Consider the following 44,845-nt stretch of genomic DNA (forward strand, 5'->3'; position numbering starts at 1 on the left):
GGTACTGCACTCGGGAGGGTGTGGGAGAGTAGGTCATCGCCGCACAATTCTTGTGAGAGAGGGCCACCCTTCGGGGTGGCCCTCTTTTTTTGTTTTTCGTTGCGGCGTCGACGTACCGCATGGCGGGCATTACGGCGGCCTGAACGGTGTGAATGGCGTAGCTGGCCTGCCCGGACCGGACCGCACGCCCCGCTGCACAACGTTCCGCTCGCCCTCCCCCGGAGGGCGAGCGGAGCGTTGGCGCATCAGCAGATGCTGGCTCCGTCGAAGGTTCGGACGCCTCGGGCCACCTTGCTGGAGATGGTCTCTCCGGGGTTGACGGTGTAGCACTGGCCGTCGGCGCCGTGCGCCCACACGATCTTCAAGTGCAGAGTTTCGCCGCAGTCGTTGCGCGCGTATCCGGTTTTGGTGACGGTGCCGGTGGTTTGCCAGACGGTCACGCACGAAGGTGCGTTGCCCGCGGGGGCGGCGGCCTGCGCTGGGAGGCTGGAGGCGAGAGTGCTGCAGGTGATGGTGAGGACGGTGAGGGCTGCTCTGGCGGACTGGCGCACGAGGCGGTTTCCTTTCTGCGGCGAACACTCCATGGCGATTAGTAGTCGAGCAACTACTGAAAGTCAACATGAGGGCGAAGATCCGCCATAGCGTCTGCAATTCGGGTGGCCGTCAGGGGTGGTGCGTGGTCGACGATCCGCTGGTCAGTGGCGGCGGGAGAGTGGTGCGTGGCCTACCACTGAACCGGGCACGGGGGCTGCCACGGGCGCCTGCGCCTCGCCGCAGTCATGCGGCCGCTGCGTGTAAGCGGTCACCAGGAAATTCTCGTCGGCGGACATGCTGTTCCAAGCAGGTGGCCACATGACCGCTGGTGGACGGTCACCAGAGATCCCGGCAGGCGGCCTCGGAGCCCGCGGCAGTGTCGGTTTCGAGTCCTGTGCCCGATTGAGGTCTTCTCCCGCCTGTCCGCGTAGCCCGCCCGGATCGGTGAGTGGAGGTCGTCAGCTGTAATCAGCGCGCTTCGAGCACCGCGATGTCGCGCACCATGTAGCGGCGATGCTGCACTCCTCCTCCATCGCCACGCGCAGGCGACTGCCGACCGAGCGCGGTGCTTCGGGATAGCCGGGCGCAGGTGCGCGCGTGCACATCCGTGCAAGCTCGGTGTCGGTGAGGTTGTCGACGATGCCGCGCACCAGCGCCATGCGGCCGGCGCGCGCCTCCGTCACCGTTGCGTACGAGGGGCGCGCATCGAGGTCTATGCCGAGTGTCGCCGCGTCCGTGGGTGGATAACCGGTGTGGGTGAGGCCGAGCCGGTGGAACGGCATCGGCTCGTCGAGGATGGTCCGGCTTGTGCCCGAACGGCCGTGACGGTACAGCGTCGATGCCGCCCTCTGCACGGTCTGAGAGTCGCTCTCGACCCAGTCACGAATCGCCGACGTACGAACGTGCAGCCACCATGGCGAACCGATCCGCCGCTGGCCACGGAGCCGGAGAATTCATGGCCGCCCGTCTGGAGAACTGGTGTCCGCGTATCTGGACCGGCATGTCCGTTCACCTGGACTTCTCGGTGTCCGTTCACCGGCTGCGTGTGTCCGAGGAGTGCCTCGCCCGGGCCGAGGCGGCGGTGGGACCGCGGTCTCGGGCGAGGCGCGTATCCCCCGGGCCAGGCACGTATGGCCCGGGCGTGGCGCGTATGGGTGGTGTTACTGCGGCAGGACCAGGAGTGCGTCGCCCACGCCGCGCTCCGCGCCGTCCGAGGGACGGTTGACCAGCTTGTTGCCGACCACCATTGCCGTCGAGCCGCCCCCGTCCAGGTTGACGGCCTGCTTCGCGCCCAGCCACCGCATGAACTGGGCCGCCTCGTGGAAGTTCGCCCCGACGCTCACGCCTGGGTTGCGGCCGTCGAGGGTGGCCAGGATGAGGCTGCCGTTGCTGGTGACGCCGAGGAGGGTGCGCGGGTGGCGGCGGAGGATCATGTTGACGGAGTCGTGGCCGTCACGCTTGGCGGTGATCTTCACCTGGCCGTTGCGCACGAGGCCGACGTTGCCCGCGATCACGTGCAGGTCCGGGGTCAGCTTGAGGGCCTTCTTGGTACGCAGGTCCACGACCTTGGCGTCGACCTTGACCGTCCAGTCCTGGAAAGCGTGCTCGTTGAGCCAGTCGCCGGCCAGGCCGTTGCCGTGCAGCACCCGCGTGCCCGCGGCCACCGCCGCGCCCGAGGCTCGCATGCCGACGACCTTGCCGTTGGCGTCGAGCACGGCGTCGGTTCCGCCGGCGGGTGTCTTGGCTCCGTACTCCTCCGTGTACAGCACCAGCTCGTCTGTCGCGGCGGCCCGGTTGACCCCGTTGACCTTGGTCTTCTGGCCGTCCTGCGAGGTCGCGGTGACGCTGGTGTCCAGCTCCGTGATCTTGGCGGTGCGGCCCTTGAGGATCACGGCGGAGCGGCCGGGGACGGCCTCGCTGAGCAGCTTGCCGCCGACCACCGAGGCGCCGACGGGCTCGCCGCGCAGCGCCTTGTCGGTGTGGATGTTGAAGAAGCCGCCGTTGATCCCGACGAGCGCGTGCCGGGCCTTGGCCATCGACGAGACCGTCTCGCGCTTGGCCACGCTGGCGCCGAGGGTGGCCGCGTACGAGCCGCGGAACGCCCTGGCGTCGATCATCACGACCTTGGCGTCCCAGGGTCCGGTGGTCTTGAGGCCGTCGTCGCCGAGGTAGTCGACCTTGACCTTCAGCCCCGCGTCCTTGAGCTTCTTGGCCGTCTCCTCGGCCTTCTTCTTGTCCTCGAAGGACCAGAGGCCGACCCTGACCATGTACACGGTCTGGGTGGGGGCGTCGGCGACGCTCGGCCGGATCACCTTCTGCACGCTGGGGGTCTCCCCGGCGGCCTCCACCTCGGCGGCCTTGGTCTCGGCGGTCGACTGCATCCCGTAGTCGCGGCCGCTCGGCATCAGCACGGTCACCGTGTAGCCGTCGGTGGACGTGCCGGCCTTCACGTCGTACAGGTCGATGCCCTGAGCGACGGAGGTCGCCGTCTTCGTCGGCACGGGCCTGTTGCCCAGCGGGAACTTGGCCGACGGGAACCTCACCGACACCTGTCCCGCGGAGGCGGGCAGGGTGGTGAGAGCGAGGGTGGCGGCTATGGCCAGGCCGCCGGCGAGGGTGCGTCGAGACATGGATTCTCCAGAGGGCGGAACAGGGACCGCACCATAGTGACGAGATCATGGTCTCCGAGTCCGCCGAACGCGCTAATCGGCCGAAGAGGTTACAAGATTGACATCGCGTGCGGCTTTGGTCAGATACAATTCGTGCATGACACGCATCAGCATGTGGTGGCGGCCGACAGACGGCCGCTGATTCCCCATGCGTGGGCCGTCCTCGAGACGGCCCACTGAGCGTGCGGGTCCTCTCCGGGACGGCATGACCTGAAGGAGAGAGATCCGGAATGAACGACGTCGTGCTCACCGGTGACCGCCCGACCGGGCCCCTGCATCTGGGCCACTACTTCGGCTCGCTGGCCAACCGGGTCCGCCTGCAGGACGCGTACCCGATGTACGTGTTGATCGCCGACTATCAGGTGATCACAGACCGCGACCTGCCCGGCGAGATCCAGCGCAACATCACCGAACTGCTGCTCGACTACCTCGCGGTCGGGATCGACCCGGCCAAGGTCACGATCTTCCAGCACAGCGCGATCCCCGAGCTGAACCAGCTGCTGCTGCCGTTCCTGAGTCTGGTGTCGGTGGCCGAGCTGGGCCGCAACCCCACGGTGAAGGACGAGATCGCGCACAGCTCGCAGCGGGCGGTGAGCGGCCTGATGTTCACCTATCCGGTGCACCAGGCGGCCGACATCCTGTTCTGCAAGGGCACGCTGGTGCCGGTCGGCAGGGACCAGCTCCCGCACGTGGAGGTGACCCGGCTGGTGGCGCGCCGCTTCAACGAGCGTTACGGCGAGGTGTTTCCGCTGCCCGAGGCCATGATGGGCGAGGAGCCGCTGCTCAAGGGGCTCGACGGCGGCAAGATGAGCAAGAGCCGTGGCAACGCGATCGCCCTGTCGGCCACCGAGGACGAGACGGCCGCCCTCATCCGCAAGGCCCGCACGGACTCCGACCGGCTGATCACGTTCGACGAGGCGCACCGCCCCGAGGTGGCGAACCTCCTCACGCTGGCCGGCCTCTGTCTCGGCCGCCCGCCGCAGGACATCGCCGAGGAGATCGGGTACGGGGGAGCCGCCACGCTCAAGGGACTGGTCACCGAGGCGGTCAACGAGTTCCTGAGGCCGATCAGGAAACGCCGCGCCGAGCTCACCGAGGCCGATGCGCGGAGCATCCTGGCCGCCGGCAACGAGCAGGCCAGGGAGCGGGCGGTCACGACGCTTGAGGAGGTGCGGGCCGCGATGGGGTTCTGAAGGGGATCCGGGCGACAGCCAGTTCGGTGGGCACGGCGCGCAGCGGGCGGCGGTGCCGGGGTCTGCGGAAGCCCGCCGCCCGGAGCAGGTGCGACACCTCTTGAAATCCCCGCACCCTGCCGCCCGCCGCGACCAGGAAGTTCAGGTCGAGCAGGTGCAGCAGGGTGCGGCTGGCCCGGCCCGGCATGACGCTGTCCCCGAACTGCTCGCCCACCACGATCGTCCCTCCCGGCTTGAGCGCCGCCGCCACCCGCCTCAGGAGCGTGGCCGCCTCCTGGTCGTCCAGCCCGTGCACGACGTTGAACAGCAGGACGACGTCGTACCCGTCGCCCAGGTCGTCATCCAGGAACGACCCGGCGCGCACGGTGAGCCGGGGATGGCCGGCGGCGGCTTCCAGCGCCTGCGGCAGGTCCAGCACCGTGGCGTGGAGCCGGGGGTGCCGCCGCAGCAGCTCCACGCTGAACTGGCCGTGACCGCCGCCCACGTCCAGCACCCGCCTGGCGCCGCGCGGCACCGGGATGGCGCGGGCGGCAGCCGGGGCCTGCTGCCTGGCCAGCGCCGCCGTCCATGCCTGGAACGACCGCGACAGCTCGGGATCGGCCTCCAGCAGGGCGTAGAACGGTGTGGCGGGCGCGCCGTGACGTACCGCCTGTTCCAACCTGGGCCAGATCACGCACGCGGTACGTTCCCAGAACTCCAGCCCCGCCACCAGCGACGTTCGCGAGCCGGTCACGAACCACAGCCGCGACGCGCGGGTCAGGCGATACCGGCCGCCCCTGGCGCGCAGGTAGCCAAGCCCGGCCAGTGCGCGTAACAGCACGTCCGTGGAGCGGGGATCCAGGCTGAGCGCGGCGGCGAGCTCCCCGCCGGTTGACGGGCGCTCGCTCAGGGCGTCGAAGACGCCCAGCCGGGCCGCCGCGACGAGCGTGTGCAGGCCGAGGGCGCCGAAGTAGTCGAACATCGGAGGCACGATCGACAGCCGGTGCGCCGCCGCCTCGAGGGCGTTGAAGAAGAGGGGCACAAATGCGACGTTAAGTCACTCCGCCCGGGAGGCCCGCCTCGCGGGCGTCGGCCGGAGTCCTCACGAGTCTCTGCTAGCGGGTTTCGCGGCGGAAGGACTCCAGGGCCAGCAGGGCCACGTGGAGCGACATGCACGACTCGACGTCGTCGAGGTCGGTGTCCAGGATGCGTTCGAGGCGGCGCAGCCGGTCGTAGAAGGCGGGCCTGGACAGGTGGGCCTTCTGCGCGGCGACGGCCTTGTTGCGCCCCGCGTCGAGGTAGATGCGCAGGATCCGGGTGAGGTCGCCGCCCCGCTGCGCGTCGTGCGCCAGCAGCGGCCCGAGCTCCCGTTCCGCGAACGTCTGCAGCCTGGCGTCATCGCGCAGCAGGTGCAGCAGCCCGCGCAGGCGCAGGTCCGGCAGCCGGTAGAAGGGCCGGCCGTCGGGCTGGCGGACGGCCACATCGGCCACCTGCTCCGCCTCGAGGAAGCTGCGTCGTACGTCCCTGATCGACTCCACCACGGAGCCTGCCGCCAGCACGAAGGACGAGCCCGGCCGCCACAGCACGCGCAGCCGCTCGGCGAGCGCGGTCAGCGCGGGCTCGGCCTGGCTGCGCGGCGGGAGGGGCAGCAGCACCCCCACTCGCTCCTGGTCGAGCGCGCCGACCAGGGCGGGCAGGCGGGCGTCGCGGCAGGCGGCGGCGGTGGCCTCGGCCAGCTCGCCGAGCTGCGCCTGGCCGTCGAGCGCCTGGTCGGCCGGCTCGGTGGGCCTGATGACCACGCTGATCAGCTTGCGGCCCGTGAGCGGCACGCCGACGGCGCGGGCGCGGGCGGCGGCCTCGTCGGGGTCGGCGTAGGCGTGGGTCAGGATGCCGGTGATGATCGTGCCGTGCGCCTGGCGTTCGAGCGACTCCTGGTGGCGCTCCAGCAGGCGGCCCAGGGCGAGGGTCGTGGCGGCGCGCTCGGCCAGCACCATGTCGCGCGGGGTCGGCGGCGAGTCGCAGATCAGGATCAGCCGCCCCCAGTCCTGCCCGCGCGCCCCGACCGTGGTGACCAGCCATCCGGAGGCGGCGTCGTACGCGGTGCGTTCGGACGTGGCCACCGCACGCGACCTCGTCTCCCAGCCGGCCAGCAGCGTGCCGGCGTCACGACCGGCGGACTCGCAGGCCAGCACCTGGTGCGCCAGGTTCTCGAGCAGCACGGGCCGGTTGGACAGCCTGGACACCTGAGCCAGCACCTCGGCGGGCGACGCGCCCTCGACCGACAGCTCGGTGAAGACCTCGTGAAGCTGCTCGGAGGCCCGCAGCTCCTCCAGCTGGATGTCGATGATCCGGGCGTGCACGGACTCGGTGATCTGCACGAACGGCGTCTCGCGGGTCAGCACGATGACCGGCAGACCGTGCGCCTCGGCGGACTTGACCACGGCGCTCGGCAGCTCGCGGACGAACCTGCGGCCCAGCTCCACGATCAGCCCGGAGGCGCCGACCGAGGAGAGCTCGCCGATGTAGTCCGCGAGCTTCTCGGGGTCCTCGGGAAGCGCGACGCCCGTGGTGAGTACCAGCTCCCCGCCGCGCAGGAGGTGGGCGATGTCGGCGATCTCGCCGACGTGCACCCACCGCACCTTGGTGTCGAGCCGGTCGGCGCCCGCGACCACGTGCGGGCTGCCCCGGCGTACGGTCTCCAGGGCGAGGACGTCGGCGATGGTGGGCAACACGGGGCAGAGCCTAGCCGATCAGAATGTAAGAACGGCCATGCGCCCATTTACGCTTTGTCACTGGTTGAGGTCCTCCTCCCGGTATTCCCTCCGAGGTTCGCGCACCCGTAGCTCGACCCGGCGAATCTTGCCGGAGATCGTCTTGGGCAACTCGCCGAACTCCAGCCGCCGCACCCGCTTGTAGGGGGCCAGCTCCCTGCGGCAGTGCTCGAAGATCGACCGTGCGGTCGCCTCGTCCGGCTCGAACCCGGGCGCGAGCGTCACATAGGCCTTCGGTACGGCCAGCCGTACCGGATCGGGGGCGGGCACCACCGCCGCCTCGGCCACGGCTGCGTGCTCCAGCAGCACGCTCTCCAGCTCGAACGGCGAGATGCGGTAGTCGGATGCCTTGAAGACGTCGTCGGTCCTGCCCACGTAGGTGATGTAGCCGTCCTCGTCCCGGGTGGCGACGTCGCCGGTGTGGTAGAAGCCGGCGCGCATCGCATCACTCGATCCACCGACATATCCGGACATGAGGCCCAGGGGGCGGCGGTCGTTCAGTGGCAGGCAGATCTCGCCGTCGTTCCCGGGCTCGCCGGTGACCGGGTCGATCAGCACGACGTCGTAGCCCGGCAGCGGGCGCCCCATCGATCCGGGTCTGACCGGCTCGTCCGGCGCGTTGCCGATCTGCGCGGTGGTCTCGGTCTGGCCGTAGCCGTCCCTGATCGTGATGCCCCACGCCTTGGCCACCTGGTCGATGATCTCGGGGTTGAGCGGCTCGCCGGCGGCGACAGCCGTACGCAGGGGCAACTGCCACGCCGCCAGGTCCTCCTGGATGAGCATCCGCCAGACGGTCGGCGGCGCGCAGAACGTGGTGACCTGCTCGTCCCGCAGGACCTCGAGCAGCGCCGGGGCGGAGAAGCGCTGGTAGTCGTGGATCAGCACGGTGGCGCCCGCGTTCCATGGGGCGAAGACGTTGCTCCACGCGTGCTTGGCCCACCCCGGCGAGGACACGTTGAGATGCACGTCGCCGGGCTTGAGCCCGATCCAGAACATCGTCGACAGGTGCCCGGCGGGGTAGGAGGCGTGGGTGTGCTCGACCAGCTTGGGCTGCGAGGTCGTGCCCGAGGTGAAGTAGAGCAGCAACGTGTCGCCGGCGCGCGTCGGCGCGTCGGGGGAGAAGTGCTCGCCCGCCTCGTACGCCTCGTGGTACGGCAGCCAGTTGTAGGCGTCACCCACGGCGATCTTCGTGTATTCGCCGGCCCCGAACTTCCCCGCGTCGGCGGCGTTGGCGATCACATGGGAGACGCCGCCCCGATCGATGCGTTCCGCGATGTCCTTGGCCGTCAGCAGCGTCGTGGCCGGGATGATGACCGCGCCCAGCTTCATCGCGGCCAGCAGCGACTCCCACAGCTCGGCCTGGTTGCCCAGCATGAGCAGGATCCGGTCGCCCCGGCGCACGCCCTGCTGGTGCAGCCAGTTCGCGACCTGGTTGGAGCGGGCCGACAGCTCGGCGAACGTGTAGCGGGCGCTGCTCGCCCCCACGATCTTGAGCGCGACGGTGTCGGGCGTCTCGGCGGCCAGCACCCCGTCGAACCAGTCGAGCGCCCAGTTGAACTCCGCAAGCTCCGGCCAGCGGAAGTCGCGGCGGGCGGTGGCGGCGTCGGCGCGGAGGAGGAAATCGCGGGCAGCACGGAAATCGCTCATGCCCGGATCCTGCTACGTCGCCAGCCGCCGCTCAAGGCCGTCGAGCACCGACAACAGCCCGAAGTCGAAGGCGACCGCCTGGACGGCGCTCACGTCTTCGTAGACCGACATGTCCAGGCTCTCCAGCATGTCGGGGAAGTCCCGGGCCGCCGTGACGACCATCTTGCGCATCTCGTCGGGGTCGTACGGGCGGTCGGACATCGAGGTGTTCCAGGCGATCTCGGGCAGCGTCTTGCCGTAGACGTAGGCGGTGAGCGTGCTGCCGGCGTAGTCGATGTCCATCCCCTTGAACCCGGCGAGCTTGAACATCCTGCGCATCCCACTGGCCACGCGCATCGCGTTGGGGCCGAGCGCGGGCAGGCGGCCGAGGAGGTCGGCCGACCACGGGTGGCGCAGCATCACCTGGCGCATGCTGTAGGCCAGGATGGAGGCCGCTTCACGCCAGCCCACGTCCTCGGGCCGGGGCATGGTCATCTCGCCCCACACCTCGTCATAGACCAGCTCCAGCAGCTCGTCCTTGTTGGCGACGTACCAGTAGAGGCTGGTGGCGCCCGCGCTGAGCTTGGCGCCCAGTTTGCGCATGCTGAGCCCGTCGAGGCCCTCCGCGTCGAGCAGCTCGATGGAGGCCTTGACGATCTCCTCGCGGCTGCGCCCCGGGCTGGTGGCCTTGCGCGGCTCGCGGAGCCAGACGGAGGAGAACTGCTTGGCGCTCATTCTCCAAGGATAAATCCACTCGCACAGTGTACGAGGATTATCGTACGCTGTGCGAGTGAACTCGAACACTGTACGAGATCCGCGCCGCTGGTGGATACTCGTCGTACTCTGCCTGGCGCTTTTGGTGCTTGTCGTGGACAACACCATCCTCAACCTCGCCATCCCCTCGCTGAACGAGGAGATGGGCGCGAGCCCGTCGGACATCCAGTGGATCATCGACGCGTACGTGCTGGCCTACGCCGGACTGCTGCTCACCTCGGGCAGCCTGTCCGACAAGTACGGCCGCAGGTTGTTCCTGATCATCGGCCTGGTGTTCTTCGGCGGCGCGTCCCTGGTGGCCGTGCTCGTCACCGAGCCCTGGCAGCTCATCGCCGCCCGTGCGCTGATGGGCATCGGCGGCTCGCTCGTCATGCCCTCGACGCTGTCGATCCTGATGACCGTCTTCGACGAGGAGGAGCGGCGCAAGGCGATGGCCGCCTGGAGCGCGGTGGCCCTGGTCGGCATGGTGTCGGGCCCGACGCTGGGCGGCCTCATGCTGCAGCACTACTGGTGGGGCTCGGTCTTCCTGCTGAACATCCCGATCGCGGCCATCGCCGTCGTGGCCGCCCTCGTGCTCATGCCCGAGAGCCGCAGCAGCGGGCGGAAGATCGACCCGGTGGGCGTGGTGCTGTCGAGCGTGGGGCTGACGGCGGCCGTGTACGTCATCATCGAGCGCGAATGGAACGTGATCGGCATCGCGATCGCGGTCATCGCCCTGGGTGCGTTCGTGATCTGGGAGCGCAGGCAGGAGCAGCCGATGCTGCCGCTGCACCTGTTCGCCAACCGCAACTTCAGCGGCTCGTCGTTCTCGATCCTGCTGATGGCCTTCGGTGCGGGCGCCGTGATGCTGATGCTGACCCAGTACCTGCAGTTCGTGCTGGGCTACGGGGAGATGCAGGCGGGCCTCGCCATGCTGCCCTACGGCGTGGCCGCCGCGATCTTCAACGGCGTGGGCGCCGGACTGGGCAAGAAGGTCAGCAACCGGGCGCTGATCGGGGCGGGGCTGCTGGTGATGGCCTGCGGGTTCGTCGTCATGGCCACGACCACCGGATACCTCCCGCTGCTCACGGGGCTGGTGATCATGGGTGTGGGCGGCGGGCTGGCCGGGCCGTCCGCGTACTCCTCGCTCATGAGTGCCATCCCCGTGGAGCACGCCGGCGTCGGCTCGGCGCTCAACGACACCGTCCAGCAGGTCGGCATGGCGCTGAGCATCGCGATCCTGGGCAGCGTGCTGGCCGGGCAGTACACCTCGCAGATGCCGGCCGACCTGCCCGCCGCCGCCAGGGAGTCGATCGGCGGCGCGCATCTGGCGGGCTTCGCCGAGGCCGGCAACCAGGCGTTCACCTCGGCCATGCACCTGGGCTCGTGGGTCGGGGCCGCGTTCTGCGTGGCCGCCGCGCTGCTCGCGGCAGCCGTGCTGCGCCCGGCCGCGGCGACCCCTGAACCCGTGAAGGTCTAACGGACACGGGGCTCCCGCATGCTCTCCAGGCTGTCGAGCTTGTGGGTGCGCTCGTCGTGGCCGATCTGCCTGAGCAGGTCGGCCACCGAGCGGTAGCGGCCGTACTCGGCGGCGTACGTGCCGGGGTCGGGCACGAACTCCAGCTCCGGGTTCTCGGCCACGAAGGTCATGTACTCGTGCTCGGCGTGGTCCTCGAACTCCGCGTTCAGCCGGTAGCTCCACTCCGGCCTGACCAGGAACAGCATCCAGGAGACGTGGTAGTAGAAGAACGCGATCAGCCACGGGGCGGCCCTGTGCAGCAGCCAGCTCTGCTTCTGCCCGGTGCGCTGCACGAGGTCCTCCATGATCAGCAGGTGCCACTGCTCGTTGTCCTGGTCGGCCCGGGCCTCCACGATCCGCTCGAAGACCCTCCTGGCCAGCGCCGATCGTCCCCGGTAGCGGTGCACTGCCCAGTAGCCCATCCGCTCCCACGCCTGGTACGGCACCCGGGCGATGATCTCCAGCATCGCGAACTTCGTGTACGAGCCCTTCTTGCCGTACATGATGTCCACCGGCTTGAACATCATCTTGGCGAGCAGGCTGTACCGCATGCGCGGGGTGTCCAGCGTGTCCTGCTGGGCCCGGCGCAGCTGGTCGCGGTCGAGCTTGGGCGGGCCGGAGGGGGCCTCGGGGCGGCGGTCGATGGTGACGGTCATCGCAATCTCTCCTTCGCGTTTCTGGATGATCCGATGGTGGTCGACCGGCATGGCCCCGGTCGTCGGCCGCCAGTGGTCATTCGCGGTGCCTCCCGCGGCGTACCGGCCCGGCGCGACGTACGCCTCCAGGCGGACGGGGAATCCCCTAGGGGGCGGGTCAGGGGTCCGGCTTACCTGGCCTTTTGGGTAGTCCATGTAGTTTGCACGATGTAAGGGATTTTTCCCCTACGCCGACAGGTTGCGGGTGGGAGTGCACGGATGGAAAAAGGGATACTCGGTAGCATGTCGGAGCTTCTCGCGCGCCACCGGGCAGTGATGCCCAACTGGTTGGCACTCAACTACAACGACCCCATCGAGATCGTCAGCGGCAAGGGCAACCGCGTCATCGACGCCGACGGCAAGAGCTATCTGGACTTCTTCGCCGGCATCCTGACCAACATGATCGGGTATGACGTGCCCGAGGTGCGTGAGGCCGTCGAGCGCCAGATCGCCACAGGAGTGGTCCACACCAGCACCGTCTACCTGCTGCGCGGCCAGATCGAGCTGGCCGAGAAGATCGCGCGGGTCTCCGGCATCCCCGACGCCAAGGTCTTCTTCACCAACTCCGGCACCGAGGCCAACGAGACCGCCCTGCTGCTGGCCACGTACGCGCGAAAGACCGACCAGGTGCTCGCCATGCGGCAGAGCTACCACGGGCGCAGCTTCGGCACGATCGGCGTCACCTCCAACCGCTCCTGGAAGAACAACTCGCTCTCCCCGTTCAACGTGCACTTCCTGCACGGCGCCGACCGGCATCTGGCCCAGTTCAAGGGCATGTCGGACGCCGAGTACATCCAGGCGTGCGTGGACGACCTGCGCCACGTGCTCGCCACGGCCGTCTCCAACGACGTGGCCGCGCTGATCGCCGAGCCGATCCAGGGTGTGGGCGGGTTCACGATGGCCCCCGACGGGCTGTTCGCCGCGTACAAGGAGGTCCTGGACGAGCAGGGCATCCTGTTCATCTCCGACGAGGTGCAGACCGGGTGGGGCCGCACCGGCAGCGCGTTCTTCGGCATCCAGAACCACGGCGTGACCCCCGACATGATGACCTTCGCCAAGGGGCTGGGCAACGGCTTCGCGGTCGGCGGCGTCGTGGCGCGCGGCGACCTCATGGACGCACCGCACGCCGTGGGGCTGGCCACGTTCGGCGGCAACCCCGTTTCCATGGCCGCCGCCAACGCCACCCTCGACTACGTGCTCGACCACGACCTGCAGGCCAACGCCGCGCGTACCGGTGAGATCATCATCAACGGCCTCAAGGACGCCGCCACGCGGCTGCCCGTGGTCAGGGACGTGCGCGGCAAGGGCCTGATGTTCGCCGTCGAGCTGGAGAGCCCCGCCCAGGCCGCCCGCTTCATGGAGGAGACCAAGAAGGCCGGGCTGCTGGCGGGCAAGGGCGGCCTGTACGGCACCGCCATCCGCATGGCACCGCCTCTCACCCTTACGGTGGACGAGGCCATCGAAGGCCTCGGCATCATCGTGACCGCCCTCGAAACCATCAACGCAGAGGCAGCAGCCCAGTGAAGTCCGTCAAGCATTGGATCAACGGAGCTCTCGCGGACGGCGCCCCCCGCGCCGCCGAGCTCTACAACCCCGCGACCGGCGAGGTCAGCGGCCACGTGGCCCTCGCCTCCGTGGCCGACGTGGACGCGGCCGTGGCCGCCGCCGTCGCGGCGTTCCCCGCCTGGCGGGACGCGTCGCTGGTCAAGCGGTCGCAGGTGCTGTTCCGCTTCCGCGAGCTCATGTACGCGCACCGCGACGAGCTGGCCGCGCTGATCTCCGCCGAGCACGGCAAGGTCCACTCCGACGCGCTCGGCGAGGTGGCCCGCGGCCTGGAGGTCGTGGAGTTCGCCTGCGGGATCCCCCACCTGCTCAAGGGCGGCTTCTCCGAGGGCGTCTCGACCAGGGTCGACTCCTACTCCATCCGCCAGCCGCTGGGCGTCGTGGCCGGGATCACGCCGTTCAACTTCCCGGCCATGGTGCCGATGTGGATGTTCCCGGTCGCGATCGCCTGCGGGAACGCGTTCGTGCTCAAGCCGTCAGAGAAGGACCCGTCGGCGTCGCTGCTCATGGCGCGGCTCTGGCAGGAGGCCGGGCTGCCCGACGGCGTGTTCAACGTCGTGCAGGGCGACAAGGTCGCCGTGGACCGGCTGCTCGAGCACCCCGACGTGCGCGGCGTGTCGTTCGTCGGCTCCACCCCGATCGCCAAGTACGTCTACGAGACCGGCACCGCGCACGGCAAGCGCGTGCAGGCCCTCGGCGGCGCCAAGAACCACATGCTCGTCCTCCCCGACGCGGACCTCGACCTGGTGGCCGACTCGGCCGTGTCGGCGGGCTTCGGCTCGGCGGGCGAGCGGTGCATGGCGATCTCCGTCGTGCTGGCCGTGGACCCGATCGGCGACGAGCTCGTACAGAAGATCGTCAAGCGGGTGGACGAGCTGGTGATCGGCCCGGGCGACGACCCGAAGTCCCAAATGGGGCCGCTCGTCACCGAGGTGCACCGCGACAAGGTCGCCTCCTACCTCGACCTCGGCGTCGAGGAGGGCGCCAAGCTGGTCGTGGACGGCCGCGAGACGGCCGTGCTCGGCGGCGGCAAGGCCGCGGAGACGCCCGGCTTCTGGCTCGGCCCGACCGTGCTCGACCACGTGCCGGCGGGCTCGCAGACGCACACGGACGAGATCTTCGGGCCGGTCCTGTCGATCGTGCGGGTGTCCTCCTACGAGGAGGGGCTGGAGATCATCAACGGCGGCCTGTACGGCAACGGCACCGCGATCTTCACCAACGACGGCGGCGCGGCCAGGCGCTTCCAGAACGAGGTCGAGGTCGGCATGGTCGGCATCAACGTGCCCATCCCGGTGCCGATGGCCTTCTACAGCTTCGGCGGCTGGAAGTCCTCGCTCTTCGGTGACACGCACGTGCACGGCACCGAGGGCGTGCACTTCTACACCCGCGGCAAGGTCGTCACCTCCCGCTGGCTCGACCCCTCGCACGGCGGCGTGAACCTGGGCTTTCCCACCAACAAGTGATTCTCATCGGCGGGTCGCCTGGAGTGCGAGCCACAGCTCGGCTCGCACTCCCGGGTCGTCGAGGTCGCGACCCAGCAGCTCGGTGACCCGCTTCATGCGGTAGCGCAGGGTGTGGCGGTGCACGCCGAGCCGCTGCGCCGCCGCGTCCCAGTGGCCGTTGCTGTCCAGGTACGCGCGTAGCGACCCGACCAGGTCGGGCTTGGCGCCGTACGCGGTGAGCGGGGCCAGCAGCGCGGCGGCGAACGCCTGGACCGCGGCCTGGTCGAGCAGCCCGAGCAGCCCTTGCCCGGCCAGGTCACCGAACCTCACGACCCGCCCTCGGCCGTTCTTCCGGCCAGTGGCCGCTTCGAGGGCGGTCGCCGGCGCCCAGCCGCTCCTGGCGGCCTCCAGCGCGCGCCTGGCCTGGGCCAGCGCGCCGTGCAGGGACTCGGGGGCGTAACCGCATGGCAGGCTGACACCCACCGGCCCGTCCGCCTCCAGCGCGGCCTTCTCCGCCACCGCGGCGGCCACCAGCGCCACGGCCAGAGAGCCCGCTGTCCCCTGGGGGGTGCCGTCGTCGCCGAGCAGCGCCGCGAACGCGTGCGGCTCCAGGGACTCGAGCGCGTCGGCGTCCGCCGCCAGCACCGCGAGCGGTTCCTCAGGGAGCCGCCCGCCGAGCGGCCTCAGCACCGCGCGGGCCTGCTCCTTCGCGCCGCCCAGCAGCAGCTCCAGCACGGCGGAGCGGGTCCGCCGCACGGCCTCCAGCTGGGTCCTGCCCTGCTCCATGGCCAGGGTGAGCAGGGACCCCGCGGCGTTGATCACCGTGTGGGTGACCGGCGAGAAGGGCTCCTCGGCCCCGACGGCGAAGAACCCGCGCGGTCGCGCCCCGCCACCCAGCGGCTGCACCACGATGTGCTCACCGGGGCCCGACAGCGCCAGGCTGGCAGGCAACGGCCCCGCGCGCCCGGCACCCCACCCCGCGGGCGTTGTGTCTCCGGTCGCGTGTGCGGTGCCTTCGCCTTCGCGCGTCGCGCCTTCGGGCGCGCGCAGGCGGGTGAGCTCGGCCACGACGGCGTCCGTGCTGGCGCCGCGGGTGGCGTGGCGGACCTCGCCCGACTCCTCCAGCAGCGCCGCCCAGCCGCCGACCTCCCTGGCGAGCCGGTCGATGACCGCGTGCATGCCCGCCGGCCGGAGCGCCGCCCGCGTCAGGCGGCCCTGGGCGGCGAAGGCGCGGGTGATCTCCTCGTACTGCTCTGCCGCCAGCAGCTCGCTGACGGCCTTGCCGATCGCGATGAACGGGGTCTCGCGCGGCACCTCCAGCAGCGGCAGCCCGGCCTCGTCGGCGGCGGAGACCAGGGCGGGCGGCACCTCCTCGTGCGAGACGCCGACGCCGAACCCGAGCCCCGCGACGCCGCGGGCCACGAGCCGGGCGACATACTGGGTCTGGTCGCCTTCCATCCGCATGCCTGTGGTGAGGAGGAGCTCACCGCCCTCCAGGTAGGGCGTCGGGTCCGCGAGCTCGCTGACCGCCACCCAGCGCACCACCGCGTCCAGCACACCGCCACGGCCGGGCGTCGCGGAGCCCGGGATACCGGCCACCGGCCGCAGGGCCATGCGGCGTATGACGGTGTGGAGCGAAGGTGGCATGCAAATTTTGTCCATTCTGGCAAAGACGACCAATTCAGTGTTACATATCGACGTATCGGCGCAGGTGGGAGCCCGCCGTAGCGTCGAGACATGAGCATTCCCCAGGAGCGGCGCGTCGTGACCGCGATCCCAGGCCCCAAGTCGCAGGAGTTGCTGGCCCGCAAGCAGGCCGCCGTCCCTCCCGGCATCGGAACCACGCTGCCGGTCTTCGTCACCCGCGCCGGCGGCGGCGTGGTGCAGGACGCCGACGGGAACTCGCTGATCGACTTCGGCTCCGGCATCGCTGTGACGAACGTCGGCAACGCCGCCCCCAAGGTCGTCGAACGTGTGCAGAAGCAGGTCGCCGACTTCACCCACACGTGTTTCATGGTCACCCCGTACGAGTCGTACGTCCGGGTCTGCGAGAAGCTGAACGAGCTGACCCCGGGCGACCACGAGAAGCGCACGTTCCTGGTGAACTCGGGCGCCGAGGCCGTGGAGAACGCCGTCAAGATCGCCAGGCACGCCACCGGCAGACAGGGCGTCGTCGTGTTCGACCACGGCTACCACGGCCGCACGCTGCTCACGATGACACTGACGGCCAAGAACATGCCGTACAAGCATGGTTTCGGTCCCTTCGCGCCAGAGGTGTACCGGGTGCCGCTGGCGTACCCGTACCGCTGGCCGACCGGGCCGGAGAACTGCGCAGAGGAGGCCGCGGAGCAGGCCATCGATCTGATCAACAAGCAGATCGGCGCGGGCAACGTGGCCGCCGTGGTGATCGAGCCGATCGCGGGCGAGGGCGGGTTCATCGTGCCTGCCAGGGGCTTCCTGCCGCGGATCGCGGAGTTCTGCAAGGCCAACGGCATCGTGTTCGTGGCCGACGAGGTGCAGACCGGCTTCGCCAGGACGGGCGACCTGTTCGCCTGCGAGGACGAGGGCGTCGTACCCGACATCATCACCACCGCCAAGGGCATCGCGGGCGGCCTGCCGCTGGCCGCCGTGACCGGGCGCGCGGAGATCATGGACAAGGTGCACGCCGGCGGCCTCGGCGGCACGTACGGCGGCAACCCCCTGGCCTGCGAGGCCGCGCTCGGCGTGCTCGAGACCATCGAGGAGGAGGACCTCGTCTCGAAGTCCCGCCGCATCGGCGAGATCATGCTGCCCCGGCTCAAGGCGCTCCAGGAGCGCTTCGACGTGATCGGCGACGTCCGCGGGCGGGGCGCGATGATCGCGATCGAGCTGGTCGAGCCGGGCACCAAGGAGCCGAACCCCGCCGCCGTGCAGGAGGTCGTCAAGCGCTGCCACGCCGAGGGCCTGCTGGTGCTGACGGCGGGCACGTACGGCAACGTGCTGCGCTTCCTGCCCCCGCTGGTCATGCCCGAGCACCTGCTCGAGGAGGGCCTCGGCATCCTGGAGAAGGCGATCGCCGAACTCTAGAGGAAACCCCCACCAATCGGGCATCCGGCTTGCGGCTGGATGCCCGATTTTGTGGTGTAAGTGGCGTCAGTCGGGTAGAGAATTCACCCTGACTTGACGCTCAGCTGGACGCTCACGGCCTCGGTCAGGGTTATAACGGTTCCGACATGCGGATGGGCGACGGCCGCAGGGAGCGTGATGAACTGGAGTCCGACCAGAACGGCGCGGAGTATGTTGACGTTCGACCCTGAAGGCCTCACCTTGGCCCAGCGCGACGGCGACGCCTGCGTCGTCTGCCATAAGAGATGGCCGCGCCCGCGCGTGCGCGTGGGCGTGCTGCCCGACAACTCGGCGGTTCTGGCCTGCGGCGACTGCGCCGAGGCGCTCGTGCCGGCTCCTACGGCCACCGTCGTGGCGTTCCCGTCCCGCTGACCACTGCGAAACGAGACGCCCCGGGACGAGGGGGAAGGCCCGGGGCGCCCCTACAGGCCGCGCCCTGCGGGGGGAAGCGGGCGCGCCCGCGTCACCGTCATTTGGCGAGCTTCTGCCATCTGTCGGTCCAGGCCAGGTATTCAGTGCATTCCCCGTCATCCGCCCGGCAACCCCCGGGCGGCCGTACGGCGAAGGCCACGCGGTCCAGCTCCTTGCCCCGCCCGTACGTCTCGCACATCAGCTTGGCCCGCCCCTTGCACGCCTTGGCGTTGGCCGGCGCCAGACCCACCCAGGCGGCGGCGTCACGCTGCGCGTCCGGCTCGGTCACCCAGTTGAGCCACCGGTAGGCGCACGTGGTGTCGGAGACGCTCGCGCCGAGCATCCAGGAATCCACCCATCCAGTGGTCTTGTCCGTCTTAAGGGTCTTGACCGGCATTCCGGCCTTCTGCAGGAGCAGGCGGTAGTACGGGGTGGCCTGGGCGTAGTCGAGCGTGCCGGTGGCGAACCCCTGGACCAGGTCGAGCGGGTTCTTCCAATAAGTGCGGCCCTTGTTCCCCTCGAGCAGGGCCATCGCCCGATCGAGCTGGTCCTTGGTCAGCTCGAACGGCTCCTTCACCGACCCGTCGGCCAGCGCGGCATCGGCGATCGTGAGCGGGGTGTCCCTGAGCGCGACCCGGTCAGACGCGAACGCCTGCTCGATGTCGCCCCTGGCCCTGGCCGAGTCGTAGATGAACTCGTGATAGCCCCACAGGTACGGCACCCCGTACACCTTGCCCGACACGGTGGACATGTCACGGAAGCGCTCATCGATGTCGTCGTACCCGGTCACCTTGGCCGGGTCGATGGGCTGCACCTGCTTGCGCTCGATCAGGTCGGCGGCGAGGACGGGGCCGGCGGAGATCACGTCGTAGGGCCGCGCGGCGGCCGTTTCCATGTCCTGGGCGGTCTGCACGGTGTCGAGCTTGGCGATCCGGCAGCCGGTCTCCTTCTCGAACGTGCCCACCCAGTTGGCCTTGGGGCTGATGCCGCCGTACTCGGCGTAGCCGCGGTAGGTGAGGATCTGCAGCGTGCCGTCGCTCTGCGTCGCACTTGGGGAGGGCGTGGGCGTGGGGGTCGGGGTCGGCGTCGGCCGTGCTGAGCCCATGCCGGCGACCAGCGCCGATGCGGCGAGCGCCACGGCGTAAGCACGACGACGATTCACGATGTCCCCCCTTGTCCGTGTGCTGGAGCTTACAGGGGACAGGAGCCTCACTCCTGCTTCTCCACCAGGTAGCAGCAGATGGTCGCTGTCGTGACCGCCTCGTACGTGCTCCCGTCGCGCAGGTGACCGGCGCGTTCCAAACTGATCGCTCCCTGGGCCGCCGCCCACAGCGCGTCCGCGATCTTGCGGGGCTGGGTCGGGATCAGGTATCCGGCCGAGATGCAGTCGGCGATCACGCGGTCGAGGATGTTCAGGGCCGCGCGGGCCAGGGTCCTGGCGCGTTCGCTCGGCTCGAAGCCGGGGATCGCCCGTTCGAACATCAGGCTGTAGTAACCGGGCTCGGCCAGGCACGCCTCCCGGTACGCGGGCCCGAGCGCGGTCAGGTGCTCGAACGGGTTGCGCCGCGCCGGCACCGCCTCCAGGAAACGGCGGAAGCGCTCGAACCCCTCCAGATAGAGCGCCTCCGCCAGCCCCTCCCTGTTGCCGAACATCGTGTAGATGACGGTCGTCGTGCAGCCCGCCTCCGCGGCGATCCTGCGCATGGTCAGGCTGTCGGGGCCGTCGGTCTCAAGGAGGTTCACCGCCACGTCGAGGAGGCGCGAGCGAAGTTCGTCGTGGCTGGCGCGCTCACCCAGGAGGTAGGCGCCTTGCAGGCCCAGTGGCGCCGAGGTCATGAGACCTCCCTCGTGCCCAAGGAACTAAGCGTCCTTGTGACCTCACGTTGTTCGGTCACGGGGCCCACGCCTTTCTGGTCGGGGGCCCGCCGCGCTGGAGACCCGCACACGATGACTTAGCCATGGCGGAGATCGCTCAAACCACTCCGCATGGTAAACATCCCGAATTGGGTCTACTTCTGTTACATCATGGGTATACCACGGGGCTTGTACTTAACGGTGAGCCCTCATGGGAGTCTTGTGCACCGTGGTGTAAATCCCCCATGGCCGGCTTGGCATAACGTCAGGTGTATGGACGTGCGTACCTTCTGGCTGGCCGGCCGCGCCGCGACCGGGGACTCCGAGCTCACTGTGACCAACCCCCATGACGGCCGCGTGGTCGGGCGGCACTCGGTGCCGACCGACGCCCAGGTCGAGCAGGCCGTCGCGGCCGCCCACGCGGTGGCCCGTGAGGCCGCCGCGCTGCCCGTGCACGTGCGGGCCGAGGCGCTGGCCCACGTGTCGCGCCGCCTCGCGGAGCGGGCCGACGAGATCGCCCATCTCATCACGGCCGAGAACGGCAAGCCGATCCTCTGGGCGCGCGGCGAGGTCGGCCGCGCCGTCGCCACGTTCCGCTTCGCCGCGGAGGAGGCCCGGCGCTGGTCGGGCGGGGTGCAGCGGCTCGACACCGAGCCCGCCGCGGCCGGGCGGCTGGCGTACGTCTCCCGCGTCCCGCACGGGCCCGTGCTGGCGATCACCCCGTTCAACTTCCCCCTGAACCTGGTCGCCCACAAGGTCGCCCCCGCCATCGCCGTCGGCGCCCCCGTCATCGTCAAGCCCGCCCCCGCCACGCCGCTCTCCTCGCTCCTGCTCGGCGAGATCCTGGCGGAGACCGACCTGCCCGAGGGGATGTTCTCGGTCCTGCCGATCGAGAACGAGCGCGCCTCGGCACTGGTCCAGGACCCTCGTCTTCCCGTGGTGTCGTTCACGGGCTCCGCGCCCGTCGGCTACGCCATCGCCGACCAGGTGCCGCGCAAGCACGTGACGCTGGAGCTGGGCGGCAACGCGGCGGCCGTCGTGCTGGCCGACGCCGACCTCGACTGGGCGGCCCAGCGCATCGCCCTCTACTCCAACTACCAGGCCGGCCAGAGCTGCATCGCCGTGCAGCGGGTGATCGTCGAGCAGCCCGTCTACGACGCCTTCGTCGAACGCCTCCTCCCGGCCGTCTCCGGCCTCGTCGCCGGCGACCCGGCGGACGAGAAGACGCAGGTGGGCCCGCTGGTCTCGGAAGCCGCGGCGGAGCGGGTGGAGCAGTGGGTCAAGGAGGCGGTCGCCGCGGGCGCCCGCGTGCTGGCGGGCGGCACCCGCGAGGGCGCGACGATCGCCCCGACCGTGCTGGCCGACGTCCCGCACGACGCCAAGGTGGCCTGCGAGGAGGTCTTCGGGCCCGTCATGATCCTCCAGCCCGCCGCCTCGATCGACGAGGCGTACGCGATGGTCAACGACTCGAAGTACGGGCTCCAGGCCGGGGTGTTCACCCGCTCGCTGGACGCCGCCTTCCGCGCGAACCGGGAGCTGGAGGTTGGCGGCGTCATCATCGGCGACGTGCCCTCTTACCGGGCGGACCAGATGCCTTACGGCGGGGTCAAGGACTCCGGGATCGGGCGCGAGGGGCTGCACTCGGCGATGGAGGACCTCACCTACGAGAAGGTCATGGTTCTGACCGGTCTGACGCTCTGACCGGGCTTACCGTCCCCGCCGCCCGGGCTATGCGTGTTCCACCGTGTTGAAGAGGGCCTTGACGGTGTCGCCGAAGTACGGGCCGTACATGGTGCGGTGGTCGTCGCTGTACTTGAAGCTGCTCAGCGACGTGATCGTGCCCCTGCCCGAGGCCGGGTCGAACGTGGTCATCCACGGCCCGCCGCTCGAGCCCGCCGTCATGTCGCAGGCCAGGCCCTGGTCGCGGCTCTGCCCGTACGGGTCCTCCTTCAGCCGTCCCGCGCAGTAGACCAGGTGGCTGCCGTCGTACGGCGGGTCGGCGGGGTAGCCGAAGCCGAACGCCTGGCCTCCGCGTGCGGTGTTGAAGGCGATCTCCTGCGTGCCCACCACGTCGGCCACGTGCCTGCCGCCCGACGTGGCCAGCGCGACCATGCCCACGTCGTAGTTGTCGTCGCCGCTGCGTGACCACGGTCCGGCGACGAACATGCGGCGCGCCGCGTACTGCCCGTACGGCCGCAGGCCGGACGTGCCGTACCCGGGGACGAACGTCCAGTTCGCCGCCCACTCGCCCGCGCCGTCCTTGACGCAGTGGCCGGCGGTGATCACGACATCCCTGTTGGCGCTCCTGACCGTGCTCGCCGAGCAGACGAAGTCGGCCCCGGACACCGTCATGAAGACGCGGCCCGTGGTCCTGGCCACGGCGCCGCCGGTGATCCAGCGCGAGCCGACCGTGTTGGTCTGCGGTCGCGTGGCCGCCTGGTGGCGCCGCGTTCCGGGGCTGGAGGGGCCCAGGTTCAAGGCGTCGCGTGACACATGGGGGGACACGCGGCCGCCAGACAGGTCCGGGGCGGCGCGTACGCCCGTGCGGCCCGTCAGGCCGCTCAGCAGGCCCGCGCCGTCCGTCACGATGTCCAGCAGGCTGATCGGGAGTGCCTTGGCCATGCGCTCCGGCGTCCAGTAGTCGAGCACGCGCCGCTGGTCGTCGGCGGTGCGGGCGGCCACGTGCTCGACTATCTCGGTACGCACTGCCCTGGGGGCGGGTTGGTCGGCCTGCTGCCGGCCGGGGGCCCCGCCGAGGAGGGCGGGGCCGATCAGTCCCGCCAGGAGCGGAGCGGCCGCAAGCAGGGGGGTGCTCAAGGTCATGCCCCCGGAGTCTGCACCACGAGGTGTGTTCTTGTGACTACTTTCGGTAAATCACTCAGAGTGTGTTGGTGTTTTGTGCCGATTGGTAGACGGCCTGGGCCTCGTTCCCGAAATATGGGCCGAACATCCAGTTGGGGGCGAAGTTGTATTTGAAGCTGTTGACCGAATTCTGGGTGCCGAGCCCGGTCGACTCGTTGAAATTCAGCATCCAGGGGCCGCCGCTCGAACCGCCGGTCATGTTGCAGGTCAGGCCATGGTCATTGCTCATGAGGAAGTCGTCGAAGGCCCGGCCGCTGCAGTAGATCAGCTTCGAGCCGTCGTACGGCGCCGCCGCCGGGTAGCCGAACGCGTACATCTGCTGCCGTCTCTGCTGGTTGAACGCGACGCCCTGGCCGCCCACGACGTCCACCAGCGTCTTGCCCTCCAGCGGCGCGACCACCGCGGCGGCGACGTCGAAGTTGATGTCCTCGTTGGCGTTCCACTGCGGCGTGGTCAGCAGCTTCGTGGCCGCCCAGGTGCCGAACGGCCGCTGACCGTTGTTGTAGGCGGGCACGAAGACCCAGTTCGTGTGGAACGTGCCATTCAGCTTCACGCAGTGGCCGGCGGTCAGCACGACGCTCTTGTTCGCGCTGGTCACCGCCGAGCCGGAGCACGAGGCGTTCCGGCCCTGTGTGGTGAAGAAGACCCGGCCGGTGGTCTTCACGGCCGTGCCGCCGCCGGTCCACGGCTGGCCGGACGATCTGGCCGCCTGCAACTCCACGCCGCCGCGGGTCGCGCCGGTGGGCGGCGCCGTCCACGGGGTGCCCTCGGAGGCCTCGTCCATGGTCAGCTTCGCCCCCTTCTTGGGGCTCGGCGCGTCCAGTGGCTGGGCCGCCTCCATCCGCTGCTCGGTCCAGTACGTCAGGACCTGCCGCTGTTCGGAGGCCGAGTCCGCCGCGGCGTGCTGGGCGGGCTTCGGCCGCAGTTGGACGCCGGCCTGTGCCGTGCTCGCCGGGAGCAGGGCGGCGCCGCCCGCGGTGAGGGTGAGGATCGAAAGCAGAACGACTCTGCGGTGCATTACATACCTCCCGAAAACCGGACCTGGGGTACGGAAGGTAGCCGTAGCAATATCCAGATTTCTCAAGATTTGCGCATTCCGATATAGCGGCATTCAGGCACTAATCAACTGCGTTATCTCGGGTCACATAAGTGACGGAATTTTGGCACGGTCGGTGCCGCGTGCCTGAGTACGTCCCGCAGCGGGGACAATGGACAGGTGCACGAAGAGACCCTCCGCACCGTCGTCGTCCTCGGCTCCACCGGCTCCATAGGCACTCAGGCCCTCGATGTCGTGGCCGCCAACCCGGGCGGCTTCCGGGTCGCCGGGCTCGCGGCGGGGGGCGGCAAGGTCGAGTTGCTGGCCAGGCAGGCGGCCGAGTTCGGCGTCGAGGCGGTGGCGGTGGCCGACGCGGCTGCCGTGCCCGCGCTGCAGGACGCGCTGGCCGCGCACGGCGTGCGGCCCACGGTGCTCGGCGGGCCAGAAGGGGTCGCGGAGGTGGCGGCGTGGCCGTGCGACACGGTGCTCAACGGCATCACCGGCGCGCTCGGGCTGACCTCCACGCTGGTCGCGCTCGAGGCCGGCAGGACCCTCGCGCTGGCCAACAAGGAGTCCCTGATCATCGGCGGGCCGCTGGTCAAGCGGCTGGCCAAGCCCGGCCAGATCCTGCCGGTCGACTCCGAGCACTCGGCGCTGCAGCAGTGCCTGTGGGCCTCGGGGCCAGGCGGCTACGACCCCGACAGCGTCAAGCAGCTCGTGATCACCGCGAGCGGCGGGCCGTTCAGGGGGATGAAGCGCGAGGAGATGGCCGACGTCACGCCCGAGATGGCGCTGGCCCACCCCACCTGGTCGATGGGCCCGATGATCACGATCAACTCCGCCACCCTGGTCAACAAGGGGCTCGAGGTGATCGAGGCGCACCTGCTGTTCGACCTCGGTTTCGACCGTATTGAGGTGGTGGTCCACCCGCAGTCGATCATCCACTCCATGGTGGAATACGTCGACGGCTCGACCATGGCCCAGGCCAGCCCGCCCGACATGCGGCTGCCGATCGCGCTGGCGCTCGGCCACCCCCACCGCATCCCCGGCGCGGCGCGGGCCATCGACTGGACCAAGGCGCACACGTGGACGTTCGAGCCGCTCGACGACGTCGCGTTCCCCTCGGTCGCGCTGGCCAGGCACGTCGGCAGCGAGGGCGGCACCGCGCCCGCCGTCTACAACGCGGCCAACGAGGCGTGCCTCGCCGCGTTCATACGCGGTGAGCTGCCGTTCCTCGCGATCGTCGACACCGTGGCCAAGGTCGTCGAAGAGCATCAGGTGACCCCGGCCGACTCCGTCGAAGAGGTGCTCGCCGCCGACGCCTGGGCCCGGGCCCGCGCGGTGGAGCTCACTACCTAAACTGAAAACGTCGTCACAGTAAGGGTTGAAATGTCATCTGTAGCTCTCGGCATACCGTCGGTCCGTCCCAAGCCGCTCGCCGAACGCCGACACTCTCGCCAGATCATGGTCGGCAGCGTGCCCGTGGGCGGCGACGCGCCCGTCTCCGTGCAGTCGATGACGACCACGGTGACCGCCGACGTCAATGCCACGTTGCAGCAGATCGCGGAGCTGACGGCGTCGGGCTGCCAGATCGTACGCGTGGCCGTGCCGTCCCAGGACGATGCCGACGCGCTGCCGATCATCGCCAAGAAGTCGCAGATCCCGGTCATCGCCGACATCCACTTCCAGCCCAAGTACGTGTTCGCGGCCATCGAGGCCGGGTGCGCGGCGGTCCGGGTCAACCCCGGAAACATCAAGAAATTTGACGACAAGGTGGGCGAAATCGCCCGGGCGGCCTCCGACCACGGGGTGCCGATCCGGATCGGCGTCAACGCCGGCTCGCTCGACCCGCGCCTGCTGCAGAAGTACGGCAAGGCCACGCCCGAGGCGCTCGTGGAGTCGGCGCTGTGGGAGTGCTCGCTCTTCGAGGAGCACGGCTTCCGCGACATCAAGATCTCGGTCAAGCACAACGACCCGGTCGTGATGATCAACGCGTACCGGCTGCTCGCCGCCAGGTGCGACTACCCCCTGCACCTGGGCGTCACCGAGGCCGGCCCGGCCTTCCAGGGCACCATCAAGTCGGCGGTCGCCTTCGGCGCCCTGCTGGCTGAGGGCATCGGCGACACCATCCGGGTCTCGCTCTCCGCGCCTCCGGTGGAGGAGGTCAAGGTCGGCACCCAGATCCTGGAGTCGCTCGGGCTGCGGGAGCGGGGGCTGGAGATCGTCTCCTGCCCCTCGTGCGGGCGGGCCCAGGTGGACGTGTACACGCTCGCGGACCAGGTGCAGGCGGGGCTCGAAGGGCTCAAGGTGCCGCTGCGGGTGGCCGTCATGGGGTGCGTGGTGAACGGGCCGGGCGAGGCTCGGGAAGCCGACCTGGGTGTGGCGTCCGGCAACGGCAAGGGGCAGATCTTCGTCAAGGGCGAGGTCATCAAGACGGTGCCGGAGTCGCAGATCGTGGAGACGCTGATCGAGGAGGCGCTCCGGCTGGCCGAGGAGATGGGCGTCGAGGTCGACCTCGACGACGACTCCGGCCCCCAGGTCGTCGTCGGGTGACTTACCGGTAGTATCCCTCGACCGGGACGCGCGCCTCGTCGTACAGGGCCGGGCCCTCATGCGGCACATGCGGCCAGCCGCCGCCCGGTTTGAGGCCGGTGAACTGCTCCTCGGAGAGGGCGAACACGACGCGGCCGAGCCCGGACCGCTGGATCGCCCCCGTGCACATGCTGCAGGGGCTGGCAGCTCGTGTACATGGTCGTGGTGGCCGCGGTGGCGGGATCGAGCTCGCGGGCCGCCCAGCGGGCCAGTTTCAGCTCCGGGTGCGCGCTTATGTCGGCGTCGGTGAGCGTGGTGTTCTGCTCCTCGGCGAGCACGCGGCCGTCCGGACCCGCCAGCAGCGATCCGAACGGCGGGTTGCCGCCCGCCCGTGCCGCGGCGGCGAGTTCGATCGCGCGGCGCAGAAGTCGTTCCTCGTCCTGTGTCACGGTTGCTCCATTCGCGGGTGCAGGTCCCAATGGGCGGCGACGGCTGCGAGCATCTGCCATTTCGCCTCGGGGTGAAGGGTCTCGTCAGGGTCGCCGTCGAACGGGTCGAGCACGACCGTCTCGGCACCGAGCAGCCGTAGCTGTTCGAGGTCCTCGACGACCTGGTCGATGGTGCCCTCGCCGGCGAGGCGGTCGGGACCGGTGACCGGCGAGCCGGTGATCCGCAGGATGACGCGCGGGACCAAGGCAGGCACCGGGCGGTCGCCGGCGATGGCCTTCATCCGGCTGACCGCATCGCGCAGCCAGGGGAGGGTGTTCCTGAGCGGGTGCCAGGCGTCGCCGAGGCGGACCGCCCGGCGGATGCCGGTGTCGCTGTTGCCGCCGATCCAGAGCGGGATCGGTCCGGCGCGGTAGTCCTCGGTGTCGTCCCGGGCGGCCCGTAGCGCCAGCAGGGTGTCGTCGGTGAGCTGCCCGCGCCGGTCGAACGGCACGCCGAGCGCCGCGAACTCCTGCCGGGCCCAGCCGGAGGCCACGCCGAGGACCAGCCGGCCGCCGCTGAGCTGGTTGAGGTTGGCGGCCATGCGCGCGGTCAGGAGCGGATGCCGGTACGGCGCGATGAGCACCGTGGTCCCGAGCCGGACCCGGCTGGTGATGCCGGCGAGCCAGGCGAGGGTGGTGAACGGCTCATAGAACGGCGCGGGATACTGCTCGGCGACATCGGGCGTCACCACGACATGGTCGGAGACCATCAGCAAGTCGAAGCCCAGCCCCTCCAACGTCTGCGCCCAGCTGCGTAGGACGCCGGGGTCGGTGCCGGGCCCGAAGTTCGGAATGTTCACGCCTATTCGCACCGGTTCAGGCTATCCAGGCGATCACCTCAGCATTAAGAGATTCCTTCCGGTATAAACCGTATTTGCCCGCGATTCTGCCGGTATGTTGGCCGGATGGCCGAGAACCTTGACGCGACCGACTGGGCGATCCTCGCGGAGGTCCAGCGGGACGGCCGCGTCCCGTTCACCGAGCTGGGGCGTCGGGTGAACCTCAGCTCCTCGGCGACGACCGAACGGGTGAGACGCCTCGAGTCGATGGGCGTCATCACCGGCTACCACGCCGACGTCGACCTGGAGAAGGCCGGGTTCGCGGTGCTCGCCGTCGTGCGCCTCAAGTACCCGGGGAACCGGCACGAGCCGCTGCACCGGCTGCTCTCCGAGCGGACGGAGATCCTGGAGTGCCTCCGGACCACCGGCGACGACTGCTACACGCTGAAGGTCGCCGCGGCGTCCATGCGCCATCTGGAACGGCTGGTCGGCGAGCTCGCCGAGTTCGGCAGCACGACGACCAGCATCGTTTACGGCCAGACCTTGCCGTACCGCGGTCCGCAGCGCGCCCCGGAGGCCTGACGGCCCATCCGCGTGGGGCGATTACGCGATGCAATCAGGCCATTACAAAATGGCAAGCATTTCCCCATACCCAGCGTCATGACACCGTCGCGCACGGAAGCATCGCAGGCCTGTGAACGCGGGGGAAGGGGGCCATGTGAAGCGGGTCGTTGGGCTTGTCGCCGGGGTTGCGGTGCTCGTCGGCGGGATTGTCAGCGCGGATGGGATGGCGCTGGCCAGCGGTGCGAGGGGGGAGCCGGGCACCGTGGCCTGGGGACCGTGCCCGAGCGAGGCAGGGAAGGCCGCGTCGGCCGAGCTCGAGTGCGCCACCGTACGCGTACCGCTCGACCACCGGGAGCCCTGGGGGCAGACGATCGCGCTGGCCATCAACCGGATCAAGGCGAAGGTGTCCAGGGACGCCAACCACCTCGGCACGCTCCTGGTGAACCCCGGCGGGCCGGGGGCGTCCGGGCGGGCGCTGACCGAGTTCGTGGCCGCGGCGCTGCCGCGGGACGTGAGCGAACGGTATGACATCGTCGGGTTCGACCCGCGCGGCGTCGGCGGGAGCGAGCCGGCCGTGCACTGCGTGAACCCGGAGACGTACTTCAAGGCGCCCAGACCGGACGCGGTGCCGCACGGGGAGGCCGAGGAGCGGGTGCTGCTCTCGAGGGCCGCCGACTTCGCGAACCGGTGCGGCAATCTCTGGGCCTGGCTGCTGCCGTACCTCACTACCGAGAGCTCCGCCAGGGACATCGACTCCATCCGCGCCGCGCTCGGCGAGGAGAGGATCAGCTACCTCGGCTACTCGTACGGCACCTACCTGGGGGCCGTCTACGCCACACTCTTCCCGACCAGGGTCAAGCGACTCGTCATGGACAGCACGATCGACCCCACGGAGGTCTGGTACGAGTCCAACCTCAAGCAGAACAGCGCCTTCGAGCACCGTCACCGCCAGCTCCTCGACTGGATCGCCAGGCACAATTCGGTCTACAAGCTGGGTGCCACCAGCAAGCAGACGTCGTTCGCCTACTACGCGATGCGTGACCGGCTGCGCGTCCGCCCGGCGGGCGGGGTCGTGGGGCCGAGCGAACTGGACGACATCTTCACGATCGCGGGGTACAGCGACCGGGTGTGGCCCCAGTTCGCCCAGGCCTGGTCCTCGTATGTGCGGCAGGGCGACGTCAACGGGCTGCTCGCCCTCTACGACAAGCACGGCAAGGACGACGCAGAAGACGAGAACGGCTACGCCATCTACCTGGGCGTCCAGTGCACCGACGCCAAGTGGCCGCGCGAGTGGGCGACGTGGCGGACCGACATGACCCGGATGCATCGCCAGGCGCCCTTCCTGACCTGGCCGAACGCCTGGTTCAACGCCCCCTGCGCCTTCTGGCCGGTCCAGGGCGGCACGCCGGTCCAGGTGAAGGGGTCGGCGAAGCTGCCGCCGATCCTCATGATCCAGTCCCGCTACGACGCCGCGACGCCGTACAAGGGGGCACTGGAGATGCGCAGGCACTTCCCCCACGCGACGATGGTGATCGAGGGCGGCGGCAACCACGGCGTCTCGCTGTCCGGTAACAAGTGCGTGGACGACCGCCTCGCGGCGTACCTGAGGGACGGCACGCTGCCGTCGCGCGACGTGGAGTGCGCCGCGCTGCCCGAGCCGAAAGCGTCCGAGCACATGGCCGCCGGGCGCCACGCGGGCGGCCCGCTCGGGCTCCTCGGGCTGCTACGGGAGAAATGACGTCAAGAAAGGATTACTGTCGGCATCGCCCGATGAGCCAATCGGTAACCCTTCGCGTAGTCTGACCATGTGATGCTGCGTACATCGGCGTCGCGCGTGCTCGACGACAGCGACCGGGACGAGGTCCTTGCCCTGCTGGACACCGACCCGGTCGCGAACGTCTTCGTCTCCTCCCGGGTGCGGGCCGTCGGACTCAATCCGGCGAGGCTGGGCGGGCAGATGTGGGGGTTCGGGCCGCGCGGTGGACTTGTGTCACTCTGTTACGCCGGTGCCAACATGGTGCCGGTCAGCGCCGGTCCCGAGGCCGTGCACGCGTTCGCCGACCGCGCCCGCAAACAGGGGCGCCGCTGCTCCTCCATCGTGGGCCCGGCCGACGCCGTCTCCCTGCTGTGGGAGCGCCTCGAGCCGCACTGGGGCCGGGCCCGGGCGATCCGGTGGGCGCAGCCGGTCATGGCCACCTCGCGCAAGCCGCCGGTGCCCGCCGATCCTCTGGTGCGCCGGGTGCGGCCGGAGGAGTTCGACACCCTGCTGCCTGCCTGCGTGGCCATGTTCACCGAGGAAGTCGGCGTCTCGCCCAACCTCGGCGACGGCGGCGCGCTCTACCGCACCCGCGTGGCCGAGCTGATCAGGATCGGCCGCTCTTACGCTCGCATCGACGACGGCCGGGTGGTGTTCAAGGCGGAGATCGGGGCCGTCACGCCGCAGGCCTGCCAGATCCAGGGGGTCTGGGTCGCGCCGGAGCTGCGGGGGAGAGGCCACGCCGTCGCCGGCATGGCCGCCGTCGTGGAGGCCGCGCTGAGCCTCTTCGCCCCCGTGGTCACCCTGTACGTCAACGACTTCAACCACTCGGCCAGGGCCGTCTACCGCAAGGTGGGCTTCCAGGAGGTCGACACGTTCATGTCGGTCCTCTTCTAGACCCGTACGAGCTTGTCGAACAGCCTGGCCAGCTCGGTGTCCGGGTCGGTGGTGAGACCGGCGTGCACCGGCCCGGTCTGGACGATCGTGCTGCGGGGGGCGGTCAGCCAGCGGAACCTGCCGCCGAGCGACTCCTCGGCCAGCGGTCCCGGCTTGTCGCCGCAGGCCAGCTCGTACGCGCTGAGCGCGCGGCGGACCGCGTCGATGTCGGCGGCCGGATCGAGGGCGCGCAGGCGGGCGGGGTCGAGCTCGACCCGGGCGCACAGGTAGCCGCGCGGCTGGCAGTAGAGCAGCACGCCGGCGTTGATCAGCTCGCCGCGCTCCACCTTGGGCACCACGCGGATCACCGCGTACTCGTAGACGTCCCTGGTCACCGGCCGCCTCCCCGCCAGAACTCGCCCACGGATCCCGGCCCGGTCCTCTGAGCCTTCGCTTCGGAACGCACGAGCCACTCGTGCGGGCCGTGCGCCCGCCGCAGCAGATGGTCGACGTACGCCTCGCGCACCGCCTCCGGCCCGTCGAACCCCGGCTCGCCGTCCAGCCACTCGCCGGGCACCAGCGCCGTCACGGTCTCCAGCAGCTCGCGGTCGATCTTACCGGCCAGCTCGGCGCCCGCCGCCTGCACGTCACCGGCGTACGGCGCGAGCACGTGGTCACCCGCGTCGAACTTCCGCCAGGGGTCGGCCGTCTTCCAGTTGTGGTGGAACCAGAGCGCCGCCCCGTGATCGATCAGCCACGTGTCGCGGTGCCAGACCAGCAGGTTGGGATTGCGCCAGCTGCGGTCGATGTTGTGGATCAGACCGTCGAACCACACCACCCTCGCCGCGAACACCGGGTCCGCCACCCAGGCCAACGGCTCGAACCCCAGCGCGCCGGGCAGGAAGTCGACTGCGAGGTTGAGTCCGGTGCTGGCTTTGAGCAGGTCCTGCACCTCCTCGTCCGGCTCCCTGATGCCGAGCTGCGGGTCCAGGTCGATGAGCTTGAGGTCGGGGATCTTGAACCCCAGCCGGCGTCCCAGCTCGGCGGCGATGATCTCGGCGACCAGCACTCGCCGGCCCTGGCCCGCCTCACGAAATTTCACCACGTACGTGCCCAGGTCGTCGGCCTCGACCACGCCCGGCAACGACCCGCCCTCCCGCAACGGGGTCACATAACGGGTGGCTGCGATCTTTTCCAGCACAGGATGAGGCTATCGCCCATCTCCCCCTCTTCCGTCCTCACCCCACCACACCCCCGGGCCGCCCGTGATGGCCGCGCCCTCACTGGCGCCGGGTCGGCGGGGTGGTGTGCGGTGGAGGTCGGCGCAACGCGCACGGTGGGGCGCTGTGTGGTGGGTTGACGGTGCGACGCGCGCGGTGGCGGGGGAGAGGGCCGGAGGGTGGGTCAGCCGGCGGTGGTGCGGGGTCGAGGGGCGGAAGGGCGCGAATGGGTGGTCACGGGAGGAGTCGTCCGCGGTGAAGCCCCGCCCCGGGCTCATGCTGTGGACGGCGTCCCCCACCAGCGTGACGACCGGCTCGTCCCACGGTTCCACGCGGTGGAGCTCGGCCTCCCGCCCCGCTGACGTCAGAGCTTGGCGATGACCTCCTCGGCGAAGCGTTCCATGGTGGCGATCTTGAGCTCCAGCGTCCCCTCGCCGTACCGGGCCTTCTCCTCGGGGGTGGCCAGCCACCACGGCGCCGCCATGGTCGCGGTCACGCCCTTGGCGGCGAAGTGGCGGTACGTGCCGGCGTCCGGCAGCACCGCGAGCGGCGCGACGATGTCGAAGGGCTCGCTCCTGCCGTTCTCGGAAAGGTGCCGCCGCAGCGTGTTCAGCACGGCGTCGAGCTGCTCCTCCGTGTAGATCCGGTTCCCGATCCACCCGTCACCCAGCCGGGCCGCGCGCCGCAGGGCGGCGTCGCTGTCGCCGCCCACGTGGACGGGGATCGGCCGGGCGGGGGTGGGGGAGATCGACAGCTCGGGGAGGCCGTCCAGCGCGACCGTTTCACCGGCCCAGAGCGAGCGGAGGACGGGGAGCATCGCGTCCAGGCGCCGTCCCCGGGTGTGGAAGTCCTGACCCGTTCCGACGAACTCCTCCTTGCACCACCCCACCCCAACCCCGAACGTCACGCGGTCCCGCGACAGCACCGCCGCCGTGGACACCTGCTTGGCCACGGTGAACAGGTCGCGGGCGGGCGCGATGTAGACGTTCGGGGAGAAGCGGAGCGAGGTGGTGACCGCGGCCATGGCGCCGATCGTCACCCACACGTCCGGCCAGTGCGTACGCGCGTCCCAGCGCGGCCGGCCCGACCGCGAGTACGGGTAAGGAGAGGCGAAATCGGCGTAGAACAGATGGTCGGACAGGGTCAGCGTGTCGAACCCGCACCGCTCGGCCGCCCGTGCCAGCTCCACGAACTGGTCGGTGTCGACGAACGAGGCCCCCAGCCAGAACCTCATTGGAACTCCGGGATGACCTTGGTGGCGAACAGCTCCAGGTTCCGCTTGACCGTGTCCAGCGGCAGCACGCCCTGCTGCCCCTGCATGTAGAGCCCGAACCACTCCAGGTCGGGCATGCGGTCGAGCATGCGCTGGATCCCGCGCTTGACGTCGTCCGGGGTGCCGAACAGCGCCATCTCCACGTCGTTCATCCGCTTGGCGTCGCCCTTCTCCGGGGAGATGGGCTTGTGCTTCTCGTCCTCCTTCTTCCGCAGCACCTCCAGGTAGCCGAACGGGCCGAAGAAGGCGGCGAAGTCCTTGGGAATGCTGCGGCCGAAGGTGTTGATGGCCTCCTCGGTGGTGTCGGCGATGCCGACGATCTTGAGGATGCCGGTGTGCTCGCCCAGCTTGTAGTGGCGGCCCTGCTTGGCCGACTCCTCCTGGTACAGCTTGGCCTTGGCCGCGTGATCGTCCGGGTTGGGGGTGAACATCCACGGCAGGATGTCCTCCTGGGCGGCCCTGATGACCGACCGGTCCGAGATCGTGAACGGTTGCCACAGCTCCGGATGGGGTTTCTGGTACGGCCTGGGGCAGACGGAGACGGCCTGCACCTTCCCGTCCTCGGAGAGCTCGCCGGGCGCGCCGAACGTCCGGGTCCATTCCAGCGCCGGCCATCCCTCGATGCCCTCATACGGATAGGGCACCTGATAGTCGAGCACATCCGACTTGTAGCGCAGCGTCTCCTGTGTCCACGCCAGCTTCATGATCTTCAGCACCTCGCCGAAGACGTCGAAGTTCCGCGTGTCGGACGCCGACCCGTCCGAACGCGCGGCGGCCGCGTGCCAGCGCTGGCCCAGCACGTTCATCCACCGGTTCTGGTAGCCGCGCGCCACCCCCAGCCGCAGCCGTCCCTTGCAGAACTGGTCGAGCAGCGCCACGTCCTCCGCGGCCCTGATCGGGTCCCAGGCGGGCAGCACCAGGCCGAGCGGCGCGAGCAGGATCCGCTCGGTCCTGGCGGCGAGGTCGGTGAGGAACATCAGGGGGTTGACCGAGAACTCCATGCCCTCCGAGTGGAAGTGGTGCTCGGTCATCATGAGCGCGTCGAAGCCGATCTGGTCGGCGTGCACGGCTATCTCCCGCACCTCGTGCAGCAGCTTCTGGTACGACTCCGTGTCGCGCCCGATCGGCCGCCTGGCCTTGGCGTTCTCCTCGGCCGCGTACCCGGAGCCGGGAATCTGCGGATTCAGGAAGATAGAAAACTTCACCGGGAACCTCTTTCCGCGGGACGGTCTTCTGCAAGGTACTCTGGAAATCTTAACCGAGCAATCGCTTGGTTAACGAGGAGGAGATCGCATGAGGCTCGGGGTCACGATGTTCGTCACGGATCTGGCCATGCCGGTCCAGGACCTCGCCAGGGCGGCTGAGGAGCGCGGCTTCGACTCGCTCTACGTGCCGGAGCACACCCACATCCCGGTCTCGCGCTGTACCCCTCCCGCGGCGGGCCAGGACGAACTGCCGGAGGAGTACAAGCGCACGCTCGACCCGCTCGTGGCCCTCTCCTTCGCCGCCGCCGCGACGCGGCGCCTGCGCGTCGGGACCGGCGTCCTGCTCGCCGCCCAGCGCGACCCCATCGTGACCGCCAAGGCCATCGCCACGCTCGACCACCTGTCGGGCGGGCGCGTCGTGGTCGGGGTCGGCTTCGGCTGGAACGTCGAGGAGATCGAGAACCACGGCGTCCCGTACGGTCGCCGCCGCGAGGTGGCCAGGCGCAACGTGCTCGCCATGCAGGCGTTGTGGCGGGACGAGGTGGCCTCGTTCGACGGGTTCGAGCCGTCCTGGTCCTGGCCCAAGCCCCTCGACGGGCCACCGGTGTACGTGGGCGGCGCCGCAGGGCCGAAGTTGTTCGCCCAGGTCGCCGAGTACGCCGAGGGCTGGATGCCGATCGGCGGCAAGGGGATCAGGACGGCGTTGCCACTGTTGCGCGAGGCGTGCGAGAAGGCGGGCCGGCCGATGGCCAAGGTGATCCCGTTCGGGACGCTGCCGACCAGGGAGAAGCTCGACTACTTCGCCGGGCTCGGCATCGAGGAGGCAGTGGCCACGCTGCCCGGCGGGCCCGCGGATGCGGTCCTGCCGATCCTCGATCAGTACGCGGCGTTGATCGAAACCCCGGCATAATCGGGAAATATGTCCGTACTCCGAGCCGATGACCCGCGACAGCTGGGGTCGTACCGGTTGTCGCGCAGGCTCGGCCAGGGCGGTCAGGGCGTCGTCTACCTCGGCCACTCCGAGCAGGGGGCACAGGTCGCGGTCAAGCTGCTGCACGCGAGCCTGTCCGGCGATCCGGGCGTGCGGCGCAGGTTCCTGGGCGAGGTGGAGGCGGTCCGCAGGGTGGCCGCGTTCTGCACGGCGCAGCTGCTCGACGCCGACCTCGAAGGCGACCGCCCCTATCTGGTCAGCGAGTACGTCGAGGGCCCCTCGCTCCTGGAGCACGTCGTCGCCAAGGGGCCGCGCCTGGGCGGCTCGCTGGAGCGCCTGGCCATCGGCACCGCCACCGCCCTCGGGGCCATCCACCGGGCCGGCGTCGTGCACCGCGACTTCAAGCCGGGCAATGTGCTGCTCGGGATCGACGGGCCGCGAGTGATCGACTTCGGCGTGGCCCGGCTCATGGACACCGCGGCCACGACCAGCGTGATGCCCGTCGGCACCCCGGCGTACCTGGCGCCCGAGCGCATCAACGGCGAGCCCGCCGGGCCGCCCGCCGACCTGTGGGCCTGGGGGCTGACCGTCGTCTACACCGCCACGGGGCGGCACGCGTACAAGGCGGAGACCTACCAGGAGGTCCTCGCCAGGATCCTGTACGGCAAGCCGGACCTCGGGGCGTTGACCGGGCGGCTGCGGGAGATCGTGGAGGCCTGCCTGGCGCGGGAGCCGGGGGACCGGCCCGACGCGGAGGAGGTGCTGCGGCGGCTGCTGGGCCAGGAGGCGGGTGGCGACGTGCTGTCGTCGGGCGCGCAGGCCGCCGTCGGCCGCCCCCGCCCCGCGCCTGCCTCGGCCGCCGGTGACCCCGCCACGGCCGGGATACGGCTGGTCATGGAGGCCGCGCCGCCCGGCGCCGACCCTGGCCGGATCATGGACCCCGACCCCACCACGAGTTTCCCCGCCGTCACACGCGACACCGCCCCGGAGGTTCCGGCCCGCAGGCGGGTACGGCCCTGGCAGCTGATCGTGGCGGCGATCGGGGTGGCCATGGCGGTGGCCGGGTTCGTGTTCTGGCTGCGGGGCGCTGAAGGGCCCGGGCTTGAGGGCACGTGGACGGGCTCCGCCGAGCACTTCACCGCACACCGGGTCTTCCCCGTCGAGCTGCGCATAGGCTCCGACGCCGGGGCGATGCGGTGGGGAGCGGACCTGCACTGCTCCGGACGGCTCGCGCGCAGCGGGAGCGGCACGGTCTTCACCCTCGATCAGGTCACCGGCGACGAGTGCTATCCGGGCACGGTGCGGATGATCCCGATGTCCGACACGAACCGGATGGCCATCAAGGTAACGCGCCAAGGTAAGGACGAAGTGACGTATTCCGGCACGGTCGCCCGGGCTTCTTGACCAGCTGTGTCACGGTCAGGCAGCGATTGCCCTGAGCACCGTTGACTGAACGCGGCCCGTTGCTTTCAGTAGAAAGCAGTAAGGGGTGGCGGCGAGGGGAGGCGCCCCGTGCCAACGGCGCAGCCGCTCAGGACGGGGGACCCTCAGCGACTCGGGGAGTACGAGCTTTCCGGGCGGCTGGGTGAGGGCGGACAGGGCACGGTGTTCCTCGGTTCGCTGGGCGGGGAGGCATACGCGGTCAAGCTGCTGCATGGGCCCGTGGGCGACGAGCGGGCGGCGTTCCTGCGGGAAGTCGAGCTGGCCAAGCACGTGGCGAGGTTCTGCACGGCGCAGGTGATCGACGCCGGGTTCGACGAGGGCCGGGCGTACATCGTGAGCGAGTACGTCGACGGGCCCTCGCTGCACAGGGAGGTCGCGCTCACCGGACCGCGCCGGGGCGGCGCGCTGGAGCGGCTCGCGGTCAGCACGGCCACCGCGCTCGCGGCGATCCACCGGGCGGGGATCGTCCACCGGGACTTCAAGCCGCAGAACGTGCTGCTCGGCTCCGACGGGCCGCGGGTGATCGACTTCGGCCTGGCCAGGGCACTGGACGCGGCGGCCACGGTGAGCGGGCGGGGAGTGGGCACGCCCGCGTACATGGCGCCCGAGCAGATCACGGCGTCAGCCGTCACGGGGGCGGCGGACGTGTTCTCGTGGGGCGCCACCATGTGCTTCGCGGCCAACGCGACGGCGCCGTTCGGGCAGGACTCGGTGGCGCCGGTGCTGCACCGCATCCTGACCGCGCCGCCCGAGCTGGGGCGCCTGGACGGGCGGCTGCGGACGCTGGTCGAGGCGTGCCTGGACAAGGACGCGCGGAACCGGCCCACCAGCAGAGACCTGCTGCTCGAGTTATTGGGCGAATCAGCCGCGTTGCCTGCCGAGGTGCTGGACTCGCCTCCGGCCCACATCCTGCGGGCCACGCCGCCGCTGGTGCCCGAGCAGCGCTCGACCTCCCCCGAGCCGCGGACGCCGATCGCCCAGCCCGAGGCCACGGGGACACCCGGCGGCTACCGGTTATCCGGCACCCGGGAAGGCGGCCCGCCCTCCGGCCCGAGCCCGGCGGGGCAGTCAACCTACGGGAACGCTCCATCGACGTCGAGCCGCGGCTGGCCGAGGGCGGTCATCGCGGTCTGCGCGGCCCTGATCGTCACGGCCGCCGTACTGCTCGCAGCCCTCATCCCCGCGATGAACCAGAGCCACGAGGTCCAGCCGTCGCGGGCGGCCGGCCCGACGGTTCCCCCGCAGTCGGATCCGGGGAAATCCCGCCCCCCGGCGGACAGGTCGTCCCCGCCCAGGTCCGAGAGAACGCAGGAAAGCAAGCCCACCTCCGACCCTCCGGTGGCACACCCGGTCACGGTCCCGGTCCCGCCCTTGACGGGACTGGACAAGAGCGCGGCGGCGAAGGCGCTGAAACAGGCCGGGCTGGTCCTGGGCACCGTCACCCAGCTCGACTCGGCCCAGAAGATCGGCCAGGTCCTCGGCGCGGAGCCCGCCCCGGGCACGGCGGTGGCCAGGGGCAGCAGGGTCTCGCTCCAGGTGTCGGCGGGGCTGCCCGTGCCCGCGGTCACGGGCCTGCAGCTCAAGGCCGCCGAGGCCAGGCTGACCGGGGCGGGCCTGGCGGTCGGCGCCGTCACTCGCTCCTGCTCCGACCAGCCGGACGGACAGGTGCTCTCCACGCAGCCCAAGGCGGGCAGCCGCGCCGCGGGCGGCACCCCGGTGGCGCTCACGGTGGCCCGCAACGGCGTCACGGTGCCCCCGGTCGTCGGCCGGTCCCAGGAGGACGGGCGGGCGGCGTTGGCCGCGGCGGGCTTCACGGTGCGGTCGAAGGGGCAGGTGGTGGACGACGAGTCCCGGGTGGGCACGATCCTCAGCCAGACCGTCCCGCCGGGCACGTGCGCCGAGCCGGGGAGCGCCGTCGTGATCGTGGTCGGCCTCGCGGCCCAGTCGGGCCCCGACCCCAACGAGTCCCCGGAAACCCCGACCGGCCAGATCCCCGGCGAGTGACCACCCGCCGTCCCGCCCTCTGCGCCGTCCACCGCCGCGCGCCATCGTCCCGCCGGTACACTCCGCCCCTCCACCCATGCGCCATCGCGTGCGCGCACAGTGCGGCCGTCCCCGGAGTTGCGACCGAGCGGCGCTGGACGTGGGCCGCGCGCGGCTCGCGTCGTCGCCGAGGCCGGTGGGGGAGCGGTGGCGCGACAGCCGGTGGGTCCGGTGGCTGGGCGGTGAGCAGGGTTACTTGAGGGCGCCCGCCGTGAGGCCGGCGACGATGCGGCGCTGGAAGAAGAGCACCAGCAGCACCAGCGGGATCGTGACCAGCACGCCGGCGGCCATCTGCGTGCCGAACGGCGTGTCGAACTTGGCGGCCCCCGTGAACTGGGCGATGCGTACGGTGGCCGTCTGGCGGGCCTGGTCGTTGACCATGGTGACGGCGATGATGAACTCGTTCCAGGCCGCGATGAAGGCCAGGATCGCCGTCGTGAAGATGCCCGGCGCGGCCAGCGGGAGCATGACGCGGCGGAAGGCCGTGAACGCGGTGCAGCCGTCGATCATGGCCGCCTGCTCCAGCTCGTACGGCAGCTGCCGGAAGAACGTCGTCAAATTCCAGATCGTCAGCGGCAGGGCGAAGGACATCGAAGGGACGATCATCGCCTGGTACGAGTTGATCCACCCGATCGTCGTGAACAGCTTGAGCAGCGGCACGATCAGCAGCGCCCCAGGGAACATGGAGACGGCGATCACGAGGGCCAGGATGACGTTCTTGCCCCGGAACGTGAGGCGGGCCAGGGCGTACGCCGCCAGTGTGCCCACCAGCAACGTGATCGCCGTCGTGGTACCCGCGACGATGAGGCTGTTGAGCAGCGCCTGGCCGAAGCCCATGCCCTCGTCGAAGACCGCCTGGTAGCTCTCCAAGGACCACGGGGCAGGAAATGGTGATTTGTCGTAAATGTCGGCGGTGCGGCGGAAGCTCGACACCACCATCCAGTAGAACGGCACCAGGCAGTACAGCGCGATGCCGATCGTCCCCGCCCTACGCCACATCCCGGGCCTCCTTCCTGCGCGACCGCACGTCACTCAGCAGGTCGGCCCCCAGCAGCTTGACGAACACGAACGCGATCAACGCGATGTACACGAACAGCGCCGTCCCGTACGCCGCGGCGGGCCCGTAGTGCACCCGGGTCGCCTCGTCCCAGATCAGCCCGGACAACGTCTCCACCGACTGCTTGCGCGGCCCGACGAGCACGTACGGCAGGTCGAACACGCGCAGCGCGTCCATCAGCCGGAACAGCACCGCCACCAGCAGGGCGGGCTTGACCAGCGGCAGCGTGATCCGCCAGAACGTCTGCCTGGCCGTCGAGCCGTCCACCTTCGCGGCCTCGTACACGTCGGCGGGGATGACCTGCAGCCCCGCCAGCACGAGCAGGCCGACGAACGGAGCGGTCTTCCAGACGTCGGCGATGACCACGGCCAGCTTCGCCCAGGCGCCGTCCGCGGTCCAGAGGATGTCGGTGCCGAGGAGCGCGTTCGCCACCCCGTCCGCCTGGAAGATCCACTTCCACATCAGGCCGGAGACCGCCGTCGGCACCGCCCACGGGACGAGGATGCTGGCCCGCAGGAACGCCCGCCCCCTGAACGCCCGCTGCATGACCAGCGCCATCGCCACCCCGAGCACGACCTCCAGCGCCACCGTCACCACGGTGAACAGGGTCGTGTTGACGGCCGCGTTCAGGAAGCGCTGCTCCACCACGCCCGCGTAGTTGGCGAGCCCGGCGAACCACTCGCCCTCCACCACGAACCCGTCCGCGTCCAGCCGCTGCCCGCTCTCGTAGAACGACTCGCGCAGGGCGGACAGCAGCGGATAGAACACCACGAGGGCCAGCACGATCATGGTGGGGGACAACATGAGCGCGGCGGGCCACCGCGAGTTGCGCGTGCTCACTTCAGCAGTGCTCACTTCAGCAGTGCTCACTTCAGCAGGGCTCACTTCAGCAGGGGCCCGAGGGCCGACTGCAGCTCGGACAGCGCCTGGTCGGCCGGCTTGGCGCCGGTGACGATGGCGTACGCGGACTCCTGGATGGCGGCGGTCACGTCGCCGTACCTGACGGCCTTGGGACGTGGCTTGGCGGCCAGGATGCCGTCCTTGAGCGCGGGCAGGTACGGGTACTTCTTGATCAGCTCAGGGTCCTCGTAGATCGCGGTCCGCGGCACCGGCATCGAGCTGGTCTGCGCGAACGCCTTGATCTGCGCCGCGCTGGTCATGAACGCGATGAAGTCCTGAGCGCTCTGCTTGTGCTTGGAGAAGGCGGAGACGGCCAGGTTGTTGCCGCCGAGCGTGCCCGCGCCGGGGCCGGTCAGCCCGGGGATGGGCGCCACGTCGAACTTGCCGACGACCTTGCTGGAGCCGTCGGTCTTCTGCGCGGCCTCGTACCCGTAGGCCCAGTTGCGGTAGAAGAGCAGCTTGCCCTCCTGGAAGGCGACCCGCCCCTCTTCCTCCTTGTACGTGATCGCCTCCTTCGGGATCATCCCGCTCCTGAAGCCGTCGGCGAGGAACCGGGCGGCCTGCTTGGCCGCCTCGCTCGTGACCTGGGGCTGGCCGGAGGCGTCGAGGAGCTGGCCGCCCGCGGAGGCCACGGCCTCGGAGAAGTTCACGGTCAGGCCCTCGTACTTGTCGAACTGGCCGCCGTAACAGCTCATGCCCTTCTGCTTGGGCAGCACCTCGGCGCAGATCTTCTTCATCTCGTCCCAGGTCTTGGGCGGCTCCTTGACCAGGTCCTTGCGGTAGTAGAGCAGGCCGGTGCCGGTGAACAGCGGTGCCGCATAGAGCTTGTCGCGATATTTCGCTGTTTCGACGGTGGTGGGGAGGAAGCCGGTCGTGTCCAGCTTCAGCTCGTCCACCCAGCGGTTCGCGGCGAACTCGCTGGTCCACACCGCGTCGATGAGGATCACGTCGCCGGCGTCCGACTTGGTCTGCGCGTTCTGGATGAGCTTGCGGCGCTGCTCGTCGGCGCTCTCCGGGAGCAGGACGACGGTGGCCTTCTCGTCCGGGTGCGCGGCGTTCCAGGCGTCGACGATCTTCTGCACCGACTCGGCCTCGAACTTGCCGCTGATGAACGTGATCGGCCCGCGCCCGCCGTCCTGCTGGGCGGCCGGTCGGCTCGCGGGAGTGGACGAGCCGCAGGCCACCAGGCCCGCGCCCAGGGCCATCGCGGCAGTGATGTGCATTGCCTTCATCGGGGGGTTCCTTCCAGGGTGACGGTCTCGCCGTGCAGCCGCGACCTCTCGGCGGCCCAGGCGATGAGATGGCTGTGCAGGCTCTCCCCCGGCGAGGAGAGGATCGAGGAGCGGTCCCTGGTGGCGACCGCGGCCAGGAACGCGTCCACCAGCCCTTCGTCACCGCCCCCGTGGCCGCCTCCGGCCGTCGAGTCACCCGTGGGACGGGTGTCGACGGTCTCGGTGCGGCCGGTGACGAAGTCGTGCACGGTCAGCCGCTCGCCGTCCCCGTCGATCGAGCCGCGCGTACCGAAGATCCGGGTCTGCCGGTGGAGCGCAGGGGTGAAGGCCGTCATGGTGAAGGACGCGGTCGTGCCGCCCTCGAACTCCATGTTCACGACCTGGTGGTCGACCACGTCGTTGTCGCAGGCGTACACGCACCTGCCGTACGGGCCCGTCCTGAGCGCCTCCAGCACGCCCGCCTCGGAGACGTCGTCGGTGAGCACCGACAGCGGCCACACCTCGCGCCCGGCCAGCGGGAGGTAGATGCGCTTGGCCGAGTACGGGCACGCCGCCTCGACCGGGCAGTCCAGGCAGCGGTCGGCCGCGCCCTCCGGGCGGTTCTCCGGGCGGAAGTGCTTGAGCCCGCCGAACGACGACACGCGCGTGACCGGCTTGCCGGTGAGGTGCACCAGCCAGTCGAGGTCGTGGCACGACTTGGCGAGCAGCATGAACGTGGCCTCGTCGGCCCGCCGCCAGTTGCCCCGCACGTACGAGTGCGCCTGGTGCCACCACCCGACCGGCTCCAGGTGCTGGATGCTGACGATCTGCCCGATCCTGCCCTCGTCCAGCAGCCGCTTCAGCACCCGCGTGTACGGGGTGTACCGCAGCACGTGGCAGACGGCGAAGACCGCGTCGGAGCGTTCCGCCGCCGCCACGATCCGCCGGCAGTCCTGCTCGGAGACCGCCATCGGCTTCTCCAGCAGGATGTCGTAGCCCAGCTCGGCGAAGCGCACCGCGGGCTCGACGTGCTCCCTGTCCATGGTGGCGATGATCACCGCGTCCGCCCGGCGGGGCAGCGCGGCCAGCTCGCGCCAGTCCGCGTACTGCTCCGCTCCGGGGAACCTGTCGCGGCGGGCGTCCAGCGGATCGGCCACCGCGACCACCCGCGCCTGGCCGGTCTCGACGGCGTGGCGGGCGTACCCGGCCCCCCGCGAACCCGCGCCCACGACGGCGAGAGTGACCATTGCGCCTCCACATATGTAACCAGTTCACGTATGTCGGCTGATGCTAGGATCCTGGCTGTCAGCCGTCAATGGGGAGTTACAGGGCAGTTATGAGAAAGGGTCGCATAAGTTGACCGAGCTCCGCCCAGGTGACGCGTCGCTGCTGCGCAAGGTGAACACCCAGGCCACCCTCAGGGCACTGCGCCGCGAGGGCGTGGCCACGCTGACCCAGCTCGGCCGCATCACCGGCCTGTCCAGGCAGACGGTGGAGGCGGTGCTCGACGAGCTGGGGGAGCGCGGCTACGTCAGGGAGGTGCCGCCCGACGAGGGCGTGATGGGGCGGCCCGCGCGGCGGTTCGGGTTCCGCGCGGACGCCGGTTACGTGGTCGGCGTGGAGGTCGGGGGCGACGCGATCGTGGCCGCGCTGGCCGACCTCAACGGCGAGGTGATCGCCTGGGAGCGGGCCGACGTCTCCGGAGACGCCGCGGCCCACGAACGGCTGGAGGCGGCCCGGCGTACGTCACTGGCCTGTGTGGACGGCGCGGGCGTCGCGCGCAAGCGGGTGTGGGCCGTGGCCGCGGGCACCTCGGGCATCGTGGACCGCACCGGGCGGGTGTCCCTGTCGATCACGTTGCCCGGCTGGACGGGCGTGGACCTGGCGGGACTGGCCGGGCGCTGGTTCGGCTGCGCCGCGCTGGCCGCCAACGACGCCAACCTCGCCGCGCTCGCCGAGCACTGGCGCGGCAGCGCGCAGCACGCCTCCGACGTCGTGTACGTGCTCATCGGCCACCGGGCGGGCGCGGGCATCCTGATCGGCGGCCGGCTGCATCCGGGACGCAACGGGGCCGCGGGCGAGATCGGCACGCTGCGCCAGGTCGGCTGGGAGGACGCCGCCCGCGAGCTGGTCAAGGACGCCCCTGAGCTCGCCACTGCGGCGGAGGTGTTCGAGGCGGCGCTGGCGGGCGATCGCGACGCCGTGCGGCGGGTCGACCGCTACGCCGAGAACCTCGCGATCGGCGCCTCGGCGCTCGCGCTGGCCATCGACCCCGACCTGCTGGTGCTCGGCGGCGGCTACGCGCGGGCCGGCGACGTGCTGCTCGAACCGCTCCGCCGCCACCTCGCCGAGCTCTGCGTGAGCGTGCCGGAGGTGGTGGCGTCCACGTTCGGGGACGAGGGGGTGGCGCTGGGCGCCGTACGCCTCGCGCTCGATCATGTCGAACGCGAGTTCCTGGGACTCTAGGTAGCTGGTGTTTTTTGATCTATCTCGTGTCGGTCTCTCCTCGTGTGCCAAGGTGATCGATGTAGGTCACCGGGCGTGGGGAGAGATCG

The 44,845-nt window shown here is 70.3% G+C and carries 39 protein-coding genes; 16 read left to right on the forward strand and 23 right to left on the reverse strand.

From position 1 onward, the window contains the following. Positions 1–245: 245 nt before the first annotated feature. The 3 genes from ACIBVN_RS54500 to ACIBVN_RS54510 all read right to left on the reverse strand — a co-directional run bounded on the left by ACIBVN_RS54500 (position 246) and on the right by ACIBVN_RS54510 (position 3,164). The gene (locus tag ACIBVN_RS54500) at positions 246–551 is read right to left on the reverse strand and encodes a hypothetical protein (RefSeq protein ID WP_397149762.1); all 306 of its coding nucleotides are present in this window, start codon (positions 549–551) and stop codon (positions 246–248) included. Between the two features lie 441 nt (positions 552–992). After that, positions 993–1,388 carry a hypothetical protein gene (locus ACIBVN_RS54505; protein ID WP_397149764.1) on the reverse strand — a complete coding sequence of 132 codons (396 nt, stop codon included), beginning with the start codon at positions 1,386–1,388 and terminating at the stop codon, positions 993–995. 306 nt (positions 1,389–1,694) lie between these two features. After that, positions 1,695–3,164, reverse strand: coding sequence for a phosphodiester glycosidase family protein (locus ACIBVN_RS54510; RefSeq protein WP_397149766.1), 1,470 nt, complete (start codon positions 3,162–3,164; stop codon positions 1,695–1,697). 269 nt (positions 3,165–3,433) lie between these two features. Here ACIBVN_RS54510 and trpS point away from each other — a divergent pair, with 269 nt between their 5' ends. Then, the gene (gene trpS, locus ACIBVN_RS54515; protein ID WP_397149768.1) at positions 3,434–4,396 is read left to right on the forward strand and encodes a tryptophan--tRNA ligase; all 963 of its coding nucleotides are present in this window, start codon (positions 3,434–3,436) and stop codon (positions 4,394–4,396) included. Here trpS and ACIBVN_RS54520 read toward each other — a convergent pair. From ACIBVN_RS54520 to ACIBVN_RS54535, 4 genes are all read right to left on the reverse strand, one after another. After that, a complete protein-coding gene (locus ACIBVN_RS54520; RefSeq protein WP_397149770.1) occupies positions 4,356–5,417 on the reverse strand; it encodes a methyltransferase in 1,062 nt (353 codons plus the stop codon). The genes trpS and ACIBVN_RS54520 overlap by 41 nt on opposite strands. A 73-nt stretch (positions 5,418–5,490) precedes the next feature. Then, positions 5,491–7,107 carry a PucR family transcriptional regulator gene (locus ACIBVN_RS54525; RefSeq protein ID WP_397149772.1) on the reverse strand — a complete coding sequence of 539 codons (1,617 nt, stop codon included), beginning with the start codon at positions 7,105–7,107 and terminating at the stop codon, positions 5,491–5,493. A 57-nt stretch (positions 7,108–7,164) separates the two neighbouring features. Beyond that, positions 7,165–8,793 carry an AMP-binding protein gene (locus tag ACIBVN_RS54530; protein ID WP_397149774.1) on the reverse strand — a complete coding sequence of 543 codons (1,629 nt, stop codon included), beginning with the start codon at positions 8,791–8,793 and terminating at the stop codon, positions 7,165–7,167. 12 nt (positions 8,794–8,805) lie between these two features. Beyond that, positions 8,806–9,507: a TetR/AcrR family transcriptional regulator gene (locus tag ACIBVN_RS54535; RefSeq protein WP_397149776.1), complete on the reverse strand. Its 702-nt coding sequence runs from the start codon at positions 9,505–9,507 to the stop codon at positions 8,806–8,808. 55 nt (positions 9,508–9,562) lie between these two features. On the opposite strand from ACIBVN_RS54535, the gene ACIBVN_RS54540 reads away from it, so the two are divergent. Then, positions 9,563–11,005 carry an MFS transporter gene (locus tag ACIBVN_RS54540; protein WP_397149778.1) on the forward strand — a complete coding sequence of 481 codons (1,443 nt, stop codon included), beginning with the start codon at positions 9,563–9,565 and terminating at the stop codon, positions 11,003–11,005. Here ACIBVN_RS54540 and ACIBVN_RS54545 read toward each other — a convergent pair. After that, a complete protein-coding gene (locus tag ACIBVN_RS54545; protein ID WP_397149780.1) occupies positions 11,002–11,700 on the reverse strand; it encodes an alternative oxidase in 699 nt (232 codons plus the stop codon). The genes ACIBVN_RS54540 and ACIBVN_RS54545 overlap by 4 nt on opposite strands. A gap of 282 nt (positions 11,701–11,982) precedes the next feature. On the opposite strand from ACIBVN_RS54545, the gene ACIBVN_RS54550 reads away from it, so the two are divergent. After that, positions 11,983–13,263 (forward strand): aspartate aminotransferase family protein, encoded by a 1,281-nt coding sequence (locus ACIBVN_RS54550; protein WP_397149782.1) that lies wholly within the window; start codon positions 11,983–11,985, stop codon positions 13,261–13,263. After that, on the forward strand, positions 13,260–14,765 hold the full coding sequence (locus ACIBVN_RS54555; RefSeq protein ID WP_397149784.1) for a CoA-acylating methylmalonate-semialdehyde dehydrogenase: 1,506 nt from the start codon (positions 13,260–13,262) through the stop codon (positions 14,763–14,765). Before ACIBVN_RS54550 ends, ACIBVN_RS54555 begins: the two co-directional genes overlap by 4 nt. Before the next feature lie 3 nt (positions 14,766–14,768). Here the strand turns inward: ACIBVN_RS54555 and ACIBVN_RS54560 are convergent, their stop codons facing one another. After that, a complete protein-coding gene (locus tag ACIBVN_RS54560) occupies positions 14,769–16,391 on the reverse strand; it encodes a PucR family transcriptional regulator (RefSeq protein ID WP_397149787.1) in 1,623 nt (540 codons plus the stop codon). Positions 16,392–16,481: 90 nt separating this feature from the next. On the opposite strand from ACIBVN_RS54560, the gene gabT reads away from it, so the two are divergent. Both gabT and ACIBVN_RS54570 read left to right on the forward strand, forming a co-directional pair. Continuing rightward, entirely contained in the window at positions 16,482–17,810 is a 1,329-nt protein-coding gene (gene gabT / locus ACIBVN_RS54565) for a 4-aminobutyrate--2-oxoglutarate transaminase (RefSeq protein WP_397149789.1), read from the forward strand. A gap of 210 nt (positions 17,811–18,020) precedes the next feature. Next, entirely contained in the window at positions 18,021–18,221 is a 201-nt protein-coding gene (locus ACIBVN_RS54570) for a hypothetical protein (RefSeq protein ID WP_397149791.1), read from the forward strand. A gap of 97 nt (positions 18,222–18,318) precedes the next feature. Here the strand turns inward: ACIBVN_RS54570 and ACIBVN_RS54575 are convergent, their stop codons facing one another. Both ACIBVN_RS54575 and ACIBVN_RS54580 read right to left on the reverse strand, forming a co-directional pair. After that, positions 18,319–19,422: an extracellular solute-binding protein gene (locus ACIBVN_RS54575; protein ID WP_397149793.1), complete on the reverse strand. Its 1,104-nt coding sequence runs from the start codon at positions 19,420–19,422 to the stop codon at positions 18,319–18,321. A 47-nt stretch (positions 19,423–19,469) separates the two neighbouring features. Then, on the reverse strand, positions 19,470–20,096 hold the full coding sequence (locus tag ACIBVN_RS54580) for a TetR/AcrR family transcriptional regulator (RefSeq protein WP_397149795.1): 627 nt from the start codon (positions 20,094–20,096) through the stop codon (positions 19,470–19,472). Positions 20,097–20,387: 291 nt separating this feature from the next. Between ACIBVN_RS54580 and ACIBVN_RS54585 the strand changes: the two genes are divergently transcribed. After that, a complete protein-coding gene (locus ACIBVN_RS54585) occupies positions 20,388–21,815 on the forward strand; it encodes an aldehyde dehydrogenase family protein (protein WP_397149797.1) in 1,428 nt (475 codons plus the stop codon). 27 nt (positions 21,816–21,842) lie between these two features. Here the strand turns inward: ACIBVN_RS54585 and ACIBVN_RS54590 are convergent, their stop codons facing one another. Both ACIBVN_RS54590 and ACIBVN_RS54595 read right to left on the reverse strand, forming a co-directional pair. Next, entirely contained in the window at positions 21,843–22,937 is a 1,095-nt protein-coding gene (locus ACIBVN_RS54590) for a trypsin-like serine peptidase (RefSeq protein WP_397149799.1), read from the reverse strand. Between the two features lie 55 nt (positions 22,938–22,992). Continuing rightward, positions 22,993–23,994 carry a trypsin-like serine peptidase gene (locus tag ACIBVN_RS54595; RefSeq protein WP_397149801.1) on the reverse strand — a complete coding sequence of 334 codons (1,002 nt, stop codon included), beginning with the start codon at positions 23,992–23,994 and terminating at the stop codon, positions 22,993–22,995. 198 nt (positions 23,995–24,192) lie between these two features. Between ACIBVN_RS54595 and dxr the strand changes: the two genes are divergently transcribed. Together dxr and ispG are read left to right on the forward strand one after the other, a co-directional pair. Continuing rightward, positions 24,193–25,371 carry a 1-deoxy-D-xylulose-5-phosphate reductoisomerase gene (gene dxr / locus ACIBVN_RS54600; protein ID WP_397149803.1) on the forward strand — a complete coding sequence of 393 codons (1,179 nt, stop codon included), beginning with the start codon at positions 24,193–24,195 and terminating at the stop codon, positions 25,369–25,371. A 30-nt stretch (positions 25,372–25,401) separates the two neighbouring features. Then, positions 25,402–26,565, forward strand: a complete 1,164-nt coding sequence (ispG, locus tag ACIBVN_RS54605) for a flavodoxin-dependent (E)-4-hydroxy-3-methylbut-2-enyl-diphosphate synthase (protein ID WP_397149805.1) — start codon at positions 25,402–25,404, stop codon at positions 26,563–26,565. 56 nt (positions 26,566–26,621) lie between these two features. On the opposite strand, the gene ACIBVN_RS54610 is transcribed toward ispG, so the two are convergent. Then, the gene (locus tag ACIBVN_RS54610) at positions 26,622–26,993 is read right to left on the reverse strand and encodes a hypothetical protein (RefSeq protein ID WP_397149807.1); all 372 of its coding nucleotides are present in this window, start codon (positions 26,991–26,993) and stop codon (positions 26,622–26,624) included. Then, a complete protein-coding gene (locus tag ACIBVN_RS54615; RefSeq protein WP_397149809.1) occupies positions 26,990–27,844 on the reverse strand; it encodes an LLM class flavin-dependent oxidoreductase in 855 nt (284 codons plus the stop codon). The genes ACIBVN_RS54610 and ACIBVN_RS54615 overlap by 4 nt, the downstream gene beginning before the upstream one ends. A 93-nt stretch (positions 27,845–27,937) precedes the next feature. Here ACIBVN_RS54615 and ACIBVN_RS54620 point away from each other — a divergent pair, with 93 nt between their 5' ends. The 3 genes from ACIBVN_RS54620 to ACIBVN_RS54630 all read left to right on the forward strand — a co-directional run bounded on the left by ACIBVN_RS54620 (position 27,938) and on the right by ACIBVN_RS54630 (position 31,028). Next, complete coding sequence (locus ACIBVN_RS54620; RefSeq protein WP_397149811.1) at positions 27,938–28,393, forward strand: Lrp/AsnC family transcriptional regulator; 456 nt, start codon at positions 27,938–27,940, stop codon at positions 28,391–28,393. A 136-nt stretch (positions 28,394–28,529) separates the two neighbouring features. Then, on the forward strand, positions 28,530–30,113 hold the full coding sequence (locus ACIBVN_RS54625; protein ID WP_397149813.1) for an alpha/beta hydrolase: 1,584 nt from the start codon (positions 28,530–28,532) through the stop codon (positions 30,111–30,113). Between the two features lie 72 nt (positions 30,114–30,185). Then, positions 30,186–31,028 carry a GNAT family N-acetyltransferase gene (locus ACIBVN_RS54630; protein ID WP_397149839.1) on the forward strand — a complete coding sequence of 281 codons (843 nt, stop codon included), beginning with the start codon at positions 30,186–30,188 and terminating at the stop codon, positions 31,026–31,028. Here the strand turns inward: ACIBVN_RS54630 and ACIBVN_RS54635 are convergent. The 4 genes from ACIBVN_RS54635 to ACIBVN_RS54650 all read right to left on the reverse strand — a co-directional run bounded on the left by ACIBVN_RS54635 (position 31,025) and on the right by ACIBVN_RS54650 (position 34,705). Beyond that, a complete protein-coding gene (locus ACIBVN_RS54635) occupies positions 31,025–31,402 on the reverse strand; it encodes a DUF3037 domain-containing protein (RefSeq protein ID WP_397149815.1) in 378 nt (125 codons plus the stop codon). The genes ACIBVN_RS54630 and ACIBVN_RS54635 overlap by 4 nt on opposite strands. Continuing rightward, entirely contained in the window at positions 31,399–32,208 is an 810-nt protein-coding gene (locus ACIBVN_RS54640; protein WP_397149817.1) for a HipA family kinase, read from the reverse strand. Before ACIBVN_RS54640 ends, ACIBVN_RS54635 begins: the two co-directional genes overlap by 4 nt. A gap of 383 nt (positions 32,209–32,591) precedes the next feature. After that, positions 32,592–33,461, reverse strand: a complete 870-nt coding sequence (locus ACIBVN_RS54645) for a TIGR03619 family F420-dependent LLM class oxidoreductase (RefSeq protein WP_397149819.1) — start codon at positions 33,459–33,461, stop codon at positions 32,592–32,594. Further along, complete coding sequence (locus tag ACIBVN_RS54650) at positions 33,458–34,705, reverse strand: LLM class flavin-dependent oxidoreductase (protein ID WP_397149821.1); 1,248 nt, start codon at positions 34,703–34,705, stop codon at positions 33,458–33,460. The genes ACIBVN_RS54645 and ACIBVN_RS54650 overlap by 4 nt, the downstream gene beginning before the upstream one ends. A gap of 88 nt (positions 34,706–34,793) precedes the next feature. Here ACIBVN_RS54650 and ACIBVN_RS54655 point away from each other — a divergent pair, with 88 nt between their 5' ends. The 3 genes from ACIBVN_RS54655 to ACIBVN_RS54665 all read left to right on the forward strand — a co-directional run bounded on the left by ACIBVN_RS54655 (position 34,794) and on the right by ACIBVN_RS54665 (position 39,083). Then, positions 34,794–35,615, forward strand: a complete 822-nt coding sequence (locus tag ACIBVN_RS54655) for a TIGR03619 family F420-dependent LLM class oxidoreductase (protein WP_397149823.1) — start codon at positions 34,794–34,796, stop codon at positions 35,613–35,615. Between the two features lie 9 nt (positions 35,616–35,624). Beyond that, positions 35,625–37,040 (forward strand): serine/threonine protein kinase, encoded by a 1,416-nt coding sequence (locus ACIBVN_RS54660; protein WP_397149825.1) that lies wholly within the window; start codon positions 35,625–35,627, stop codon positions 37,038–37,040. A gap of 108 nt (positions 37,041–37,148) precedes the next feature. Continuing rightward, positions 37,149–39,083 (forward strand): PASTA domain-containing protein, encoded by a 1,935-nt coding sequence (locus tag ACIBVN_RS54665; protein ID WP_397149827.1) that lies wholly within the window; start codon positions 37,149–37,151, stop codon positions 39,081–39,083. A gap of 231 nt (positions 39,084–39,314) precedes the next feature. Here the strand turns inward: ACIBVN_RS54665 and ACIBVN_RS54670 are convergent, their stop codons facing one another. Genes ACIBVN_RS54670 through ACIBVN_RS54685 form a run of 4 tightly spaced genes read right to left on the reverse strand, consistent with a single transcriptional unit; the run spans position 39,315 to position 43,537 of the window. Beyond that, positions 39,315–40,121: a carbohydrate ABC transporter permease gene (locus ACIBVN_RS54670; protein WP_397149829.1), complete on the reverse strand. Its 807-nt coding sequence runs from the start codon at positions 40,119–40,121 to the stop codon at positions 39,315–39,317. Further along, positions 40,111–41,034 (reverse strand): carbohydrate ABC transporter permease, encoded by a 924-nt coding sequence (locus ACIBVN_RS54675; RefSeq protein ID WP_397149831.1) that lies wholly within the window; start codon positions 41,032–41,034, stop codon positions 40,111–40,113. Before ACIBVN_RS54675 ends, ACIBVN_RS54670 begins: the two co-directional genes overlap by 11 nt. 26 nt (positions 41,035–41,060) lie before the next feature. Next, positions 41,061–42,311, reverse strand: coding sequence for an ABC transporter substrate-binding protein (locus tag ACIBVN_RS54680; protein ID WP_397149833.1), 1,251 nt, complete (start codon positions 42,309–42,311; stop codon positions 41,061–41,063). After that, positions 42,308–43,537, reverse strand: coding sequence for a Gfo/Idh/MocA family protein (locus ACIBVN_RS54685; RefSeq protein ID WP_397149835.1), 1,230 nt, complete (start codon positions 43,535–43,537; stop codon positions 42,308–42,310). Before ACIBVN_RS54685 ends, ACIBVN_RS54680 begins: the two co-directional genes overlap by 4 nt. A 109-nt stretch (positions 43,538–43,646) precedes the next feature. Here ACIBVN_RS54685 and ACIBVN_RS54690 point away from each other — a divergent pair, with 109 nt between their 5' ends. Continuing rightward, positions 43,647–44,756 (forward strand): ROK family transcriptional regulator, encoded by a 1,110-nt coding sequence (locus tag ACIBVN_RS54690; protein WP_397149837.1) that lies wholly within the window; start codon positions 43,647–43,649, stop codon positions 44,754–44,756. Positions 44,757–44,845 lie beyond the last annotated feature (89 nt).

Origin of the sequence: Nonomuraea sp. NPDC049400, assembly GCF_044466425.1 — a bacterium.
GTDB lineage: Bacteria > Actinomycetota > Actinomycetes > Streptosporangiales > Streptosporangiaceae > Nonomuraea.

Coding starts and splice junctions, on each gene's coding strand:
- ACIBVN_RS54670 (WP_397149829.1), bottom strand. CDS start 40,121: ATGTGGCGTAGGGCGGGGACGATCGGCATCGCGCTGTACTGCCTGGTG.
- ACIBVN_RS54545 (WP_397149780.1), bottom strand. CDS start 11,700: ATGACCGTCACCATCGACCGCCGCCCCGAGGCCCCCTCCGGCCCGCCC.
- ACIBVN_RS54660 (WP_397149825.1), top strand. CDS start 35,625: ATGTCCGTACTCCGAGCCGATGACCCGCGACAGCTGGGGTCGTACCGG.
- ACIBVN_RS54685 (WP_397149835.1), bottom strand. CDS start 43,537: ATGGTCACTCTCGCCGTCGTGGGCGCGGGTTCGCGGGGGGCCGGGTAC.
- ACIBVN_RS54570 (WP_397149791.1), top strand. CDS start 18,021: ATGTTGACGTTCGACCCTGAAGGCCTCACCTTGGCCCAGCGCGACGGC.
- ispG (WP_397149805.1), top strand. CDS start 25,402: ATGTCATCTGTAGCTCTCGGCATACCGTCGGTCCGTCCCAAGCCGCTC.
- ACIBVN_RS54680 (WP_397149833.1), bottom strand. CDS start 42,311: ATGAAGGCAATGCACATCACTGCCGCGATGGCCCTGGGCGCGGGCCTG.
- ACIBVN_RS54655 (WP_397149823.1), top strand. CDS start 34,794: ATGAGGCTCGGGGTCACGATGTTCGTCACGGATCTGGCCATGCCGGTC.
- ACIBVN_RS54620 (WP_397149811.1), top strand. CDS start 27,938: ATGGCCGAGAACCTTGACGCGACCGACTGGGCGATCCTCGCGGAGGTC.
- ACIBVN_RS54530 (WP_397149774.1), bottom strand. CDS start 8,793: ATGAGCGATTTCCGTGCTGCCCGCGATTTCCTCCTCCGCGCCGACGCC.
- ACIBVN_RS54550 (WP_397149782.1), top strand. CDS start 11,983: ATGTCGGAGCTTCTCGCGCGCCACCGGGCAGTGATGCCCAACTGGTTG.
- ACIBVN_RS54510 (WP_397149766.1), bottom strand. CDS start 3,164: ATGTCTCGACGCACCCTCGCCGGCGGCCTGGCCATAGCCGCCACCCTC.
- ACIBVN_RS54595 (WP_397149801.1), bottom strand. CDS start 23,994: ATGCACCGCAGAGTCGTTCTGCTTTCGATCCTCACCCTCACCGCGGGC.
- ACIBVN_RS54590 (WP_397149799.1), bottom strand. CDS start 22,937: ATGACCTTGAGCACCCCCCTGCTTGCGGCCGCTCCGCTCCTGGCGGGA.
- ACIBVN_RS54630 (WP_397149839.1), top strand. CDS start 30,186: ATGCTGCGTACATCGGCGTCGCGCGTGCTCGACGACAGCGACCGGGAC.
- ACIBVN_RS54560 (WP_397149787.1), bottom strand. CDS start 16,391: ATGCCACCTTCGCTCCACACCGTCATACGCCGCATGGCCCTGCGGCCG.
- ACIBVN_RS54585 (WP_397149797.1), top strand. CDS start 20,388: ATGGACGTGCGTACCTTCTGGCTGGCCGGCCGCGCCGCGACCGGGGAC.
- trpS (WP_397149768.1), top strand. CDS start 3,434: ATGAACGACGTCGTGCTCACCGGTGACCGCCCGACCGGGCCCCTGCAT.
- gabT (WP_397149789.1), top strand. CDS start 16,482: ATGAGCATTCCCCAGGAGCGGCGCGTCGTGACCGCGATCCCAGGCCCC.
- ACIBVN_RS54580 (WP_397149795.1), bottom strand. CDS start 20,096: ATGACCTCGGCGCCACTGGGCCTGCAAGGCGCCTACCTCCTGGGTGAG.
- ACIBVN_RS54535 (WP_397149776.1), bottom strand. CDS start 9,507: ATGAGCGCCAAGCAGTTCTCCTCCGTCTGGCTCCGCGAGCCGCGCAAG.
- ACIBVN_RS54645 (WP_397149819.1), bottom strand. CDS start 33,461: ATGAGGTTCTGGCTGGGGGCCTCGTTCGTCGACACCGACCAGTTCGTG.